This is a genomic window from Streptomyces daliensis, from assembly GCF_054782395.1.
Genome location: NZ_BAAGSO010000017.1, coordinates 1 through 46,506, shown reverse-complemented (window position 1 = coordinate 46,506; position 46,506 = coordinate 1). Strand labels below are relative to the sequence as shown.

Sequence of the window (46,506 nt, the reverse complement as noted above, 5' to 3'; positions counted from 1 at the left end):
GCGGGCGGGCCTGTCCGGGGGCAAGAGCGTGCCGGAGTCGGTGCGTGAGCGGCCCCGGCTGTTCGTCACCCTGACCGCCCCGTCCTTCGGTCGTGTCCACCGTGTGACCGAGGGCGGGCCGTGCCGCCTGGGCCGGGGTGGCGGGGTGTGTGCGCACGGTGTGCCGCTGGGCTGCGGCCTGGTCCACGCCGAGGGGGACCCGTTGGCCGGTGCGCCGTTGTGCGGGGCCTGCTACGACTTCGCGGGGCATGTGCTGTGGCACGCGCACGCCGGGCGGCTGTGGGACCGCTTCACCACTGCGGTACGGCGTCACCTCGCCTCGGCCGGTGGGGTGCCGCGCTCCCGGCTCGGTGAACACGTGGTGGTCTCCTTCGCCAAGGTGGCCGAGTTCCAGCAGCGGGCGGCCGTGCACTTCCACGCGGTCGTGCGTCTGGATGGCCCGGAGGGTCCGGGCTCGCCTGCACCGTCCTGGGCGAGCGGGGAACTGCTGGCGGAAGCGGTGGCCCATGCTGCCGCACACAGCTTCGTGACCGTGCCGGAATCCGCCGCGTACGGAACCGAACGCTGCACGTGGGGAGAGCGGGTCGATATCCAGCCCGTCCGCTCCTTCGCTGAGGGTGACGACCTGTCAGATGCGAAGGTCGCGGCGTACGTGGCCAAGTACGTCTCGAAGAGTGCGGCCGATACCGGGGCGGGCCTGGATGCCAGGGTCACGCGGTACGCCGACATCCGCGCGTCAGCCGTCAGCCGTCACACACGGGCCCTGATGGGCACCTGCTGGCGTCTGGGCGGCCTGCCGGAACTGGCACACCTTCGGCTGCGCGCGTCGGCTCACACGCTCGGCTACCGGGGACACGTGCTGACCAAGTCCCGCCGTTACTCCACCACGTACGCCGCACTGCGTGCCGAGCGTGCGGAGCACCTGCGCGCCCTCGAAGGAAGGGAGACGGATGATCCGGAGACGGTTACCGAAGCCTCTTGGCGCTTCGTCGGCTCCGGTCACTCCCCCGGCGCCGCTCTCCTCGCGGCCGGAATTGCCGAGGACCTTGTCATCAACCGTGAGGTCGCTCGGGAAGAACTGGGCGCTGCTTCCTGGGAGGCGGACGCATGAGTACGCAAGGAGTGACGCCCCCGGCCCGCAAGGCCAAGCCGTGCGCCGACAGCCATACCCGTGAAGCCTTCGTCCGTAGCTGGCTCGACGGCATCCGGCGTCCCCCGCCGGACCTCGTAAACCGACTGCGTGACCTGCTTCCCCCGCCCGACACATCACGGGACGATCACAGACAGGAGACGAACAGGAATCAATAATGCGTGGGGATAGGGCCGCTAAAACTGCCGTTTCCGCAGCTCAGGCCCTATCCCCGGCTAGTAAAGTGCCCGGACCCCGAGACGGGCCTCCACTACAACTACTTCCGGCATTACGACCCGGAGACGGCACGGTATCTTTCACCGGATCCGCTGGGGTTGGAGGCGGCGCCGAATCCGGTCACTTATGTCGCGAACCCTCACGCCCAAACCGACTTCTTTGGACTCGCGCCAGAGTACCCAGACGATCTACCCGAGCTTTTCGTCGACGACGCGAAGTTCGGAAAGAAGTGGGGAAAACACGCGCAAGATTACGGGCTGGACCCCTCCGACGCGAACGCAAGAATGTGGTACAGAGATAGAATAAATGAGATCCACAGGGCCCCTGACGAGATCCGAAAAGGCGACTATCACCCAAACGGCGGCGGCGGCCCTGATCACTGGTTCTACGTAAAGGATGGCGACCAGATTATTCTTAGGCCGGACGGAACATTCGTCTCCCTCTTCCCGCCGGACCGCCCCACGGGCTGGTTCAAGAACGCGGTTCAGGTGTTTCTCAGAGACGGAGGGGCAGAGTGAAAAAAGGTGAGCCGATCTACGAACAGCCAACACTCTCCGCGAGAGGCGTATATTACCGCGCGGGCAAAGGGTCGGAGCCCGAACTGGATGCCCTCAAGCTAGAACTTCCTGGCGGGCTATCCCTCTTCTTCAGTTCCGGTACGGACTGGACCATGCAAGTCGACACGACCTACAACGAGCAGCTACCAGCATGGTGCTACCCGCCTGAACATTGGAGCATCCGCCCGCTGCCAGGTTTGGATCCCACAGAGCCTCTGGGCACCTGCCGTGAAGTCATCGAAAGATTCAACGAGATCGGCGAGGTCACCGGAACTCAGCTCGTCTACGAAGAGAAGACTATTGCAATGGTATCAGGAGATGACTTTACGGCCTTTGTCTCCGCTCCTGATGGGTGACATCAGGGAAATCTCAAGTGAGCCCCTCCACACTTTACGTCACCGACGCGGGGTACCCGCACACGCGAAGGGCCCGTACAGCCGAAGCCGTACGGGCCCTCACGAGACAGCCGGAGCCGTCAGCGCCCAGAGGCGCGGTGGGTCACTTGACGATCTTGGTGACCTGGCCGGCGCCCACAGTGCGGCCACCCTCACGGATGGCGAACTTGAGGCCCTCCTCCATGGCGACCGGCTGGATGAGCTGAACGCTCATCTCGGTGTTGTCGCCCGGCATGACCATCTCGGTGCCCTCGGGGAGGGTCACGACGCCGGTCACGTCCGTGGTGCGGAAGTAGAACTGCGGGCGGTAGTTGTTGAAGAACGGGGTGTGGCGACCACCCTCGTCCTTCGACAGGATGTACGCCTGCGCCTCGAACTCCGTGTGCGGGGTGACCGAGCCCGGCTTGATGATGACCTGGCCGCGCTCGACGTCCTCGCGCTTGATGCCGCGGAGCAGCAGACCGACGTTCTCACCGGCCTGGCCCTCGTCAAGGAGCTTACGGAACATCTCGATGCCCGTGACCGTGGTGGTGGTCTTGTTCTCCTTGATGCCGATGATGTCCACGGTCTCGTTGACCTTGAGGACACCACGCTCGATACGGCCGGTGACGACCGTACCGCGACCGGTGATCGTGAAGACGTCCTCGATCGGCATGAGGAACGGCTTGTCGGTGTCACGCTCCGGCGAGGGGATGGCGCCGTCGACGGCGTCCATCAGCTCGACGATCGAGTTGGCCCACTCGGCGTCGCCCTCCAGCGCCTTCAGCGCGGAGACCTTGACGACCGGGACGTCGTCGCCCGGGAACTCGTACTCGGAGAGCAGCTCACGGACCTCGAGCTCGACGAGCTCCATGATCTCCTCGTCGTCCACCATGTCGGCCTTGTTCAGGGCGACCACGATGTACGGAACGCCGACCTGGCGGGCCAGGAGCACGTGCTCCTTGGTCTGCGGCATCGGGCCGTCGGTGGCGGCGACCACGAGGATGGCGCCGTCCATCTGAGCGGCACCGGTGATCATGTTCTTGATGTAGTCCGCGTGACCCGGGCAGTCAACGTGCGCGTAGTGACGGTTCTCCGTCTGGTACTCGACGTGGGCGATGGAGATCGTGATACCGCGCTGGCGCTCTTCGGGCGCCTTGTCGATGTTCTCGAACGCCGACGCCTCGTTGAGGTCCGGGTACTTGTCGTGCAGCACCTTGGTAATGGCGGCCGTGAGGGTCGTCTTACCGTGGTCGATGTGACCGATGGTGCCGATGTTGACGTGCGGCTTAGTCCGCTCGAACTTCGCCTTCGCCACTGGGGTCCTCCTGTGGACTGGTGCTGTACACCCTCCACATCGTGCGGAGGGGTTCAGGGGTTCTTAGAACTGGCCAGGACCCCGAGGGGGACGCCCTTGACCCGTTCGCTTGGATGGCCGGCGGCCGGGGCCCCGCCACGCACCGGAGTGCGGTACGTGGCGGAGCGCCCCGAATGCCTTTGCTCCAGCCTAAAGGGTGCGCAACGAGGTGTTACTCGCCCTTGGCCTTCGCGATGATCTCCTCGGCGACGCTCTTGGGAACCTCACCGTAGGAGTCGAACTGCATGGAGAAGTTGGCGCGACCGGAGGTCTTGCTGCGCAGGTCACCGATGTAGCCGAACATCTCCGAGAGCGGGACCAGAGCCGTCACGAGCTTGGCGCCCGAGCGGTCGTCCATGGACTGGATCTGGCCGCGCCGCGAGTTGAGGTCGCCGATCACATCGCCCATGTACTCCTCGGGCGTGGTGACCTCGACCTTCATCAGCGGCTCCAGCAGGGCCGGGCTGGCCTTGCGGGCTGCCTCCTTGAACGCCATGGAACCGGCGATCTTGAAGGCCATCTCGGACGAGTCCACGTCGTGGTAGGCACCGTCGAGCAGCGTCACTTTGACGCCGGTCAGCGGGTACCCCGCCAGCACACCGAACTCCATGGCCTCCTGGCAGCCCGCGTCCACGGACGGGATGTACTCCCGCGGGATGCGGCCACCGGTGACCTTGTTCTCGAACTCGTAGCCGTCGCCCTCAAGCGGCTCGACATCGATGATCACGCGCGCGAACTGGCCGGAACCACCGGTCTGCTTCTTGTGCGTGTAGTCGATCTTCTCGACCTTCTTGCGCAGCGACTCGCGGTACGCGACCTGGGGCTTGCCGATGTTGGCCTCGACCCGGAACTCGCGCTTCATGCGGTCGACCATCACGTCGAGCTGGAGCTCGCCCATGCCGGCGATGATCGTTTGACCGGTCTCCTCGTCGGACTTGACCTGGAAGGTCGGGTCCTCCTCGGACAGCCGCTGGATCGCGACGCTGAGCTTCTCCTGGTCGGCCTTCGACTTGGGCTCGATGGCGACCTCGATCACCGGGGTCGGGAACTCCATCGACTCCAGGATCACCGGGTTCGCAGCGTCGCTGAGGGTCTCACCGGTGGTGGTCTGCTTCAGACCCATGACGGCGACGATGTCACCGGCACCCACCGACTCGATCTCCTCACGCTTGTTCGCGTGCATCCGGTAGATCTTGCCGATGCGCTCCTTCCTGCCCTTGACCGAGTTGAGCACCTGAGTGCCGGTCTGGAGGACACCGGAGTAGACCCGGATGAAGGTGAGCTTGCCGAGGTGCGGGTCGCTGGCGATCTTGAACGCCAGGGCCGACATCGGCTCGTCCTCGGAGGGACGGCGCTTGATGATCTCCTCGGAGTCCTTCACGGAGTGGCCCTGGATGTCCTCGACGTCCAGCGGCGACGGCAGGTACCGGACGATCGCGTCGAGCAGGGGCTGCACGCCCTTGTTCTTGAACGCCGTGCCGCAGAACACCGGGGTGACCGTGGTCGTGCCCTCGGCGCCGGTGGAGGCGAGGGTGATGCGGCGGATCGCCGCGATGAGCTGCTCCTGGGTGGGCTCCTGGCCCTCCAGGTACAGCTCCATCATCTCCTCGTCGTTCTCCGCGACGGCCTCAAGGAGCTTGCCCCGCCACTCGTCGGCGGCCTCGGTGTGGGTGTCCGGGATGTCGACGGTGTCGTACATCTCGCCCATCTTCGCCTCGGCCGACCAGACCAGAGCCTTCATCGACACCAGGTCGACGACGCCCTTGAAGTCGGCCTCGGCACCGATCGGGAGCTGCATGACCAGCGGTACCGCACCGAGGCGGTCACTGATCATGTCGACGCAGCGGTGGAACTCGGCGCCGGTGCGGTCGAGCTTGTTGACGAAGCAGATGCGGGGGACGCCGTACCGGTCCGCCTGCCGCCAGACGTTCTCCGACTGCGGCTCGACGCCTGCCACACCGTCGAACACCGTCACGGCACCGTCGAGCACGCGCAGCGAGCGCTCCACCTCGGAGGTGAAGTCGACGTGACCCGGGGTGTCGATGATGTTGATGGTGTAGTCGACATCGTTGAGCGGCCAGTGAGTGGTCGTCGCGGCAGACGTGATCGTGATGCCGCGCTCCTGCTCCTGCTCCATCCAGTCCATCGTGGCAGCGCCGTCGTGGACCTCACCGATCTTGTAGGAACGACCGGTGTAGAAGAGGATCCGCTCGGTGGTCGTCGTCTTGCCCGCGTCGATGTGGGCCATGATCCCAATGTTGCGGACCTTGGCCAGGTCAAGTGAAGTGGTAGCCATAAGGCTTCAGTCTTCTCTCGGTCTCGATGGGGTCTGCGACTACCAGCGGTAGTGCGCGAAGGCCTTGTTGGACTCGGCCATCTTGTGGGTGTCCTCGCGCTTCTTCACAGCCGCGCCGAGCCCGTTGGAGGCGTCGAGCAGCTCGTTCAGCAGGCGCTCGGTCATGGTCTTCTCGCGGCGGGCACGCGAGTAGCCCACGATCCAGCGCAGCGCGAGCGTGGAGGAACGGCCGGGGCGGACCTCGACCGGAACCTGGTAGGTGGCGCCACCGACACGACGCGAGCGGACCTCGAGGGTCGGCTTCACGTTCTCGAGCGCGCGCTTCAGCGTGATGACCGGGTCGTTGCCGGTCTTCTCACGCAGGCCCTCCATGGCGCCGTAGACGATGCGCTCGGCGGTGGAGCGCTTGCCGTTCAGCAGCACCTTGTTGATGAGGGAGGTCACCAGAGGAGAACCGTAGACCGGATCGATGATGATCGGTCGCTTCGGGGCGGGGCCCTTACGAGGCATTCTTACTTCTCCTTCTTGGCGCCGTAGCGGCTGCGAGCCTGCTTGCGGTTCTTGACGCCCTGCGTGTCGAGGGAGCCGCGGATGATCTTGTAGCGAACACCCGGCAGGTCCTTCACACGGCCACCACGCACGAGCACGATGGAGTGCTCCTGGAGGTTGTGACCCTCACCCGGAATGTAAGCGGTGACCTCGATCCCGCTGGTCAGACGCACACGCGCGACCTTACGCAGGGCCGAGTTCGGCTTCTTCGGGGTGGTCGTGAAAACACGCGTGCAGACGCCGCGACGCTGGGGCGATCCCTCAAGCGCGGGCGTCTTGTTCTTCTCGACCTTGTCCTGCCGGCCCTTGCGGACCAGCTGCTGGATCGTAGGCACCGTTTCTCCGGTTTCTGTGTGCCAGTCTCGGTAAAGCTAACCTGGGCCACTCCCGACCCACGCGGTCGGGTGTGTCGAAGGCCGCAACGTCCACCGTTTTTTGGGGAGTGCAGATTTCGGTCCGCCAGATCCGCTTACCGTGCGACTCAGCGCTTACGGAAGGGCAGGGCAGACCCCAGGCACAAGGTCAGAGCCTACCTACCGCCTCGCCCACGGTCAAAACAAGTATCTGGGCCGTCCGCTTCGACGGCTTCTCGAAGGCGTCTTCCCCGCTCACAGCACGAGAACCAGCAAGAGGAGCACGAACCCGAGCCACCCCATCGCGAGCCCCGTGACCGCGGAGCCATCCCCCCGCTCCCCCGAGCGACGGATCTCGGCCCGCGCCTTGTGCCCCAGGATGACCGCGGGCACCCCGCTCGCCCCGCACGTGAACGGGACCAGCAGCCCGCAGATGAGGGCGCCCGTGGAGGCCGCGTTCACAGGGCGCGGCGGCGGCCCGTAGCCCGGCCCGTAGCCGGGCGGCACCAGGCCGTGTCCCGGTACCCAGGAGGGCCCTGGAGCGGTCGCGGGATGCGCCACGGGAGGGCCGACGGGCCCTGGGCCCGGCCCGTGCGGGACGTCGCCGGTGAGCTGGTGCAGCTCCGCCAGCGTCCGGGCGGCCATGACGCGTCCCACCCGGTCGTCGTATTCGGGCTTCCTGAGACGCCCCTCCGCGTAGGCGGCCTTGAGCACGTCCGCGGCACGCTCCCTGTCCGCGTCACCGGCCAGCATGGGCACCACCCCCGCAGCCCATACTGCACAGAGGGCGGCCACCCCCGGTAGGGGTGACCGCCCTCTGTGTCAGACCCGGACCCTGGCGCGTCTACGCGACGCGCCCGGGCCGTCAGGCGTTGTACGGACCGTAGTCGTAGTCCTCCAGCGGGACCGCCTGCCCTGAACCGGTGCCGAAGGGCGAGTAGTCGATGTCGTCGTAACCGACGGCCGAGTACATCGCGGCCTTGGCCTCCTCGGTGGGCTCGACCCGGATGTTGCGGTAGCGGGACAGGCCCGTACCGGCCGGGATGAGCTTACCGATGATGACGTTCTCCTTGAGGCCGATCAGGGAGTCCGACTTGGCGTTGATCGCCGCGTCGGTCAGGACCCTGGTCGTCTCCTGGAAGGACGCCGCCGACAGCCACGACTCGGTGGCCAGCGAAGCCTTGGTGATACCCATGAGCTGCGGACGGCCGGAGGCCGGGTGGCCGCTCTCCGCCACGACCCGACGGTTCTCACTCTCGAACTTCGTGCGCTCCACCAGCTCGCCGGGCAGCAGCTCGGCGTCGCCCGACTCGATGATCGTCACACGGCGCAGCATCTGCCGGATGATGATCTCGATGTGCTTGTCGTGGATCGACACACCCTGCGAGTTGTAGACCTTCTGGACCTCGCCCACCAGGTGCACCTGCACCGCGCGCTGCCCGAGGATGCGCAGCACGTCGTGCGGGTTGGTGGCGCCCACCGTCAGCGCCTGGCCGACGGAGACGTGGTCGCCCTCGCCCACCAGCAGACGGGCGCGCTTGGAGACCGCGTACGACGTCTCGTCCGAGCCGTCGTCCGGGGTGACCACGAGCTTCTTGGTCTTTTCGGTCTCCTCGATACGGACCCGGCCAGCCGACTCCGAGATCGGCGCGACGCCCTTGGGCGTACGCGCCTCGAAGAGCTCGACGACACGCGGCAGACCCTGGGTGATGTCGTCACCGGCCACACCACCGGTGTGGAAGGTACGCATCGTGAGCTGGGTGCCGGGCTCACCGATGGACTGGGCCGCGATGATGCCGACGGCCTCGCCGATGTCCACCAGCTTGCCGGTGGCCAGCGAGCGCCCGTAGCACATGGCGCAGGTGCCGACGGCCGACTCGCAGGTGAGGACGGACCGCGTCTTGACGGTCTCGACGCCGTGCCGGACCAGCTCGTCGATGAGCACGTCGCCCAGGTCGGTACCGGCCGGGGCCAGCACCTTGCCGTCGACGACGATGTCCTCGGCGAGGCAGCGCGCGTACACGCTGGTCTCGGCGTCCTCCGCCTTGCGCAGCACGCCGTCGGCGCCCTTGGAGGCGATCGCCAGCTTGAGGCCGCGGTCGGTGCCGCAGTCCTCCTCGCGGATGATCACGTCCTGCGAGACGTCCACCAGACGACGGGTCAGGTAACCCGAGTCCGCGGTACGCAGCGCGGTGTCCGCGAGACCCTTACGGGCACCGTGCGTGGAGATGAAGTACTCCAGCACGGAGAGACCCTCACGGAACGACGCCTTGATGGGCCGCGGGATGGTCTCGTTCTTCGCGTTGGACACCAGACCACGCATACCCGCGATCTGACGCATCTGCATCATGTTCCCTCGGGCGCCCGAGTCGACCATCATGAAGATCGGGTTCGTCTTCGGGAAGTTCTCGTTCATGGCCTCGGAGACCTCATTGGTCGCCTTGGTCCAAATCGCGATCAGTTCCTGCGTGCGCTCGTCCTTGGTGATCAGACCGCGCTCGTACTGCTTCTGGACCTTCTCGTCCTGGGCCTCGTAACCGGCGATGATCTCCGGCTTCGCGTCCGGGACGACGACGTCCGAGATGGCGATGGTGACACCCGAGCGCGTCGCCCAGAAGTAACCGGCCGACTTCAGGTTGTCCAGCGCCGCGGCGACGGTGACCTTCGGGTAGCGCTCGGCCAGGTCGTTGACGATCTGGGAGAGCTGCTTCTTGCCGACGCTGTACTCGACGTACGGGTACTCCTCGGGCAGCAGCTCGTTGAAGAGCGCGCGGCCCAGGGTGGTGCGCAGCCGGAAGCTGTCACCGGGCTGCCACTCGGGCTCGCCCTCCTCCGGCACCGGCGGCGTCCAGCCGGCGGGCGGGGTGGAGCCGACCGGGAAGCGGATGTCGACCTTCGCCTGGAGCGACAGCTCCCCGGCGTCGAACGCCATGATCGCTTCGGCCGTGGAGTTGAACGACCGCCCGTCGCCGATGGTCTTGCGCTGCTCCTCGTCGGTGGTGAGGAAGAACAGGCCCAGCACCATGTCCTGGGTCGGCATGGTGACCGGACGGCCGTCGGCGGGCTTGAGGATGTTGTTCGAGGACAGCATCAGGATGCGGGCCTCTGCCTGGGCCTCAGCCGACAGCGGCAGGTGCACGGCCATCTGGTCACCGTCGAAGTCCGCGTTGAACGCGGTGCAGACGAGCGGGTGGATCTGAATGGCCTTGCCCTCGACGAGCTGCGGCTCGAACGCCTGGATGCCGAGGCGGTGCAGCGTCGGCGCACGGTTCAGCAGAACCGGGTGCTCGGCGATGACCTCTTCCAGCACGTCGTACACGACCGTACGGCCGCGCTCGACCATGCGCTTGGCGCTCTTGATGTTCTGCGCGTGGTTCAGGTCCACCAGTCGCTTCATCACGAACGGCTTGAACAGCTCCAGCGCCATGGCCTTCGGCAGACCGCACTGGTGCAGCTTGAGCTGCGGGCCGACGACGATGACGGAACGCGCCGAGTAGTCGACACGCTTACCGAGCAGGTTCTGCCGGAACCGGCCCTGCTTGCCCTTCAGCATGTCGCTGAGGGACTTCAGGGGACGATTGCCGGGGCCCGTGACCGGACGGCCGCGGCGGCCGTTGTCGAACAGCGCGTCGACGGCCTCCTGGAGCATCCGCTTCTCGTTGTTCACGATGATCTCGGGGGCACCGAGGTCGAGCAGACGCTTCAGACGGTTGTTGCGGTTGATCACACGGCGGTACAGGTCGTTCAGGTCGGAGGTCGCGAAGCGGCCACCGTCGAGCTGCACCATCGGACGCAGGTCCGGCGGGATCACCGGCACGCAGTCCAGCACCATGCCCTTGGGGCTGTTGCTGGTCTGGAGGAACGCGGAGACGACCTTGAGGCGCTTGAGCGCACGGGTCTTCTTCTGGCCCTTGCCGGTGCGGATGATCTCGCGGAGGCGCTCGGCCTCCTCGTCGAGGTCGAAGGTCTCCAGGCGCTTCTGGAGCGCGGCGGCGCCCATGGAACCGTCGAAGTAGGTCCCGAAGCGGTCGCGCAGCTCGCGGTAGAGCAGCTCGTCGCCCTCCAGGTCCTGCACCTTGAGGTTCTTGAAGCGGTTCCAGACCTCGTCCAGGCGGTCGATCTCGCGCTGGGCGCGGTCGCGGATCTGCTTCATCTCGCGCTCGGCGCCCTCGCGCACCTTGCGGCGCACGTCGGCCTTGGCGCCCTCGGCCTCCAGCTCGGCGAGGTCGCTCTCCTGCTTCTTGGCGCGCGCTTCGAGATCGGCGTCACGGCGCTGCTCGATCTGCTGACGCTCCACGCCGACGTGCGCCTCCAGGGAGGGCAGGTCGCGCGTGCGGCGCTCCTCGTCGACGTACGTGATCATGTACGCCGCGAAGTAGATGACCTTCTCCAGGTCCTTCGGGGCCAGGTCGAGCAGGTAGCCCAGGCGCGACGGGACGCCCTTGAAGTACCAGATGTGGGTGACGGGCGCGGCCAGTTCGATGTGGCCCATCCGCTCACGGCGCACCTTGGCGCGCGTGACCTCGACGCCGCAGCGCTCGCAGATGATGCCCTTGAAACGGACACGCTTGTACTTGCCGCAGTAGCACTCCCAGTCCCGGGTAGGACCGAAGATCTTCTCGCAGAAGAGTCCGTCCTTCTCGGGCTTGAGGGTGCGGTAGTTGATGGTCTCCGGCTTCTTGACCTCACCGTGCGACCACTGTCGGATGTCGTCCGCGGTGGCGAGGCCGATCCGCAGCTCGTCGAAGAAGTTGACGTCGAGCACTTGTCGTCAATCCCTCTTTCGGGGTTGTGCCCCTCGCGTTAGCGATAAATCGGGCGCTTCATCATGGTCTGAACGGGTCCGGGGAAAGCCGGCCGGAAGTGGTGAGAGATCCGGCCGGCCAGCCCGTCAGACCTCTTCGACGCTGCTCGGCTCGCGCCGGGACAGGTCGATACCGAGCTCCTCCGCCGCGCGGAAGACGTCCTCGTCGGTGTCGCGCATCTCGATGGACATGCCGTCCGAGGACAGCACCTCCACGTTGAGGCAGAGCGACTGCATTTCCTTGATGAGCACCTTGAAGGACTCGGGAATGCCCGGCTCAGGGATGTTCTCGCCCTTGACGATGGCTTCGTAGACCTTCACGCGGCCGGTCACGTCGTCGGACTTGATGGTGAGCAGCTCCTGGAGTGCGTACGCGGCGCCGTACGCCTCCAGGGCCCACACCTCCATCTCACCGAAGCGCTGGCCACCGAACTGGGCCTTACCACCCAGCGGCTGCTGGGTGATCATGCTGTACGGACCGGTCGAGCGGGCGTGGAGCTTGTCGTCGACCAGGTGGTGGAGCTTGAGGATGTACATGTACCCGACGGAGATCGGGTCCGGGAACGGCTCGCCGGAGCGGCCGTCGAAGAGCTGCGCCTTGCCGGACGGCTGGACCAGGCGGTCGCCGTCGCGGTTCGGGACCGTGGCCTGGAAGAGGCCGGCGATCTCGTCCTCGCGCGCACCGTCGAAGACCGGGGTCGCGACGTTGGTGCCGGGCTGGACCTCGTCCGCGCCGATCTCCGCGAGCCGCTGCGCCCACTCTTCGTCGATGCCCTCGACGTTCCAGCCGCGGCTGGCGAGCCAGCCGAGGTGGATCTCCAGGACCTGGCCCGGGTTCATCCGGGACGGGACACCGAGGGGGTTGAGGATGATGTCGACCGGGGTGCCGTCCTCCAGGAACGGCATGTCCTCGACCGGCAGGATCTTCGAGATGACGCCCTTGTTGCCGTGACGCCCTGCGAGCTTGTCACCGTCGGTGATCTTGCGCTTCTGCGCGACGTAGACGCGGACGAGCTGGTTCACGCCCGGGGGCAGCTCGTCGCCCTCCTCGCGGTCGAAGACGCGGACGCCGATGACCTTGCCGGTCTCGCCGTGCGGCACCTTGAGCGAGGTGTCACGGACCTCACGGGCCTTCTCACCGAAGATCGCGCGCAGCAGGCGCTCCTCGGGGGTCAGCTCGGTCTCGCCCTTGGGCGTGACCTTGCCGACGAGGATGTCGCCCGCCTCGACCTCGGCGCCGATGCGGATGATGCCGCGCTCGTCGAGATCGGCGAGGACCTCTTCGGAGACGTTCGGGATGTCCCGGGTGATCTCCTCCGGGCCGAGCTTGGTGTCACGGGCGTCGACCTCGTGCTCCTCGATGTGGATCGAGGAGAGGACGTCGTCCTGGACCAGCCGCTGGCTGAGGATGATCGCGTCTTCGTAGTTGTAGCCCTCCCACGGCATGAAGGCCACGAGCAGGTTCTTGCCGAGCGCCATCTCACCTTCGTCGGTGGACGGGCCGTCGGCCAGCACCTGGCCCTCGATGACGCGGGCGCCCTCGTCCACGAGCACCTTCTGGTTGAAGGAGGTGCCCTGGTTGGAGCGGGTGAACTTGGCGATGCGGTACGTGGTGTAGGTGCCGTCGTCGTTGGCCACCGTGACGTAGTCGGCGGAGACCTCCTGGACGACACCTTCCTTCTCGGCCTTGATGACGTCACCGGCGTCGACCGCGCAGCGGTACTCCATGCCGGTGCCGACGAGCGGCGACTCGGCCTTGATGAGCGGCACGGCCTGGCGCATCATGTTCGAGCCCATGAGCGCGCGGTTGGCGTCGTCGTGCTCCAGGAAGGGGATCATCGCGGTGGCGACGGACACCATCTGGCGCGGCGAGACGTCCATGTAGTCCACGTCGTCGCCCGGAATGAGGTCGACCTCGCCGCCACGGCGGCGGATCAGCACCCGGTCCTCGGCGAAGCGCATGTCCTCGGTGAGGGGCGCGTTCGCCTGGGCGATCACGAAGCGGTCTTCCTCGTCGGCCGTGAGGTAGTCCACGTCGTCCGTGACGGTGCCCTCGATGACCTTGCGGTACGGGGTCTCGACGAAGCCGAAGGCGTTGACGCGGCCGTAGGAGGCGAGCGAGCCGATCAGGCCGATGTTCGGGCCTTCGGGCGTCTCGATCGGGCACATGCGGCCGTAGTGCGAGGGGTGCACGTCACGGACCTCGAAGCCCGCGCGCTCACGGCTCAGACCACCCGGGCCCAGCGCCGAGAGGCGGCGCTTGTGGGTGAGACCCGAGATCGGGTTCGTCTGGTCCATGAACTGCGAGAGCTGGCTGGTCCCGAAGAACTCCTTGATGGAGGCGACGACCGGCCGGATGTTGATCAGGGTCTGCGGCGTGATCGCCTCGACGTCCTGCGTGGTCATCCGCTCGCGGACGACGCGCTCCATACGGGCCAGACCGGTGCGGACCTGGTTCTGGATCAGCTCGCCGACGTTGCGGAGGCGACGGTTGCCGAAGTGGTCGATGTCGTCGGTCTCGATGACGATCGTGTCGCCCTCGGCGGACTGCGACTCGGTCTCGCCCGCGTGCAGCTTCACCAGGTACTTGATCGTCGCGATGATGTCGGCGTTGGTGAGCACGCCGGAGTCCAGCGGCTCGTCACCGCCGAGCTTCTTGTTGATCTTGTACCGGCCGACCTTGGCGAGGTCGTAGCGCTTCGGGTTGAAGTAGAGGTTCTCCAGCAGCGTCTGCGCGGCCTCGCGGGTCGGGGGCTCGCCCGGACGCAGCTTGCGGTAGATGTCGAGCAGCGCGTCGTCCTGGCCCTGGGTGTGGTCCTTCTCCAGGGTGGCGCGCATGGACTCGTACTGGCCGAACTCCTCAAGGATCTGCTCGTTCGTCCAGCCGAGCGCCTTGAGCAGGACGGTGACCGACTGCTTGCGCTTGCGGTCGATGCGGACACCGACCATGTCGCGCTTGTCGATCTCCATCTCCAGCCAGGCACCCCGGGACGGGATGATCTTGGCGGAGTAGATGTCCTTGTCGGACGTCTTGTCGATGGAGGAGTCGAAATAGACACCCGGCGAGCGGACGAGCTGCGAGACGACGACACGCTCGGTGCCGTTGATCACGAAGGTGCCCTTGTTGGTCATGAGCGGGAAGTCGCCCATGAAGACCGTCTGGGACTTGATCTCGCCGGTCTCGTTGTTGGTGAACTCGGCGGTGACGAAGAGCGGGGCGGCGAACGTGAAGTCGCGCTCCTTGCACTCGTCGATCGAGTTCTTGGGGGGCTCGAAGCGGTGATCGCGGAACGTCAGGGACATCGACCCGGAGAAGTCCTCGATCGGGGAGATCTCCTCGAAGATCTCCTCCAGACCGGACTTCGTGGGGACGTCCTGTCCACTCTCCAGCGCAGCCTCGACGCGCGACTTCCAGGCGTCGTTGCCGAGGAGCCAGTCAAAGCTCTCGGTCTGGAGCGCAAGGAGATTCGGAACCTCAAGGGGCTCCCTGATCTTTGCAAAAGAGATACGCAGCGGTGCGGTGCTGGCGCCGTTGTTCGAATTGGCAGTCGAGGCAGTGCGCGAGGCGGCCAAGAGGGGGTCCTTCCGAGGGCTCGGACTCTCTACGCGCATACCGGTGCCCCTGGTGACGGGCAGGGAGCAGCTAACAGGCAGCGCAAAGGGTCAGTGTAGCCACAAGGCACACTGATGTCCAGAGCGGATTTCCGGGGACCGGGTCAAGCCCCAGTCCCCGCCTCTGGCCGGGTGGCAATCGCTCCTCCGGGAGGTCCGTTCCCCTTGTTGTTCTTCTGCGCCGCTTCCGCTCCGGCGGCCTCGGATCGCCGGGTCGGATTCTGCTTGCCGCAACACTTCCCGCTCCGCGCCCGATCCATGCCTCGGATCCACCCCGGATCCACCTCGGATCCCGGATCGGTGTGACGACGCGTCCCGAGAATTGCGCGCTGCGTGCCGTTCGTCAAGGCCCCCAGGGCAACGAAGATCACCATACCTGCCCGTCCCCCGCGAGGGGCGCAACCGTGGCTGCGACGCCAAAGGGCGACCACCCATACGGGTGATCGCCCTTCGTTGCCGGGTCATCGGACCCGGTGAGTCAGAGACTCAGGGTCACTTGACCTCGACGGAGGCGCCGGCGCCCTCGAGGGACTCCTTGGCCTTGTCGGCGGCGTCCTTGGCGACCTTCTCGAGGACCGGCTTCGGGGTGCCGTCCACGAGCTCCTTGGCCTCCTTGAGACCCAGGGAGGTCAGCTCACGCACGACCTTGATGACCTGGATCTTCTTGTCGCCGGCGCCGGTGAGGATGACGTCGAACTCGTCCTGCTCCTCGACGGCCTCGGCGGCGGCGCCGCCACCACCCGGGGCTGCGACGACGGCGGCGGCGGGGGCCGCGGCCTCGACGTCGAACTTCTCCTCGAACTTCTTGACGAAGTCGGAGAGCTCGATGAGGGTCATGTCCGCGAACTGCTCCAGCAGCTCGTCCTGGCTGAGCTTCGCCATGATGGCGGTCCTTCCACTAAGTCGGCTGGTGCCGGGTGTACATGTCGGCGGGCTTTCGGGCCCGCGGACCGAGTGCGAACTGCGTTACTCGGCCTCGGCGGGAGCCGAAGTCTCGGCACCGCCCTGCTCGACCTTGCTGCGAAGCGCGTCCGCGGTGCGGGCGAACTTCGTGAGCGGAGCCTCGAAGGTCGCCGCGGCCTTGGCCATGGACGCCTTCATGCCACCGGCCAGCTTGGAGAGCAGCACCTCGCGGGACTCGAGGTCCGCGAGCTTCTTCAGGTCGTCGGCGCTGTACCGCGCGCCGTCGACGATGCCGCCCTTGATCTCAAGAGCGGGGTTCTCCTTGGCGAAGTCACGGAGACCCTTCGCCGCCGTGACCGGGTCACCGGTCACAAAGGCGACGGCAGACGAGCCCGAGAAGAACTCGTCGAGCTCGCTGATCCCGGCCTCATTGGCCGCGATCTTGGTCAGCGTGTTCTTCACCACACGGTACTGAGCGTTCTCACCGAGCGAGCGGCGCAGCGTCTTGAGCTGAGCCACGGAAAGCCCGGTGTACGCGGTGACCACTGCGGCGTTGGAGTTACGGAACCGGTCCGTGATCTCCTCAACGGCATCAATCTTGTCAGGTGCGACCTGCTCTCGCGCCATGAGCCTCGGCCTCCTTCCGGGTGATGAGGACCGCTCGGAAGGGGCTGGACAAACGAAACGCCCCAGCGCAGGCGCATGGGGCGTAGCTCGACCGGAACGCGCGTGCATGGCGCACGCGTACCAGGAGTGCTTCCTCATTCACCTGCGCGGGCCGTCCGCAGCTAGCGGATCCTTCGGTCGAAGCGCTCTCTGAGCGAGCACGACGACGACCAGCGGTCTTTGGCTTCTCGTCGAGAGTACGCGAGGGGTACCGGAAGCACCAAATCGGGTCCTCATGCCCGTCGCCTACGGGGATCATGCGGCGGCGATGCCGAAGGGCCGGGTCCCGCTCTCCTGGGAGGGAGAAGCGGAACCCGGCCCCTACGTGGCACGTGACGCGCCGCACGCGGTCAGAGGCGACCTCAGACGGCGGCGGGGTCCTCCTCGGTGAGGAGGTTGCGGGTGCGGTTGCCGTCCAGCGGGATGCCGGGGCCCATCGTGGTGGTGATGGCGGCCTTCTTGATGTACCGGCCCTTCGCCGCGGACGGCTTCAGACGGTTGATCTCCTCAAGGGCAGCGGCGTAGTTCTCGACGAGCTGCTTCTCGTCGAAGGACACCTTGCCGATGATGAAGTGGAGGTTCGCGTGCTTGTCGACGCGGAACTCGATCTTGCCGCCCTTGATCTCGGTGACGGCCTTGGCGACGTCCGGGGTGACGGTGCCGGTCTTCGGGTTCGGCATCAGACCACGCGGACCGAGCACGCGGCCGAGGCGGCCGACCTTGCCCATGAGGTCCGGGGTGGCGACGACGGCGTCGAAGTCCAGACGCCCCTTGGCGACCTCCTCGATCAGCTCGTCGGAGCCGACGATGTCGGCCCCGGCGGCTTCCGCTGCCGCTGCACGGTCACCGGTCGCGAAGACCAGGACCCGGGCGGTCTTGCCGGTGCCGTGCGGCAGGTTCACGGTGCCGCGGACCATCTGGTCGGCCTTGCGCGGGTCGACGCCCAGGCGCATGGCGACCTCGACGGTCGCGTCGAACTTGGCTGCGGAGGTCTCCTTGGCGAGCCGCACGGCCTCCAGCGGCGGGTACTGCCGCGTCCGGTCGATCTTGGCGTCCGCGTTGCGGAGGGACTTGCTGCGCTTCACTTCTGCTCCTGGCAGTAGTCCTCGCGGCTCTCGGGCCGCGAGACGGTTACGGAGTCGTGGTGTACGGGCCAGCGCCTGGCCCTTCCACGGCGGTGCGGGGTGACGCTGGGGCTCAGCCCTCGACGGTGACGCCCATGGAACGGGCGGTACCGGCGATGATCTTCTCGGCCTGGTCCAGATCGTTCGCGTTGAGGTCGGGCATCTTGGTGGTGGCGATCTCACGCACCTGGTCGCGGGTGATCTTCGCGACCTTGTTCACGTGCGGCTCGCCGGAGCCCTTCTCGACGCCTGCGGCCTTCAGGATCATCTTGGAGGCCGGCGGGGTCTTGGTGATGAAGGTGAAGGAGCGGTCTTCGTAGACCGTGATCTCCACCGGGATGACCCAGCCGCGCTGCGACTCCGTCGCGGCGTTGTAGGCCTTGCAGAACTCCATGATGTTGACGCCGTGCTGACCCAGCGCCGGGCCGACCGGCGGAGCCGGGTTGGCGGCACCGGCCTGGATCTGGAGCTTGATCAGCCCCGCGACCTTCTTCTTCTTGGGAGGCATGCTCTCTCCGGGTCCTAGTGAGAGGTGATTCGTCCTCCATCCCTCATTCGGGTGGAGGCATACCGCACCACGATAGCCCGTACCGTGGCAGGCTCTGAAACCGAGCAGGTCAGACCGGCCCCAAGGGCCCGTCTGACCTGTCGGAAGTCTTTACGCCGCTCGGCCTCGCGCCTTTACGCCGACCGGCCGAGAAGCGGAAGAACGGTCAGTTCTTCTGGATCTGGTCGAAGCTCAGCTCGACCGGAGTCTCGCGGCCGAAGATCTCGACGAGGCCCTTGACCTTCTTCGAGTCGGCGTTGATCTCGTTGATCGTGGCCTGGAGCGTCGCGAACGGGCCGTCCGTGACCGTGACCGAGTCGCCGACCTCGAAGTCCAGCACCTGGACCTCGACCTTGCGGCCGCCGCCACCGGCGGGCTTGCCCTCCTCGTCGGCCGTGGCGGCCTTCGCGGCCTTCTCCTCGGCCTCGGGGGCGAGCATCTTGACGATCTCGTCCAGCGTCAGCGGGTACGGGTCGTAGGCGTTGCCGACGAAACCGGTGACGCCCGGGGTGTTGCGGACGACGCCCCACGACTCGTTCGTCAGGTCCATGCGGACGAGCACGTAACCGGGGAGCTTGTTCTGGCGGACGGTGCGGCGGTCGCCGTTCTTGATCTGGACGACCTCTTCCTGCGGCACCTCGGCCTGGAAGATGTAGTCCTCGACGTTGAGCGACACGGCACGCTGTTCGAGGTTCGTCTTCACGCGGTTCTCGTAACCCGCGTAGGTGTGGATCACGTACCACTCGCCGGGGAGGTGACGCAGCTCGTCGCGGAGCGCGGTGACGGGGTCGACCGGCTCCTCCTCGGGCTCCTCGTCATCCTCGGCCGCGGCCTCCACGGTGTCCTCGACCTCGGTGTCCTCGGCGGTCTCCGCGATCTCGTCGGTCTCGACGTGGAGAGCGGCCTCCTCGGCGGGCTCGCCCGCGGCGGCGTCGGCAGCTTCCGCCTGGTCGACGCTGTCCGCTGCCTCGACGATGTCGCGCGCGGTGTCGTCACCCTCTGCGGGCTCGACTGCGTCGTTCAGGTTCGGGTCAGACACGGTGGCTGCTTCTTCCTGGCTTCAAGGGGTCGAACGTGCGGAAACGACCGCGGGGCGCGCGGCCTCCGCGGGCGGTCAGCCGAAGACGTACTTGACGAGTTCGGTGAACCCATAGTCAATCACGGTCACCAGTCCGATGACGATGACGACAAAGACGATCACCACTGAGGTGTACGTCGAGAGCTGGTGCCGCGTCGGCCAGACGACCTTGCGGAGCTCGGCGACGATCTGGCGGTAGAAGAGCGCGAGACGGGCCAGAGGCCCCTTCTTTCCGCGCTTCCCGCCCCGTCGCGGCTTCTTGCCTTCCGACGACCCTCCGGGTTCGGGGACCTCGGTGGTATCCGTGATCTCCGTCACTCGTCCTCACCTGATCCGGGTCGTGTGCCCTGCGGCGTCCGGCCCGGCCGCACGGCGGTGCAATTCAGTACGTACGCAAGCACACACCATGGTGAAGATGTGTGTAGCAGGGCCGGAGGGACTCGAACCCCCAACCGCTGGTTTTGGAGACCAGTGCTCTACCAATTGAGCTACGACCCTTTGTGATGTTCTTCAACAACCTACCGCATCCGCGCGGCTCCGCGGCGTGCCCGGCGCAAGCGCCGCATGGTCGGTGAAGGCCAACGACGTAGGAGTGTACGTGCTCCGGCGCGCAGCGTCGAACAGGATCCCGCGCGGCCCGCTCCCGCACGGGCCCGGGGCTCGGCTCCGGCGCGGGCCCCGGGCCTCGGCAAACCCCCGTGCCGCGCCGCCGCGCGGTCTGGGACTATGCCTCTATGACCGCTGCGACTCCTCCTGCACAGCCCCCGACAGAACGACGCGTATCGGCCCGTATCGGGTCGATCTCCGAGTCCGCGACGCTCGCCGTCGACGCCAAGGCCAAGGCTCTCAAGGCCGCCGGGCGCCCGGTGATCGGCTTCGGCGCGGGTGAGCCGGACTTCCCGACGCCCGACTACATCGTGGAAGCGGCGGTCGAGGCGTGCCGCGATCCCAAGTTCCACCGCTACACCCCGGCGGGGGGCCTGCCCGAACTGAAGTCCGCCATCGCCGCGAAGACGCTCCGTGACTCCGGTTACGAGGTCAAGGCGTCCCAGATCCTGGTGACGAACGGCGGCAAGCAGGCCATCTACGAGGCGTTCGCCGCGATCCTCGACCCGGGCGACGAGGTCATCGTGCCCGCGCCCTACTGGACCACCTACCCCGAGTCGATCCGCCTCGCCGGTGGCGTCCCGGTGCCCGTCGTCGCCGACGAGACGACGGGCTACCGCGTCTCCGTCGAGCAGTTGGAGGCGGCCCGCACCGAGCGCACCAAGGTGCTCGTCTTCGTCTCGCCCTCCAACCCGACGGGCGCCGTCTACTCCCGCGAGCAGGTGGAGGCCGTCGGCCGCTGGGCCGTCGAGAACGGCCTGTGGGTGCTCACGGACGAGATCTACGAGCACCTGGTCTACGGGGACGCGGAGTTCAGCTCGCTGCCCGTGGTCGTGCCGGAGCTGCGCGACAAGTGCGTGGTCGTCAACGGCGTCGCCAAGACATACGCGATGACCGGCTGGCGCGTGGGCTGGGTCATCGCCCCGCAGGACGTGATCAAGGCCGCGACGAACCTCCAGTCGCACGCCACGTCCAACGTGAGCAACGTCGCCCAGGCCGCCGCCATCGCGGCCGTCTCCGGTGACCTGGACGCGGTCGCGAAGATGCGCGAGGCGTTCGACCGCCGCCGCCGCACCATCGTGCGGATGCTGAACGAGATCGACGGCGTGGAGTGCCCCGAGCCCGAGGGCGCGTTCTACGCGTACCCGGCCGTGAAGGGCCTGCTGGGCAAGGAGATCCGTGGCAAGCGGCCCGCTTCCAGCGTGGAGCTGGCCGAGCTGATCCTGGAGGAGGCCGAGGTCGCGGTCGTGCCGGGCGAGGCGTTCGGCACCCCGGGCTATCTGCGGCTGTCCTACGCGCTGGGCGACGAGGACCTGGCCGAGGGCGTCTCGCGGATGCAGAAGCTGCTGGGCGAGGCGCGCGACTGACGCGTCACCGCACGCACGCACCCCGCGACGGGCGGCGCGTACGCCGGTGACACGGTGTGCGCGCCGCCCGTTTCCGTGTTCGGGGCGCGCACGTTCAGGGAACCGGCTACCGGCGGCCGGGGGCCATGCGGCAAGATCTCTGGATGGAGAGTGTGCGTGCCCACGGCGGAACCGCCGAACGAGACCTCCGCAGGCTGCCGAAGGCTCATCTGCATCTGCACTTCACCGGATCGATGCGGCCCGGCACCCTGCTGGAGCTGGCCGACAAGTACGGCGTCCATCTGCCCGAGGCCCTGAGCGGCGGCGAGCCCCCGAGACTCCGCGCCACGGACGAGCGCGGCTGGTTCCGGTTCCAGCGGCTGTACGACATCGCCCGCTCCTGTCTGCGGGCGCCCGAGGACATCCAGCGGCTGGTGCGCGAGGCCGCGGAGGAGGACGTCAGGGACGGGTCGCGCTGGCTGGAGATCCAGGTCGACCCGACGTCGTACGCGCCCCGCCTGGGCGGTCTGTCACCGGCGCTGGAGATCATCCTCGACGCCGTGGAGACCGCGCAGCGCGAGACGGGGCTGGGGATGCGGGTGCTGGTGGCGGCGAACCGGATGAAGCATCCGCTGGACGCGCGCACGCTGGCGCGGCTCGCGGTGCGCTACCGGGACCGCGGCATCGTCGGCTTCGGGCTGTCCAACGACGAACGGCGCGGCTTCGCGCGCGACTTCGACCGCGCCTTCGCCATCGCGCGCGAGGGCGGGCTGCTGGCGGCGCCGCACGGCGGCGAGCTGTCGGGCCCGTCCAGCGTCCGCGACTGCCTGGACGACCTGCGCGCGGGGCGCGTCGGGCACGGGGTGCGCGCCGCCGAGGACCCGTGGCTGCTGTCGCGGCTGGCCGAACGGGGCGTCACCTGCGAGGTGTGCCCCGCGTCGAACGTCGCGCTGGGCGTCTACGAGAAGCCCGAGGACGTGCCCCTGCGGGTGCTGTGGGACGCGGGCGTCCCGATGGCGCTGGGTGCCGACGACCCGCTGCTGTTCGGGTCGCGGCTGGCGGCGCAGTACGAGCTGGCGCGGGAGGCGCACGGGTTCACCGACGCGGAACTGGCCGAGCTGGCGCGGCAGTCCGTGCGCGGGGCTTCCATGCCGGAGGGGGTGCGGGACGGGGTGCTCGCGGACATCGACGGCTGGCTGGCGACCGACGGCTGACGGCTGACGGCTGACGGTCCTGACGCATGGCGGGCTCCGGTCCGGCGTCCGTCCCCGTACCAGTGGTCACGCCTCCGGGGCGATACCCGCGAGCAGGGCCCTGACCGTCCCCGAGGCGAAGGCTTCCAGCGCCTCGGGGGACGGGTCGCCCGGATCGAAGTCCCTGAGGAAGGCGCGCTGCGCGCAGGCGCCCAGCAGCAGCCTGGCAGCGGCTTCCGGATCGGCGTCCGCGCGGATGCGGCCCGCCTCGCGCTCGCTGCGCAGATAGGCGGCGAGCGCTTCGAGGGGCACGTGCGGGCCCGCGCCGAGTTCGCGCATGGCCGCGTAGTGCCGCTCCTTGAGGCGGGGTTCGGCGTAGAGGGAGGCGGCGATCGGCACGCTGCGCTCGTAGAAGAGCGCGGCCTGACGCGCGGTCTCCGTGAGGTTCTCCTCGACGGTGCGGCCCCGCGCGTGGGGCGCCGCGTTCAGCTCGTCGAGCAGGGGGTTGAGCCGGGGCAGCCGCTCGCGCAGCACGTGGACGAAGAGGTCCTCCTTGCTGGAGAAGTGCTTGTAGAGGGCCGCCTCCGAACAGTCCGCCTCGCGGGCGATCTCCTTGGTCGTGGCGCGGGCGAGGCCGATGGTGCGCATCAGTTGCTCGGCCGCGTCGAGAATGCGGGCGCGCGTTGACTTCCGGGTGGGCATTCACTCACTGTATTGGGTGAGTGAATACTTACCTACCTGTCGGCGCCGGAGAGGGCGCGGGACGCGGAAGAGGAGAGGGCCATCATGCGCATCACGGTCTTCGGCGCGACGGGCGGTACGGGCGTGCAGCTCGTCCTCCAGGCGCTGGACGCGGGGCACGAGGTCACCGCCGTCGTACGGGATCCGGGCCGGCTGGCCGTGAGCCACGAGCGGCTGGAGGTGATCACCGCGGACGTGACGGACGCGGAGTCGCTGGTGCCCACGCTGGAGGGGCGCGAGGCGGCGCTGTCGGGCCTCGGCTCGCCCCACAACAAGGGTGCGGGGATCGCCTCGAAGGGCACGCGGGCGATCCTGCGCGCCCTGGAGCAGGCGGGGGTCAGCCGGTACATCGCGGTGAGCGCGGCGCCGGTCGGCCCGGCGCCCGAGGGCGAGGGGCCGCTGTACCGCAAGGTCATGCTGCCGCTGGTGCGGCGGGCCTTCCGGGACGTCTACGCCGACCTCGCGGTGATGGAGGAGGAGATCTTCGCGAGCGCCGCAGAGTGGACGGTCGTACGACCGCCCCGGCTCACCGACGCCCCGCGGACGGAGCGCTACCGGCGCACCCTCGGCGGCGCCGTCTCGGGCGGGCACCACATACCGCGCTCGGACCTGGCGCACGCGATGCTCGCGATGCTGGGGGACGCGGCGACCGTGAAGCAGGTGGTGGGGGTCGCCATCTGACGTCAGCCCGCCTGAGCGGGCACGCGCGGGCGGCTCAGAGCGAGCAGCCGACCGTCACCGGTTCGTTGACGAGCGTCACGCCGAACGCCTCGTACACCCCGTCCCGCACCTCGCGGGCGAGCGCGAGCAGATCGGCTGTGGTGGCGTCGCCCCTGTTGGTGAGCGCGAGGGTGTGCTTGCTGGAGATGCGGGCCGGGCCGCTGCCGTAGCCCTTGGTGAAGCCCGCCTTGTCGATGAGCCAGGCGGCCGAGGTCTTCGTGCGCCCCTCCCCCGCGGGGAAGGCGGGCGCCGCCACGTCGGCGCCGAGCCGTTCCGCGACGCGCTCGGTGAAGGCGGCGAAGTCGGCCTCGTCCAGGACGGGGTTGGTGAAGAAGGACCCCGCTGACCAGGTGTCGTGGTCCTCGGGGTCGAGCACCATGCCCTTGCCGGCGCGCAGCTTCAGCACGGTCTCGCGCGCGGTCGCTGCGGCCACCCGTTCGCCGGGCTCGACGCCCAGGACCCGCGCGGTCTCCGCGTACTTGAGGGGCGCCGAGAGCCCGCCCGCGTCCTCCAGCAGGAAGCGGACCCGCAGCACTACGTAGCGCGAGGGGTCGGCCTTGAAGCGGCTGTGCCGGTAGGAGAAGCCGCACTCCGCGTTGGGGAGGGTGACGGTCTCGCGGGCGCGGCGGTCGTAGGCGACGACCTCGGTGATGGTGGAGGAGACCTCCTGCCCGTAGGCGCCCACGTTCTGGACCGGGGTCGCGCCCGCGCTGCCGGGGATGCCCGCCAGGCACTCGATCCCGGCGAGGCCCGCCTCGACGGTACGGGCGACCGCGTCCGACCAGTTCTCGCCCGCGGCGAGTTCCAGGTGCTCGCCCGAGAGCGTGAAGCCGGAGGTGGCGATGCGCACGGCCGTGCCCGTGAAGCCCTCGTCGGCGATGACGAGGTTGCTGCCGCCGCCGATGAGCAGCAGCGGCGTACCGGCGTCGTCGGCCTCCTGGACCGCCGCGACCACCTCGTCGTCGGTGGTGGCGGTGATCAGGCGGGCGGCCGGGCCGCCGAGCCGGAAGGTGGTCAGGGGGGCGAGGGGGGCTTCGTGGAGTTCCTGCACGCGCTCAAGCGTACGAGAGTGATCCGGGTGCCGGCGCCGAGGCCACCGGCGCCACGCCCCGCGTCCTCGCGCCCGGGACGGTTCCGGCTGGACGGTTCCGACCGGGCGGTTCAGGCGAGCCGGTTCAGGCGAGCCGGACCACCGCGCGGGACATGCCCAGCACCTTCTGGCCCGCGCTCATGACGGTCAGGTCGACGCGGACGGTGCGCGCCTCGTCGTCCAGCTTGGCCGCGACCTTCGCGCCGACCTCGATGACCGCGCCCTCGCCGTCGTCGGGGACGACCACGGGCTTGGTGAAGCGCACCCCGTACTCCACGACGGCGGCCGGGTCACCGGCCCAGTCCGTGACGACGCGTGCCGCCTCGGCCATGGTGAACATGCCGTGCGCGATCACGTCCGGCAGTCCGACCTCCTTGGCGAACCGTTCGTTCCAGTGGATCGGGTTGAAGTCGCCCGAGGCGCCCGCGTAGCGCACGAGGGCCGCCCGGTCCACGGGGAAGCTCTGGGAGGGCAGCTCGGTGCCGACCTCGACGTCGGAGTAGGCGATCTTCGCTGTCATCTTCGTCACGCTCCCTCTGCCGCGGGCTGCGTCGCGGGCTCCGCCGCGCGGGCCACCAGCTTGGTCCAGGCGGTCACCACGTGTTCGCCCTCGGCGTCGTGGACCTCGCCGCGGATGTCCAGGACGTCGTTGCCCGCGAGGGACTTGATCGACTCGATGGTCGACTCGACGGTGAGCCTGTCCCCAGCCCGTACGGGCCGGGTGTAGGCGAACTTCTGGTCCCCGTGCACGACGCGGGTGTAGTCCAGCCCGAGCTGCGGGTCCTCGATGACCTGGCCCGCCGCCGTGTAGGTGATGGCGAAGACGAAGGTCGGCGGGGCGATCACGTCGTCGTGGCCCAGGGCACGGGCGGCGTCCGGATCGGTGTAGGCGGGATTGGCGTCACCGATGGCCTCGGCGAATTCGCGGATCTTCTCGCGGCCCACTTCGTACGAGCGGGCGGGCGGATAGTTCCGCCCGACGAAGGACTGGTCGAGCGCCATGTACGCGGCACCTCCTGCGGCCGTGAATTGCGGAGAAGCGGAGAGCGGGGAGCGCGGGGCACGGAACGAACGGGCCACGCAATACGACGAGGCCACCCCCGAGTTCGGGGATGGCCTCGCAGAAGAGACTTTGTCAGCGCGTCTCGCGGTGCGCGGTGTGCGAGTTGCAGCGCGGGCAGTGCTTCTTCATCTCAAGACGGTCCGGGTTGTTACGCCGGTTCTTCTTGGTGATGTAGTTCCGCTCCTTGCACTCCACGCAGGCCAGCGTGATCTTCGGGCGGACGTCTGTGGCAGCCACGTGAGTGCTCCTTGACGAACGGACAGGTTCAACACAGAAAGAGTAGCCGATCGGAGGGACGAGCCCACAACCGGCTACTGTCGGTGAAGTAGCGGTGACCGGACTTGAACCGGTGACACAGCGATTATGAGCCGCTTGCTCTACCGACTGAGCTACACCGCCATGATGTGGCGGCTCCCACCGGACGGCGGGAGACCTCTCACATCAGAGCCCCAAAACGGAATCGAACCGTTGACCTTCTCCTTACCATGGAGACGCTCTGCCGACTGAGCTATTGGGGCGAGCGATGAAGACATTACACGCTTGGCCGCCGAAGATGAAATCGGTATCGGAGGGTCACGCGGGTGTCCCCGTACCCGCGCCTCAAGTGCCTCCCGCACCACACCAGTACGACTATTCGGCTCCTCCTCGCCGGTGCCCCGCGCGGGTCCTACCCTCGTCACACGCTGCGTGATCTTGCTGTGATCTTCAGGGGCACACGCCGGGCCCCGAACCGTCCCACCGAGCGCCGGGGAGTCCGATGGCCGACAGCCAGCCGCAGGAGCCGAGGGATTCCGGTCCGGAAGCCCGCCACGAGCCGGAGCACCGCGAATCCCCCGCGGCCCCCGCTTCCGCTTCCGTCCCCACCCCCTCCGCTTCCGCCTCCGACGCGCCCGCGCCCGAGCCGCCGCACGCGCTCCTGCTGAGCGGGGCCCGGCTGGCCGACGGGCGCACCGTCGACGTACGCCTCGGAGGCGGGCGCATCGAGGCGGTCGGCACGGCGGGCAGCCTCGCGCCCGGACGGCTGCCGCCCGGCGGCGCCCGCGTCGACCTCTCCGGCTATCTGCTGCTCCCCGCGCCCGCCGAGCCGCACGCGCACTACGACACCGCGCTCACCGCCGACTCCCCCGGCTCGGCCGGACCCCCGCGCAGCGCGCCCGAGGACGTCAGACGGCGTACGACCGAGGCCGCGCTCCTCCAGCTCGGCCACGGCGCGACCGCGCTGCGCACCCACACACGCATCGGCGACGTGGCCGGGCTGCGCTCGCTGGAGGCGGTGCTGCTGACCCGTCGCACGCTGCGGGGGCTGTGCGAGCTGACGACTGTCGCCGTGCCGCGCCTGCTCACGGGGGTCGCGGGCGCCGACGGGCTCGCGATGCTGCGGGACGCGGTGAAGATGGGCGCGACGGTCGTCGGAGGCTGCCCGGACCTGGACCCCGACCCCGGCGGCTACGTGGAAGCGGTGCTGGACGTGGCAGCCGAGCACGGCTGCGCCGTCGATCTGCACACGGACGGGGGCGATCCCGCGCGCCTGTCCCGGCTGGCGGCGGCGGCGGGCGGGCTCAGGCCCGGCGTCACCATCGGCCCCTGCGGCGGGCTCGGCGGCCTCCCGTACGAGACGGCGGCACGCACGGCCGACCAGTTGGCGGCGGCGGGCGTCACCGTCGTCTGCCTGCCGCAGGGCAACTGCCGCGTGCTGGAGCGCCCTTCGCCCTCCGCGCCCTCTTCGCCCTCGCGCGTCGCGCCCGTACGGCTGCTGTCCGCCGCCGGGGTCGCGGTCGCCGCGGGCAGCGGGGCGCTGCGCGACGCCGCGAACCCGGTCGGCAGGGGCGACCCGCTGGAGGCCGCCTACCTCCTCGCCTCCCACGGCGAGGCGGCCCCGGCGGCGGCCTACGAGACGGTCGCGGCGCGGGCCCGGAAGGCGATGGGCCTGCCCGAGGTGCGCGTCGAGGCGGGCTTCCCCGCCGAGCTGCTGGCCGTACGGGGCACGGAGATCGCGGGGATGCTCTCGCTCGCGTACAGCCGGGTCGTCATCCACCGGGGGCGCGTGGTCTCGCGTACGAGTGCGGTGCGCGAGTTCTGCGACTTCGCCGCGCCGGGCGGGCTCGGGCTGCCGCGGCAGTCACAGGGCTGACGGGCGGTCAGGCGTCTGGATTTGGGGGCGGCGGGGGCGGGCGGGGCGCAGTGGAGTGAGGGTGGGGGCGGGGTGCCGTGACGGGCGCGCGGGGAGGCGTACGGTCGGGAGTATGCGCACAGTCATCGCTGGTGGACACGGTCAGATCGCACTTCGGCTGGAGCGGTTGCTCGCCGGGCGCGGGGACGAGGTAGCGGGCATCATCCGCAGGCCGGAGCAGGCGGGCGAGCTGCTCGCGGCGGGTGCGGAACCCGTGGTCTGCGACCTGGAGTCGGCCTCCGTCGAGGAGGTCGCCAAGCACCTGGAGGGCGCCGACGGTGCCGTCTTCGCCGCGGGCGCGGGGCCCGGCAGCGGCGCCGCGCGCAAGGAGACCGTCGACAGGGACGCGGCGCTCCTGTTCGCGGACGCGGCCGAGCGTGCCGGTGTACGGCGCTTCCTGGTCGTCTCGTCCATGAACGCGGACGCCTCCCTCACCGAGCCGCCCGCCGGGATGGACCCCGTCTTCGCGGCGTACCTGCGCGCCAAGGGCGCGGCGGACGATGCCGTACGCGCGCGGGACACCCTCGACTGGACGGTCCTGCGCCCCGGCCGCCTCACGGACGACCCGGGCACGGGGCTGGTGTCCCTCGCGGAGCACACGGGGCGCGACGAGGTGACCCGTGACGACGTCGCTGCGGTGCTGGCGGGGCTGCTCGATGAGCCGGGTACGGCGGGGATGACGCTGGAGCTGATCGGGGGCGAGACGCGGGTCGCGGACGCGGTCGCGCGGGTGGCCCGGGGGTGAGGGGCCCCTTCGCGGGGTGGTTGCGCGGGACGGTTCGCCGGTGAGGTGGGTGCCGTAGGGTCCCGCGCTGATTTTTGTGCTGCGTCACGGGGGTGCTGCGCGTGAGGCGGGGCGCCGTTTTGCGGGTGCGGGCCGGTGGCTTCGGCGCGGCGTGTGGTTGCGGTGCGATGCGGCTGGCGCCGCGTGATTCTCGGTTTCGGCCTGTGGCCGTGTGGGATTGCTGTGTGCTGGGGGTCGGCGCCGCGCCGGGGTGTCTCCTCGGCGTGAAGGTCTCGCGTTCGACTCTCGGCCGGTGACTCGCTCGACCTGCGGGGACACCCCACCACGTCCCCTCCCGCCCGGTGGCCAACCTCCGGCCGGTGCCCCCTCCGCTTGTCCCCACGCTGTGCACCGGCGCCTCGTCGGCACCGATGCGCCCGCCCCGTGTCGCGCCGCACGGGCCCACCCTTGTCGTGGGCACAACCCGTGCCACCGGCCCGCGCCCGCGCGACGAGACCCCAAGGGGCACCGGGGGTTGCGCCCCCTGCGAAGGGGGTGTTGCGCGGGACGGTCGCCCCGTGAAGGGGGCATCGACACGTCCCGCGCTGAGGTTGTGCCCCGTCACGCAGGGGCCGGGCGGGCAGGGCCCGTCAGACCTCCTTGGCCCGCTGGAAGAACTCGTCGAACGAGAGCACGCCGTCCGCGTTGGCATCCCGCGTCTTGAGGATCGCCTCGGCCAACCCGACCGTGTAGTGCCGGTCCCCCAGCTCCACCATGGCCTGCTGAAACTCCACCGCGGTGACGAACCCGTCGCCGTCCCGGTCGAACTTCTCGAACGTCTTGCGTGCGGCGTCAATGTCGGCCACGGAACTGTCCCTCCCGATGATCGGATATCCGGCCCGCACAGCGTAGAGAAGCTCGCCCACCACCCCGTACACGGGCCTCGGGCTACAGCAAAAGGCCCCCGCCTGCTTCGCAGCAGGTCAGGGGCCTCTTGGCTTCCTGTGGCGGCGCCAGGATTCGAACCTGGGAAGGCTGAGCCGGCAGATTTACAGTCTGCTCCCTTTGGCCGCTCGGGCACACCGCCTGGGATTGTCGCCTGGGCGCCGCTCGGGGGCGGTGCTCTGTGGCAACGGTGTAAACCATACCCGATGACCGGGGGTGGTTCGCCACTCGGTTGATCAGCGGTGGATGAGGGGGCGGGTGGCTAGGCTTGCTGCGCGGCCCGCGCGCGGGCCGCTTCCCTGACGGATCTACGCACGAGGAGCCAACTCACCATGGCCGACTCCAGTTTCGACATCGTCTCGAAGGTCGAGCGGCAGGAGGTCGACAACGCGCTCAACCAGGCCGCCAAGGAGATCGCGCAGCGCTACGACTTCAAGGGCGTGGGCGCCTCGATCGAGTGGTCGGGCGAGAAGATCGAGATGCGCGCCAACTCCGAGGAGCGCGTGAAGGCCGTCCTCGACATCTTCCAGTCCAAGCTGGTCAAGCGCGGGATCTCCCTGAAGGCGCTGGACACGGGCGAGCCGCAGTCGTCCGGCAAGGAGTACAAGATCTTCGGGTCCCTGAAGGAGGGGATCTCCCAGGACGACGCCAAGAAGGTGGCGAAGATCATCCGCGACGAGGGCCCCAAGGGCGTGAAGGCCCAGGTCCAGGGCGACGAGCTGCGGGTGTCCTCCAAGAGCCGTGACCACCTCCAGGACGTCATCAGCCTGCTGAAGGGCAAGGACTTCGACTTCGCCCTCCAGTTCGTCAACTACCGCTGAGCGGTCGCTGAGCCTCCGCGCCCTCCGCGCCCTCACCGGGCGACGGCCGGACGCCGGAACCGTCCCCGGGGGCGCCGGCAGGGGCACCGGTACGGGTGCCGGAACGGGCCGTTTCCGGCACCCGCCCCCGCACCCGTCCCCGCCCCAGCGCCCGCACGCTGGCCAGCGCGGCCCCCACCAGCACCACAACCGCGACGAGCGCCGCGCCCCGCATCCCGTGCGTGAACGCCTCGCGCGCCGCGCCGAGCACCGCCTCCCCCGTACGCCCGTGCAGCCGCTCCGCGACGGCCGCGGCGCCGCCGAGCGTCTCGCGGGCCGCCTCGGCCGCCCGCGCGGGGAGGCCGGCGGGCAGGGAGCCGTCGAGGTCGCGACGGTAGAGCGCCGCGCCGACGCTGCCGAGCAGGGCCATGCCCAGGGCCCCGCCGAACTCCTGCCCCGTCTCCAGTACGGAGCTGGCCGAGCCGGCGCGTCGCGGCGGGACCGCGCCCAGCGCGAGGTCGGTGAGCTGCGACATCACCGTGACGATGCCGCAGGCCAGCACCCCCGCGCCGACGAGCACCGTCACCAGGGAATCCGTGCCGCACAGCCCGAGCACCCCGAATCCGGCCGCCGCGACGAGGAACCCTCCGCACACCACGCGGGCGCGGTCGGCGCCCCGCTGGACGAGGGTGGTGGCGACGGGGGCCGCGGCGCCGATGGCCACGGACGGGGCCAGGCTCCACAGCGCCGCCTCCAGGGCTCCCATGCCGAGCACGGACTGGAGGTATTGCGTCGTGAAGTAGGCCGAGCCCATCATCGCGAAGGCGGCAACGAGGTTGAGGACGACCGCTGACGCGTAGCCGCGCTCGCGGAACAGGTCCGGGCTGATCATCGGGGCCGCACGGGTGCGCTGACGTCGCACGAAGGCCGCCGCGAAGCCGAGCCCCGCGAGGACGGCGAGCCCTGAGACGCCGTCGGGGCCGTGCTCGGCGGCGCGCTTCAGGCCGTAGATCACGGGCAGTACGGCGGCCATCGACAGCGGGACGCTCAGCAGGTCGAACCGCCCGGGCTCCGGGTCCCTGGACTCCGGTATGAGCACCGGGGCGAGGGCCAGCAGGAGCAGCATCGCGGGGACGTTGACGAGGAAGACCGACCCCCACCAGAAGTGCTCCACCAGCACCCCGCTCAGCACCGAGCCCAGCGCGACGCCGCCCGTCATCACCGCGGACCAGACGCCGATGGCGGCGGCGCGCTGGCGTGCGTCGAGGAAGAGGTTGCGTACGAGCGCCAGGGTCGAGGGCATCAGCGTGGCGCCGCCGATGCCGAGCAGGGCGCGTGCGGCGATCAGCAGCTCGGCACTGGTCGCGTACGCGGCGGTCACGGAGGCCGCCCCGAAGGCGGCGGCCCCGAGCAGCAGCAGTCTGCGGCGGCCGATGCGGTCGCCCAGTGAACCCATCGTGATCAGTAGTCCGGCGAGGACGAACGCGTAGATGTCGAAGATCCACAGTTGCTGCGCCGCGCTGGGCGCGAGGTCGGCGCTGATGGCGGGGACGGCGAAGTAGAGGACGGAGACGTCCATGGAGACCAGGAGCAGCGGCAGCATCAGCACGCCAAGCGCCGTCCACTCGCGCCGCCCGGCGCGCGGCGGCATCGGGGGCGGGAGCGGGGGCGACGGCTGTAACGGCGACCGCGAGGGATCGGAGGGAGGCGTCGGAGAGGTTGGCATGGCGCGAATATACGGGCGTCTTAAACGCTTGTCTAGGACGCTTGTATAAGACGTACGTACGTCTGGGACGGCCGTACAGCGCACCGATACAGTCGTGCGCATGGGACATCGCGAGGATCTGCTGGACGGCGCCAAGCGCTGCCTGCTGGAGAAGGGGTACGCGCGCACCACCGCGCGGGACATCGTGAAGGCGTCCGGAACGAATCTCGCCTCGATCGGCTATCACTACGGTTCCAAGGACGCGCTGATGCGCGAGGCGCTCTTCGCGGCCGTTGGCGACTGGGGCGACGACGTCCAGGAGGCGCTGGAGAAGGAGGTCTCCCCCGACGCCCCCTTGGCGGAGCGCTTCGAGGCGGGCTGGTCCAAGGCCACGGCGCTCTTCGAGCGGCATCAGCGCCTCTGGTCGGCGAACCTGGAGGCGGTGCTGAGCGCGGACGACGACCCGGAGCTGCGCGCGGCCTTCGCCCGGGTACTGCCCGAGGCCCGTGCGGGGCTCGTGTCCCTCTTCAACGGGAAGCCTCAGGACGAGGTGACCGAGGACGAGGCCCGCGTCTACGGGGGCTTCTACCACGCGCTGGTCGCCGGACTCGTCGTCCAGAAGGCCCTCGCCCCGGAGTACGCGCTGCCCGGCCATGAGTTGATCGAGGCCATGCGGCGGATCGTCACGGACGCGGACGCGGGTACGGATACGGGGACGGAGACCGCGGAAGACGCGGAAGACACGGCTCAGTCGGGAACGTAACGGCCTCGTTCATGAACCGCCTCAGTCATGAACGGTTTTGATCATGAACGGTGGGCGCGTGGGAGGCTTACGCACATGAAGCTGCTCGACTTGATCCTCAACCTGCTGTGGCTCGTCTTCTGCGGAATCTGGATGGCGATCGGCTACGTCATCGCGGGCGTCATCTGCTGCGTCCTGATCATCACGATCCCGTTCGGCGTGGCCTCGTTCCGGATCGCGGGCTACGTGCTGTGGCCGTTCGGCCGTACGACGGTGGAGCACCCTGGAGCCGGGGCGCCGTCGTTCGTCGGGAACGTGATCTGGACCGTCTTCGCGGGCTGGTGGCTGGCCCTCGGGCACCTGCTCACCAGCATCCCGCTGTTCGTCTCGATCATCGGCATCCCCTTCGGCTGGGCGAACCTCAAGCTGATCCCGATCTCGCTGATGCCGCTGGGCAGGGACGTCGTCCCGAGCGACCAGCGCTTCGGCGCGAGGTGACGTTCATGCCATAGCGGGCGGCGCACTCACTGGCTCCGGCCCGCCATCCTCTCCAGCCTGGCCACCCGCTCGTTCATGGGCGGGTGGGTGGAGAAGAGCTTGGAGAGGCCCTCGCCGCGCCGGAACGGGTTCGCGATCATCATGTGGCTCGCCGTCTCCAGCCGGGGCTCGGGCGGCAGCGGCAGCTGCTTGGTCCCGGCGTCCAGCTTGCGCAGCGCCGAGGCCAGGGCCAGCGGATCGCCGGTGAGCTGCGCGCCGGAGGCGTCGGCCTCGTACTCGCGGGAGCGGGAGACGGCGAGCTGGATCAGGGACGCGGCCAGCGGGCCCAGGATCATGATCAGCAGCATGCCGAACAGGCCGGGCCCGTCATCGTCGTCCGAGCGGCCGAAGGGGATCAGCCAGGCGAAGTTGACCAGGAACATCACGACGGAGGCGAGGGCTCCGGCGACCGACGAGATGAGGATGTCCCGGTTGTAGACATGGCTCAGCTCGTGCCCGATGACCCCGCGCAGCTCGCGCGCGTCGAGCAGGCGCAGGATGCCGTCGGTGCAGCACACGGCCGCGTTACGGGGGTTGCGGCCGGTGGCGAACGCGTTCGGCGCCTGCGTCGGCGAGATGTAGAGACGCGGCATGGGCTGCCGCGCCGCCGTGGACAGCTCACGGACCATGCGGTACAGCTCCGGCGCCTCGAACTCGCTGACGGGACGGGCCCGCATGGCGCGGAGCGCGAGTTTGTCGCTGTTCCAGTACGCATAGGCGTTGGTGCCCAGTGCGACGAGCAGCGCGACGACCAGTCCCGCACGGCCGAAGAAGCTGCCGATGACGATGATGAGAGCGGACAGTCCCCCGAGGAGTAGGGCTGTCCTCAGCCCGTTGTGCCGGCGGTGCACGGTACGCCCTCCAGGTGGTGCAGCAGGGGAACCCTGAGCCAGGTGGATGTTCCACCTTCCAGTGGACCCTCACGTACAGACCAACGCGAACCGGAGGTGGTGGGTTCCCGCGGCACGGCCGGGGCGGCCGGGGCGGGGCCCGGCCGCTACAGCGCACGGCGCCACAGCGCTACAGCAGGCCGCCCGAGGCGAACCGCAGGACGAGCTGCGGGGCGCCGGAGAGGGCGAGCGCCAGGACGGCCGTGAGGGCGATGCTCACGGCGAGGGGGGCGCTCACGGCGAGCCGCGCGTGGGCCGCGGCGTCCGCCCGTACGGCGGTCGCGGTGGCGGTGGCGGTGGCGGTGGCCGTAGCGGCGGCGCCGGACTCCTGACCTGGCTCCGGTCCGGCCTCCGGCTCGTACGCCACGCCGGGCTCCCGCTCCGGGGCGCGGAAGAGCACCGCCGTCCAGCGCAGGTAGTAGTAGAGCGCGATCACGACGTTCACCGCCATGACGACGGCGAGCCAGCCCAGGCCCGCGTCCACGGCGGAGCGGAAGACGGTGACCTTCGCGAAGAGGCCGATGACGCCCGGGGGCAGCCCCGCGAGGCAGAGCAGGAAGAAGCCCATCGCGAGGGCCGTGAGGGGGCTGCGGGCGTAGAGGCCGCGGTAGTCGGTGAGGCGGTTGGCCGCGGTGTCGCGGGCCACGTCCAGGCCGTCCGGGTCCGGAGCCGGGTCCGGGCCCGGACCCGCGCCCCCGGGCTTCGCCGTGCCGGGTCGGCCGAGGACGGCGGCGACGGCGAAGGCGCCGAGGTTCACGACGGCGTACATCAGCGCGTAGGCGACCGTGGCGCCCACGGCCTCGCCCGGCTCGTCGACGTAGGCCGCGGCGGCGATCGGCACCAGGAGGTAGCCCGCCTGCCCGACCGAGGACCAGGCGAGGAGGCGGACGGCGCTGTACGTGCGGTCGACGCGCTGGCGCAGCGCGGCGACGTTGCCGACGGTCATGGTGAGCGCGGCCAGCACGGCGAGCGCGGGGCCCCAGACGTCGCCGTAGGAGGGGAAGGCGACGACGGTGACGAGGATCAGCCCGGAGAGGCCGGCGGCCTTGCCGACGACGGAGAGGTAGGCGGCGACGGGCAGGGGCGCGCCCACGTACGTCTCGGGGACCCAGAAGTGGAAGGGGACCGCCGCTGTCTTGAAGGCGAAGCCGACGAGGGTGAGCGCGACGCCGACGGTCGCCAGGGTGCTCAGCCTGGGATCAGCGTCCGGTAGGGCCTCGGCCACGGTACCGAGGTGGAGGCTGCCTGCTGCCGCGTAGACGAAGCTGACGCCGAGCAGCATGACGGCCGTCGCGGTGACGGAGGACAGGAAGAACTTCAGCGCCGCCTCGGAGGAGAGCCGTTCGCCGCGACGCAGCCCGACCAGCGCGAACGCCGGGAGCGAGGCCACTTCGAGCGCGATCACGAGGGTGGCCAGATCGCGCGAGGCGGGCAGCAGCGCGGCCCCGGCGGCGGAGGACAGCAGCAGGAACCAGAACTCGCCCGGGGGCAGTTCGCTGTCCCGTACGGAGGACATCGACAGCAGACCGACGACGAACGCGGCCCCCAGGACGAGGAACTGCACCACGAGGGTGAACCGGTCGGCCACGTAGCTGCACGCGGCGGGGTCGGTGGTCAGGCAGAACGTCGCGCGCTCGTCACCGCCGACGAGCGGCAGCAGCGCCAGCGCCGACAGCGCGAGCCCCGCGACGGCGGCCCAGCCGAGCAGCGGTTTGCGGCTCTCGCGCAGGAAGAGGTCGGCGACCAGGACGGCGAGGCCCACCACGGCGGCGACGGTCGGCGGTGCGATGGCGACCCAGTCGACGGACTGGACGGCGCCTGCGGCGGTGGTGACGGTGGTCATCGGGTCACTCCTGGCAGGAGGTTCTGCACGGCCGGTTCGGTGAGCCCGAGCAGCACCGCGGGCCACAGTCCGGCGAGGACGGTGAGGGCGACGAGGGGGGTCCAGGCGGCGAACTCGTACGGGCGCACGTCGGGCACGGGTGTGGGCGTGGATGCGGTGCCTGGGCCGGGCTCGGGGCCGGTGCCGGACCCGGGTTCGGGGGCCCCGGTCTCCGCGTCGGACCCGACCTCGGCGCGCACGGCGGGCGCGGCGAGCGCGGCGAGCGCGCCCACGGCGACGCGCTCCGGTTCACGCGTCGCACCGTCCGCCGGGCCCGCCGCGCCCGCCTGGCCGTACGTCGGCGCCTCGTGCGGATCACCCATGCACACGCGCCGCACGACGACGAGCATGTAGGCGGCCGTCAGCAGCGTGCCCAGGGCGCCGACCGCCATGAAGGTGAGGAAGGCGGGGCGGCTGAGCCCGTCGGCCGGGTGGTATGCGCCGAGCAGCGCGAGCATCTCGCCCCAGAAGCCCGCGAGCCCCGGCAGCCCCAGGGAGGCGACGGCCCCGAAGGCGAGGAGGCCGCCGAAGCGGGGCGCGCTCCCGTAGAGTGCCGCGCCCGTCCTGCCGGAGAGCGCGTCCAGGTCGGTGGTGCCGGTGCGGTCCTTGAGGGCGCCGACGAGGAAGAACAGCAGCCCCGTGATGAGGCCGTGCGCGATGTTGGCGAACAGGGCGCCGTTCACACCCGTACGGGTCATGGACGCGATGCCCAGGAGGACGAAGCCCATGTGCCCGACGGAGGAGTACGCGATGAGCCTCTTGAGGTCGCCGCGCGCGCCCCTGCGGGCCAGGGCGAGGCAGGCGAGCGACCCGTAGACGATGCCGACGGCCGCGAACGCGGCCAGGTAGGGCGCGAAGGTCCGCATGCCCTCGGGGGCGACGGGGAGCAGGATACGCACGAACCCGTAGGTGCCCATTTTCAGCAGCACGCCCGCGAGCAGCACCGAACCGGCCGTGGGCGCGGCGGTGTGCGCGTCGGGGAGCCAGCTGTGCAGCGGCCACATCGGGGTCTTGACGGCGAGTCCGGCGCCGATGGCGAGGACGGCCAGGAGCTGGGTGGTGTGGCCCAGTCCGCGGCCGTTGTCAGAGGCGAGTGCCACCATGTCGAAGGTGCCGCCGCGAAGGCCGATGAGCAGCAGCCCGAGCAGCATCACGACGGAGCCGAGCAGCGTGTAGAGGATGAACTTCCAGGCAGCGCGTGCCTTGTCCCCGCCGCCCCAGCGGGCGATGAGGAAGTACATCGGGATGAGCACCATCTCGAAGGCCAGGAAGAACAGCATCAGATCGAGGACGGCGAAGGTGGCGAGGGTGCCGGACTCCAGGACGAGGATCAGCGCGACGAACGCCTTCGGGGACGGGCCCGCGGGCATCTTGCGGTAGCTGTAGAGCGCGCAGAGGAAGGTCAGCAGCGCGGTCATCACGAGGAGCGGGAGGGAGACGCCGTCGATGCCGAGGTGGAGACGGATACCGAGCGACGGGATCCAGGCGACGTCGGACTCGGCCTGCATGGCCGCCGGATGGCCGTGGTCGAAGCCGAGCGCGAGCACCACCGTCGCGGCCAGCACGGCCCCTGTGACGGTGACGCCGTGGCGGAGCACGGCCTGATCCGGGCCGCTGCCCCGCAGCCCCGGAGGCGCGGGCAGCAGCGCGGCGGCGGCGCCGAGCAGCGGCAGCACGAGGACGGCGGCGAGGAGAAGCTGCATGACGGTGTTGCTGAGGGAGAGCACGCTCACGCTCCTCCGGTTCCGGTGGCGACGAGGACCGCGGCCAGGGCGAGGACGAGGGAGCCCGCGAGCAGCGCCCCGAGATAGGTCTGCACGTTGCCCGTCTGGGTGCGGCGTACGAGCGCGCCCAGGAGGCGCGGCCCGAGTCCCGCTCCGCGCACGTAGGTCTCGACGACGTCGCGGTCGAGGAAGCGCACCAGCCCTGCGGCGGCGAGGGTCGGCCTGACCACCAGCGCGGCGTAGACGGCGTCGAGGTGGAAGCCGTGCACCGCGTGGCGGTGGAGGGGGCCGAGGAGGAGCCGTCCGGGGTCGGCGGGGTCGGGCGCCGAGGCGATGTCGCCGTAGGCGGGTTCGTGGGTGGCGATGGCCTCGGCCTCGGAGAGCGCGGGGTCGGCGTCGGGGTGCGCGGCGACGGCGCCCAGGGCTGTGCGCGCCGCGGCGAGCGCGGTGGTGTGCCGCCAGGCCGCGTAGGTCATGATCCCGCCGACGAGCGCGACGCCCGTTGCCAGCACGGAGGTGGCGAGGGTCGGCGCGAGCGAGTGGCCGTCGAACCAGCCGGGGAGCGCGCCGAAGAGCAGGCCCAGCGCGAGGGAGGGCAGGGCGAGGATCCAGAGGACGACGTTCATGACGACGGGCACCCGGCCGTGTGCGTCCCCGTGCGCGGATGCGGCGTCGGACCCGGGCTCGGCCTCGGACCCGGGCTCGGCCTCGGCCTCGGACCCGGGTTCGGCCTCGGACCCGGGTTCGGGGGCGCCGTTGCCGCGGAAGGCCAGCAGCCACAGCCGGGTCGCGTAGGCGGCGGTGAGGAGCGCGGTGAACATCCCGGCCACGAGGACGACCCAGCCCGCGCCCGCCGGTACGCCGTGCTGCTCGCCGAAGGCCGCGTGCTCGGCGGCGCCGAGCACCGCTTCCTTGGAGAAGAAGCCCGCGAAGGGCGGGACGGCGGCCAGCGCGAGGAGCCCGACGGACATGGTCCAGTAGGCGTCGGGGGCCCGCTTGGCGATGCCTCCCATGCGGGCCATCGCCGCCAGCGAGTTGGTGCCCGCGGCGTGGATGACGACCCCGGCGGCGAGGAAGAGCAGTGCCTTGAACGCGCCGTGGGTGAGGATGTGGAAGACGGCCGCGCCACGGTCGGCGACGGCCAGCGCGGCGGCCACGTAGGCGAGCTGGCCGACGGTCGAGTAGGCGAGGACGCGTTTGATGTCGTCCTGCGCCAGCGCCGCGAGCGCCGAACCGATCATGGTGGCGGCGGCCATCAGCGCCAGCACGACGAGCACGACGGCCGAGGCGGCGAAGACCGGCAGCAGCCGGGCCACGAAGTAGACACCGGCGGCGACCATCGTCGCGGCGTGGATCAGCGCGGACACGGGCGTCGGGCCCGCCATCGCGTCCGGCAGCCAGGTGTGCAGCGGGAACTGCGCCGACTTGCCCGCGACCCCGGCGAGCAGCAGCAGCCCCACCACGGTGGGGTGGGCCAGTTCGAAGCCGGAGAGGGACGAGGCGAGCTTGGCGGTGATCTCGCTGATGCGGAAGGTGCCCGCGTCGGACGCGAGGGCCAGGATGCCGATCAGGAAGGGGACGTCGCCGAGCTTGGTGACCAGGAACGCCTTGAGGGAGGCGGAGCGCGCCGCGCTCGTCTCCCAGTAGTGCCCGACGAGGAAGTACGAGCAGATGCCCATGATCTCCCAGCCGACCAGCAGCACGATGAGGTCGTCGCTGTAGACGACGAGCAGCATCGCGGCGGTGAAGAGGGAGACGAGGGCCGCGTACGAGGCGTAGCGCGGGTCGTCGCGGAGGTACCCGGTGGAGTACACCTGCACGCAGGTGGCGACGACGCCGACGAGCACGGCCACCAGGACCGCGAAGCCGTCCAGGTGCAGGGCCAGTTGGACGGTCAGCGCGTCGTTGCCCGTCGGCGCCAGCTCGGTCGCGGCACGCAGCGCGGTGCCGCCGCCCTGCCGCGCGGCGACGAGGACGGCGAGGACGGCGGCGAGGAGCGTGGGCAGCACGGCGAGGGGCCGTACAAGACCGGGCACGCGCCGCCCGAGGAGGAGTCCGGCGACGGCGCCGAGGAAGGGCAGCAGGGGGACGAGGACGGCGAGGGTCGTGGTGGTCACGCGGTCCGCCTTCCTGCGGTCTTCCCCTGGTCAGAGCGTTTCCCGTCGCCGTCACCGGCTCTGTCGGCGGTGCTGCCTCTGCCGCCGCCACCGTCACTGTCAGTGGCGGGTGTCAGACTTTCCGTATCGTCAGAGCCGCCTGCGGAGACGCCCGCAGCGCCTCCCTCCCGGAGGTCTCTCAGTCTGTCGACGTCGGAGCTGCCGCGGTTGCGGTAGACGAGCAGCACGACGGCGAGACCAATGCCGATCTCGGCGGCGGCGATGGCGATGGTGAAGAGCGTGAGCGCCTGGCCCGCGTGGAGCGTGTCGCGGAGCCAGACGTCGAAGGCGACGAGGTTGAGGTTGACGGCGTTGAGCATCAGCTCGACGGACATCAGCACCAGGATCGCGTTGCGGCGGGCGAGGACGCCGTAGAGACCGGTGCAGAAGAGGAGGACGGCGAGGACGGCGGGATAGGCGAGGTGCATCAGCGCTGGCCCTCCCTGAAGGGGGGTTTGCGGGCGGGGGCGCCGCCGTTCCTGGTGCGGGGTTTCGGCGCGTCGTCCCGGCCGGGGCGGCGGGAGAGGACGATCGCGCCGACGAGCGCCGCGAGGAGGAGGACGGAGAGAGCTTCGAAGGGCAGCACCCAGTGCCGGAAGAGCGCTTCGCCGGTCACCTTGGTGGAGCCCAGCACGGCGGAGTCGAGATCGATCCAGGTCGCACGGAAGGCGTCCACGACCAGCGTGACCAGGGTCGCAGCGGCGGCCACCGCGACGGCCAGCGCGACCCAGCGGTTGCCGGAGTCGGCGTCCGGCGAACGGCCGATGGGCGCCCTGGTGAGCATCAGCCCGAAGAGGAGGAGGACCACGACGGAACCGACGTAGATCAGCACCTGTACCCAGGCGATGAACTCAGCGGTGAGGAGGAGGTATTCGACGGCGACTCCGCCGAGCGCGGCGACGAGCCACAGCGCGGCGTGCACGAGCTGCTTGGTGGTGACGGTGACGACCGCAGCGCCGAGCGTGGCGAGGCCGACGAGGACGAAGACGATCTCGACCCCGGTCGGTGAGAGGAAGCCGGGGTGGGCAGCGGCGGCGGTCACGCGTCGCCCTCCTGCTGGGGCTGCTGGGGCTGCTGGGGCTGGTCCTGGCTCTGGGTCTCGGCGTCGGCGTCGGCCTGCTGGGCCGCGGCGAGTTTGTCCGCCGTCTTGCGGGCGGCGGCGATCTCCTTGGGCTCCTCGGCCGAGGCGTCGAGCGCGGGCGGCTCGGGCACCGTCCACATCCACTCGCGCAGCTTGTCGCGCTCGTGGGTGAGGTTGTGGATGTCCGTCTCGGCGTACTCGAACTCCGGTGACCAGAACAGCGCGTCGAAAGGACAGACCTCGATGCAGATACCGCAGTACATGCACAGCGAGAAGTCGATGGCGAAGCGGTCGAGCACGTTGCGGCTGCGCTCGCGGCCACCGGGCGCGGCCGGGGGCACCGTCTCCTTGTGGGAGTCGATGTAGATGCACCAGTCGGGGCACTCGCGGGCGCACAGCATGCAGACCGTGCAGTTCTCCTCGAACAGGCCGATGACGCCGCGCGTGCGCGGGGGCAGTTCGGGCTGGACGTCGGGATAGTGCTCGGTGACCGACCGGCGGGTCATCGTGCGGAGGGTGACGGCCAGGCCCTTGACGAGCCCGGATCCGGGGAGGGGCATCAGGAGATCACCACCTTGATGACGCCGGTGAGGGCGATCTGGAGGAGGGCGAGCGGCACGAGCACGGTCCAGGCGACGCGCTGGATCTGGTCCTCGCGCAGCCGCGGGTAGCTCACCCGCAGCCAGATGACGCCGAAGGCCAGTACGGCGGTCTTGAGCAGGGTCCACACCCAGCCCAGCTCACCGGACCACGGCCCGTGCCAGCCGCCGAGGAAGAGCACGGTGGTCAGCGCGGACAGGATGACGATGCCCGCGTACTCGGCGAGGAGGAACAGCGCGAAGCGGAGTCCGGTGTACTCCGTGTAGGCACCGAAGATGATCTCGGAGTCGGCGACGGGGGCGTCGAAGGGAGGCCGCTGGAGTTCGGCGAGTCCGGCGACGAAGAAGACCAGGCCGCCGATGATCTGCCACGGCAGCCACCACCACTCCCAGGCGTCCAGGATGCCGGGAAGGGAAAGGGTTCCGGCTGCCATGGCCACGGAGGCGGCGGCGAGCAGCATGGGCAGCTCGTACGCCATGAGCTGCGCGGCGGTGCGGAGACCGCCGAGGAGGGAGAACTTGTTGGCCGAAGCCCAGCCGCCCATGAGCGAGCCGAGCACGCCGACGCCCATCACGGCGAGCACGAAGAAGATCCCCGCGTCCACGGCCTGGAGGACGCCCCCGTCGGGCGCGACGGGGATGGCGACGAGAACGAGGAGGTACGGGATGAGCGCTACGGCGGGGGCCAGCTGGAAGATACGGCGGTCGGCGCCCGTCGGAACGATGTCTTCCTTCTGCGCGAACTTCACGCCGTCGGCGACGAGTTGCGCCCAGCCGTGGAAGCCGCCCGCGTACATCGGGCCGACCCGCCCCTGCATATGGGCCATGACCTTGTGCTCGGTCTGACCCACGAGCAGCGGCAGGACGAGGAACGCGAGCAGCACGGCGAGCAGGCGCCATGCGACGTCGAGCACGTCCATCAGTCGTCGCCCCCTGTCTGCTTCTCCTCGTCCTCACCGGTCCGTCGTCCGGCCCGCCGGTTGTCTTCCGCCTCCGCCTCGGCGGGGCCCGTCGTGTCCGGAGTCGTCTGCTCCGGGGACTCGAAGGCCGGGCGGGCCGTGTGCCAGGGGGCGTCGGAGGAACGGGTGCCCGGCTCGGCGCGTGGCTCCTTCGCGGGCTCCGGGGCCGCCTGCTCGGGGCCGGAGGGCTGATCGGGGGCCTGCCCGGCGGCCCTCTCGGGGGTCGCGCGCTGGCTGGCGGAGCCTGCGGAGGCGGAACGGGTACGGCGCGCCGGGCGCTCAGGGCTGCTCGCGGGCGTCTCCGCCGAGGGTGTTTCTCGCTGGCCTTGCTGGCTGGCGGAGCCCGCTGTGGCCGAACGGGTACGTCGCGCCGGGCGCTCGCCGGACGCGGCGCGGCCCCGCGCGGGGCGCGAGGGTACGGGTGGGAGCTGGCCCTTCAGCGGGCCCCACTCGTTCGGGTCGGGGACGCCGGGAGGGAGCATCTGACGGCGCTTCGGGCCGCCGTGCTCGGACTCGCCCGGCTCCTTCGCGCCCGGCCACGCCTTGGCGACGCGTGCGGCCAGGACGAAGTCCTTGCGCAGGGGGTGCCCCTCGAAGCCGTCGGGGAGCAGCAGGGGTACGAGGTGGGGGTGTCCGGTGAAGCCGAGGCCGAACATCTCGTGGGTCTCGCGCTCGTGCCAGGCCGCGCCCGCGTACACGGCGGTCGCGGTCGGCAGGACCGGTGCCTCGTGAGGGACGGTGGTGCGCAGCACCAGACGGTTGAGTCCCGGCGCCTGTTCCGCCCCCTGTTCCGGTGCCTCCCCCTGTCGCGGGCCGGTCGGCAGGGCGACGACGTGGGCGCAGACGCGGAAGCCGGTGCCCGGTTCGTCGACCGCGCTCAGCCAGTCGAAGTAGGTGCATCCGAGCTGGTCGCGGGCCGTCTCCAGCGCGGGGATCCAGGAGGCGGCGGGGACGTCGACGGTGAGGAGGCCGTACGCCTCCTCCGCGTGCGCGCCCTCGCCGAAGAGCGCGTCGGCGCCACGGGGCAGCCATCCGACGGGTGGGGCGGGCGGAGCGTCGGGCTCCGTTGCCGCACCGGGCTCCGTCGTCGCACCGGGCTCCGTCGTCGCGTCGGCCGCGGGCTCCGCGCCGGTGTCCGGGGCGCCGCCGGTGTCCGGGGCGCCGGGGGCTCCCGGGGTGCTGGGGTCCTGGGCTTCGGTCACCGGCCGCTCTCCTCGGTGCCCTTGTCCGACGCACCCGACGCACCTGGCGCGGACGGCGTACCCGGCGCGGGCGGTGGCGTCACCAGCCCGCTCGTCAGGGCCGCCGCAGAGGGGCGGCCCCCGGACACCGTCGCGCCGTCACCCGTGCCGTCACCGTTACTGGCGGGCCCGTTCCCCGTATCGGGCCCGTACCGGCTGGCCGTCGACTCGGCGGCGATCTTCTCCTGGAGCTTCAGCACGCCCTGGAGCAGCGCCTCGGGCCGGGGCGGGCAGCCCGGGACGTAGACGTCGACGGGGATGATCTGATCGACGCCCTTCGTCACGGAGTACGAGTCCCAGTACGGGCCGCCGCAGTTGGAGCAGGCGCCGAAGGAGATCACGTACTTGGGCTCGGGCATCTGCTCGTAGAGCCGCTTCACGGCCGGGGCCATCTTGTCGGTCACCGTGCCGGAGACCACCATCAGATCCGCCTGCCGCGGGCCCGGCGCGAAGGGGATGACCCCGAGCCGGATGAAGTCGTGACGCGCCATCGAGGCGGCGATGAACTCGATGGCGCAGCAGGCGAGCCCGAAGTTGAAGACCCAGAGGCTGTAGCGGCGGCCCCAGTTGAGGACCACCTTCATCGGCTCGGGAGCCAGCCGGGCCAGGGGTCCCAGCGTGCGCGGGGAGGGCTCGGGCAGGTCCGTCGTCCTTACGTCCATTCCAGGACGCCCTTCTTCCATGCGTACAGCAGGCCCACGGTGAGGAAGCCGAGGAAGATGAACATCTCCACCAGCGTGACACCGCCGAACCCAGGTGCGGCGAAGACCGTCGCCCACGGGAACAGGAAGATCGAGTCGACGGCGAAGATGACGTAGAGGAAGGCGTAGACGTAGTAGCGGACCTGCGTGTGCGCCCATCCCTCGCCGACCGGGTCCACGCCGCACTCGTACGTGAGCAGTTTCTCCGGCGTCGGCACCACGGGCCGCAGCAGTCGCCCGGCCCCGAAGGCCACGGCGACGAACAGCACCCCGACGACCGCGACCAGCCCGACGACCGAGTAGCCGTGGAAGTAGTCCGGCACGTCCGCCCGTCCTCACTCGCTCGCTGTGGTGGTGGTGTGTCGTGTTCGACGATCTGTACGCACGGGAGTCTAGGCCCTGCGGGCCCTTGGCGAACCGGCGCGTCACCCACGGCCGCGCCGACCCGTGAGGCACCACCCGCCACCTGAAGCACCCACGGCACACCCGCCCCGCCCCCACCACGCGCCCCGCCCGCCCGGCACCGTCACCGGCCCCGGCACCACGCCGCCCGCCCAGGCGAAACGGCGCCCCGCTACCCGCGCCCTGGTGGGGTTATCCCTACTCGCACGCACCTCCGCACCCCATGGCGCACCCCCGCGCCGCCCGACAGTCTTGTGAGCATGACCGCGAGCCCCTTCCCCTCCCCCCGTGGCGACGCCACCCGCGACGACCGGCTGCCGCTGCCCCCTCCCCGGGCCCCGCTCCACGCGCAGACCTGGCGGGAGATCGCCCATCTGCTGTCCAACCTGCCGGTCGACGTGCTCGGTTTTGTCTACATCGCGGTCTCCATCTACGCCAGCGTGCTGCTCTCGGTGACGGTCGTCGGGCTGCCGCTCCTCGCCCTGTCCCTGCTCGGCTGCCGCCAACTGGGCAAGGCGGAACGGGCCCGCGCCCGTGCGCTGCTCGGGGTGCGCGTCGAGGAGCCGAGTCCGCTGCGCGCGTGGCGGCACGGCTTCTTCCCGTGGCTGTGGGCGCGGCTGAAGGACTCGGTCGCGTGGCGGCACGCGCTCTACTTCTTCATCAGGCTGCCGTGGGGCTGGTTCACGATGGCGCTCACCCTCGTCTCCCTCTTCGTCGGCTGGCCCGTGCTCCCGTGGCTGGCGCGCGGGCTGACCAACGTCGACCGGGCCATGGTGCGCGCGCTGCTCTCGCCGTCCGACGAGATGGAGCGGCGCGTCGCCGAGCTGGAGGCGGACAGGGGGGTGGTCGTGGACACGGCCGCCGCCGACCTGCGCCGCATCGAACGCGACCTCCACGACGGCG

General features: G+C 69.9%; 42 protein-coding genes, 4 tRNA genes and 1 pseudogene. 12 read left to right on the top strand and 35 right to left on the bottom strand.

All coding sequences use genetic code 11. From position 1 onward, the window contains the following. The 3 genes and pseudogenes from ACYVOO_RS05085 to ACYVOO_RS05075 all read left to right on the top strand — a co-directional run. Positions 1–1,111, top strand: a 1,111-nt coding sequence (locus ACYVOO_RS05085) for a replication initiator (protein WP_461014422.1), incomplete at its 5' end; no start/stop codon positions are given. A gap of 269 nt (positions 1,112–1,380) precedes the next feature. Beyond that, positions 1,381–1,548: pseudogene (locus ACYVOO_RS05080) on the top strand (RHS repeat-associated core domain-containing protein); the annotation flags it as partial. Positions 1,549–1,880: 332 nt separating this feature from the next. Next, positions 1,881–2,279 (top strand): hypothetical protein, encoded by a 399-nt coding sequence (locus tag ACYVOO_RS05075; RefSeq protein ID WP_461014421.1) that lies wholly within the window; start codon positions 1,881–1,883, stop codon positions 2,277–2,279. Between the two features lie 142 nt (positions 2,280–2,421). Here ACYVOO_RS05075 and tuf read toward each other — a convergent pair whose 3' ends face one another. The 14 genes from tuf to ACYVOO_RS05005 form a co-directional block, all read right to left on the bottom strand. Continuing rightward, on the bottom strand, positions 2,422–3,615 hold the full coding sequence (tuf, locus tag ACYVOO_RS05070; RefSeq protein WP_453346800.1) for an elongation factor Tu: 1,194 nt from the start codon (positions 3,613–3,615) through the stop codon (positions 2,422–2,424). A gap of 211 nt (positions 3,616–3,826) precedes the next feature. Further along, positions 3,827–5,950 (bottom strand): elongation factor G, encoded by a 2,124-nt coding sequence (gene fusA / locus ACYVOO_RS05065; protein ID WP_461014420.1) that lies wholly within the window; start codon positions 5,948–5,950, stop codon positions 3,827–3,829. Positions 5,951–5,989: 39 nt separating this feature from the next. Then, positions 5,990–6,460, bottom strand: a complete 471-nt coding sequence (gene rpsG / locus ACYVOO_RS05060) for a 30S ribosomal protein S7 (protein WP_453346802.1) — start codon at positions 6,458–6,460, stop codon at positions 5,990–5,992. A gap of 2 nt (positions 6,461–6,462) precedes the next feature. Next, positions 6,463–6,834 carry a 30S ribosomal protein S12 gene (gene rpsL / locus ACYVOO_RS05055; RefSeq protein ID WP_003948652.1) on the bottom strand — a complete coding sequence of 124 codons (372 nt, stop codon included), beginning with the start codon at positions 6,832–6,834 and terminating at the stop codon, positions 6,463–6,465. Between the two features lie 273 nt (positions 6,835–7,107). After that, positions 7,108–7,605: a DUF1707 and DUF4190 domain-containing protein gene (locus ACYVOO_RS05050; RefSeq protein WP_461014419.1), complete on the bottom strand. Its 498-nt coding sequence runs from the start codon at positions 7,603–7,605 to the stop codon at positions 7,108–7,110. Positions 7,606–7,717: 112 nt separating this feature from the next. Then, a complete protein-coding gene (locus ACYVOO_RS05045) occupies positions 7,718–11,617 on the bottom strand; it encodes a DNA-directed RNA polymerase subunit beta' (protein ID WP_453346804.1) in 3,900 nt (1,299 codons plus the stop codon). Between the two features lie 126 nt (positions 11,618–11,743). After that, positions 11,744–15,229 (bottom strand): DNA-directed RNA polymerase subunit beta, encoded by a 3,486-nt coding sequence (gene rpoB, locus ACYVOO_RS05040; protein WP_453346805.1) that lies wholly within the window; start codon positions 15,227–15,229, stop codon positions 11,744–11,746. Between the two features lie 531 nt (positions 15,230–15,760). Then, positions 15,761–16,150, bottom strand: coding sequence for a 50S ribosomal protein L7/L12 (gene rplL / locus ACYVOO_RS05035; RefSeq protein WP_453346806.1), 390 nt, complete (start codon positions 16,148–16,150; stop codon positions 15,761–15,763). Between the two features lie 84 nt (positions 16,151–16,234). Beyond that, positions 16,235–16,798, bottom strand: coding sequence for a 50S ribosomal protein L10 (gene rplJ, locus ACYVOO_RS05030; protein WP_461014418.1), 564 nt, complete (start codon positions 16,796–16,798; stop codon positions 16,235–16,237). Between the two features lie 401 nt (positions 16,799–17,199). Continuing rightward, positions 17,200–17,922 (bottom strand): 50S ribosomal protein L1, encoded by a 723-nt coding sequence (gene rplA / locus ACYVOO_RS05025; RefSeq protein ID WP_453346808.1) that lies wholly within the window; start codon positions 17,920–17,922, stop codon positions 17,200–17,202. Between the two features lie 112 nt (positions 17,923–18,034). Then, a complete protein-coding gene (gene rplK / locus ACYVOO_RS05020; RefSeq protein WP_453346809.1) occupies positions 18,035–18,469 on the bottom strand; it encodes a 50S ribosomal protein L11 in 435 nt (144 codons plus the stop codon). Positions 18,470–18,674: 205 nt separating this feature from the next. After that, on the bottom strand, positions 18,675–19,547 hold the full coding sequence (nusG, locus tag ACYVOO_RS05015; RefSeq protein ID WP_453346810.1) for a transcription termination/antitermination protein NusG: 873 nt from the start codon (positions 19,545–19,547) through the stop codon (positions 18,675–18,677). Between the two features lie 75 nt (positions 19,548–19,622). Further along, complete coding sequence (secE, locus tag ACYVOO_RS05010; RefSeq protein ID WP_453346811.1) at positions 19,623–19,904, bottom strand: preprotein translocase subunit SecE; 282 nt, start codon at positions 19,902–19,904, stop codon at positions 19,623–19,625. A gap of 107 nt (positions 19,905–20,011) precedes the next feature. Then, positions 20,012–20,084, bottom strand: a tRNA-Trp gene (locus ACYVOO_RS05005). Positions 20,085–20,320: 236 nt separating this feature from the next. Here ACYVOO_RS05005 and ACYVOO_RS05000 point away from each other — a divergent pair. Beyond that, entirely contained in the window at positions 20,321–21,559 is a 1,239-nt protein-coding gene (locus ACYVOO_RS05000; protein WP_461014417.1) for a pyridoxal phosphate-dependent aminotransferase, read from the top strand. Between the two features lie 143 nt (positions 21,560–21,702). After that, entirely contained in the window at positions 21,703–22,752 is a 1,050-nt protein-coding gene (locus ACYVOO_RS04995; protein WP_461014416.1) for an adenosine deaminase, read from the top strand. A 66-nt stretch (positions 22,753–22,818) separates the two neighbouring features. On the opposite strand, the gene ACYVOO_RS04990 is transcribed toward ACYVOO_RS04995, so the two are convergent. Beyond that, positions 22,819–23,433, bottom strand: coding sequence for a TetR/AcrR family transcriptional regulator (locus tag ACYVOO_RS04990; RefSeq protein WP_461014415.1), 615 nt, complete (start codon positions 23,431–23,433; stop codon positions 22,819–22,821). Positions 23,434–23,517: 84 nt separating this feature from the next. On the opposite strand from ACYVOO_RS04990, the gene ACYVOO_RS04985 reads away from it, so the two are divergent. Beyond that, on the top strand, positions 23,518–24,153 hold the full coding sequence (locus tag ACYVOO_RS04985; protein WP_461014414.1) for an NAD(P)-dependent oxidoreductase: 636 nt from the start codon (positions 23,518–23,520) through the stop codon (positions 24,151–24,153). Positions 24,154–24,187: 34 nt separating this feature from the next. Here the strand turns inward: ACYVOO_RS04985 and ACYVOO_RS04980 are convergent, their stop codons facing one another. The 6 genes from ACYVOO_RS04980 to ACYVOO_RS04955 all read right to left on the bottom strand — a co-directional run bounded on the left by ACYVOO_RS04980 (position 24,188) and on the right by ACYVOO_RS04955 (position 26,863). Next, on the bottom strand, positions 24,188–25,243 hold the full coding sequence (locus ACYVOO_RS04980) for a UDP-N-acetylmuramate dehydrogenase (RefSeq protein ID WP_461014413.1): 1,056 nt from the start codon (positions 25,241–25,243) through the stop codon (positions 24,188–24,190). 124 nt (positions 25,244–25,367) lie between these two features. Beyond that, positions 25,368–25,802, bottom strand: a complete 435-nt coding sequence (locus ACYVOO_RS04975) for a MaoC family dehydratase (protein ID WP_453346817.1) — start codon at positions 25,800–25,802, stop codon at positions 25,368–25,370. 5 nt (positions 25,803–25,807) lie between these two features. Then, positions 25,808–26,284 carry an FAS1-like dehydratase domain-containing protein gene (locus ACYVOO_RS04970; RefSeq protein WP_461014412.1) on the bottom strand — a complete coding sequence of 159 codons (477 nt, stop codon included), beginning with the start codon at positions 26,282–26,284 and terminating at the stop codon, positions 25,808–25,810. Between the two features lie 133 nt (positions 26,285–26,417). After that, complete coding sequence (rpmG, locus tag ACYVOO_RS04965; protein WP_003956487.1) at positions 26,418–26,582, bottom strand: 50S ribosomal protein L33; 165 nt, start codon at positions 26,580–26,582, stop codon at positions 26,418–26,420. A gap of 89 nt (positions 26,583–26,671) precedes the next feature. Beyond that, positions 26,672–26,744: transfer RNA gene (locus ACYVOO_RS04960), tRNA-Met, on the bottom strand. A 46-nt stretch (positions 26,745–26,790) separates the two neighbouring features. Then, positions 26,791–26,863: transfer RNA gene (locus ACYVOO_RS04955), tRNA-Thr, on the bottom strand. Between the two features lie 239 nt (positions 26,864–27,102). Between ACYVOO_RS04955 and ACYVOO_RS04950 the strand changes: the two genes are divergently transcribed. Continuing rightward, positions 27,103–28,476, top strand: a complete 1,374-nt coding sequence (locus ACYVOO_RS04950; RefSeq protein WP_461014411.1) for an amidohydrolase family protein — start codon at positions 27,103–27,105, stop codon at positions 28,474–28,476. Between the two features lie 112 nt (positions 28,477–28,588). Continuing rightward, positions 28,589–29,260, top strand: coding sequence for an NAD(P)H-binding protein (locus ACYVOO_RS04945; protein WP_461014410.1), 672 nt, complete (start codon positions 28,589–28,591; stop codon positions 29,258–29,260). 629 nt (positions 29,261–29,889) lie between these two features. Here ACYVOO_RS04945 and ACYVOO_RS04940 read toward each other — a convergent pair. Continuing rightward, the gene (locus ACYVOO_RS04940; protein ID WP_453346821.1) at positions 29,890–30,105 is read right to left on the bottom strand and encodes an EF-hand domain-containing protein; all 216 of its coding nucleotides are present in this window, start codon (positions 30,103–30,105) and stop codon (positions 29,890–29,892) included. A 139-nt stretch (positions 30,106–30,244) separates the two neighbouring features. Beyond that, positions 30,245–30,326 (bottom strand) — tRNA-Tyr (locus ACYVOO_RS04935). A 190-nt stretch (positions 30,327–30,516) separates the two neighbouring features. Between ACYVOO_RS04935 and ACYVOO_RS04930 the strand changes: the two genes are divergently transcribed. Continuing rightward, positions 30,517–31,005, top strand: coding sequence for a YajQ family cyclic di-GMP-binding protein (locus tag ACYVOO_RS04930; protein ID WP_453346822.1), 489 nt, complete (start codon positions 30,517–30,519; stop codon positions 31,003–31,005). On the opposite strand, the gene ACYVOO_RS04925 is transcribed toward ACYVOO_RS04930, so the two are convergent. Next, positions 30,992–32,635 (bottom strand): MFS transporter, encoded by a 1,644-nt coding sequence (locus ACYVOO_RS04925; RefSeq protein WP_461014426.1) that lies wholly within the window; start codon positions 32,633–32,635, stop codon positions 30,992–30,994. The genes ACYVOO_RS04930 and ACYVOO_RS04925 overlap by 14 nt on opposite strands. 175 nt (positions 32,636–32,810) lie before the next feature. On the opposite strand from ACYVOO_RS04925, the gene ACYVOO_RS04920 reads away from it, so the two are divergent. Next, positions 32,811–33,452, top strand: a complete 642-nt coding sequence (locus tag ACYVOO_RS04920) for a TetR/AcrR family transcriptional regulator (RefSeq protein ID WP_461014409.1) — start codon at positions 32,811–32,813, stop codon at positions 33,450–33,452. Positions 33,453–33,527: 75 nt separating this feature from the next. Continuing rightward, the gene (locus ACYVOO_RS04915; protein WP_461014408.1) at positions 33,528–33,929 is read left to right on the top strand and encodes a YccF domain-containing protein; all 402 of its coding nucleotides are present in this window, start codon (positions 33,528–33,530) and stop codon (positions 33,927–33,929) included. A 26-nt stretch (positions 33,930–33,955) separates the two neighbouring features. On the opposite strand, the gene htpX is transcribed toward ACYVOO_RS04915, so the two are convergent. From htpX to ACYVOO_RS04860, 11 genes are all read right to left on the bottom strand, one after another. Then, positions 33,956–34,819, bottom strand: a complete 864-nt coding sequence (htpX, locus tag ACYVOO_RS04910; RefSeq protein ID WP_461014407.1) for a zinc metalloprotease HtpX — start codon at positions 34,817–34,819, stop codon at positions 33,956–33,958. A 169-nt stretch (positions 34,820–34,988) separates the two neighbouring features. Next, positions 34,989–36,701, bottom strand: a complete 1,713-nt coding sequence (locus ACYVOO_RS04905) for an NADH-quinone oxidoreductase subunit N (RefSeq protein WP_461014406.1) — start codon at positions 36,699–36,701, stop codon at positions 34,989–34,991. Continuing rightward, positions 36,698–38,443 carry a complex I subunit 4 family protein gene (locus ACYVOO_RS04900; protein WP_461014425.1) on the bottom strand — a complete coding sequence of 582 codons (1,746 nt, stop codon included), beginning with the start codon at positions 38,441–38,443 and terminating at the stop codon, positions 36,698–36,700. Before ACYVOO_RS04900 ends, ACYVOO_RS04905 begins: the two co-directional genes overlap by 4 nt. Positions 38,444–38,469: 26 nt before the next feature. Next, the gene (locus tag ACYVOO_RS04895) at positions 38,470–40,581 is read right to left on the bottom strand and encodes an NADH-quinone oxidoreductase subunit 5 family protein (protein WP_461014405.1); all 2,112 of its coding nucleotides are present in this window, start codon (positions 40,579–40,581) and stop codon (positions 38,470–38,472) included. Then, complete coding sequence (gene nuoK / locus ACYVOO_RS04890) at positions 40,578–41,048, bottom strand: NADH-quinone oxidoreductase subunit NuoK (RefSeq protein WP_461014404.1); 471 nt, start codon at positions 41,046–41,048, stop codon at positions 40,578–40,580. The genes ACYVOO_RS04895 and nuoK overlap by 4 nt, the downstream gene beginning before the upstream one ends. Further along, positions 41,048–41,662, bottom strand: a complete 615-nt coding sequence (locus tag ACYVOO_RS04885; protein WP_461014403.1) for an NADH-quinone oxidoreductase subunit J family protein — start codon at positions 41,660–41,662, stop codon at positions 41,048–41,050. Before ACYVOO_RS04885 ends, nuoK begins: the two co-directional genes overlap by 1 nt. Continuing rightward, on the bottom strand, positions 41,659–42,264 hold the full coding sequence (locus ACYVOO_RS04880; protein ID WP_461014424.1) for a NuoI/complex I 23 kDa subunit family protein: 606 nt from the start codon (positions 42,262–42,264) through the stop codon (positions 41,659–41,661). The genes ACYVOO_RS04885 and ACYVOO_RS04880 overlap by 4 nt, the downstream gene beginning before the upstream one ends. Further along, the gene (locus tag ACYVOO_RS04875) at positions 42,261–43,223 is read right to left on the bottom strand and encodes a complex I subunit 1/NuoH family protein (RefSeq protein ID WP_461014423.1); all 963 of its coding nucleotides are present in this window, start codon (positions 43,221–43,223) and stop codon (positions 42,261–42,263) included. The genes ACYVOO_RS04880 and ACYVOO_RS04875 overlap by 4 nt, the downstream gene beginning before the upstream one ends. Continuing rightward, positions 43,220–44,461, bottom strand: coding sequence for an NADH-quinone oxidoreductase subunit C (locus tag ACYVOO_RS04870; RefSeq protein ID WP_461014402.1), 1,242 nt, complete (start codon positions 44,459–44,461; stop codon positions 43,220–43,222). Before ACYVOO_RS04870 ends, ACYVOO_RS04875 begins: the two co-directional genes overlap by 4 nt. Next, on the bottom strand, positions 44,458–45,162 hold the full coding sequence (locus ACYVOO_RS04865; RefSeq protein WP_461014401.1) for an NADH-quinone oxidoreductase subunit B: 705 nt from the start codon (positions 45,160–45,162) through the stop codon (positions 44,458–44,460). Before ACYVOO_RS04865 ends, ACYVOO_RS04870 begins: the two co-directional genes overlap by 4 nt. Then, positions 45,153–45,524 (bottom strand): NADH-quinone oxidoreductase subunit A, encoded by a 372-nt coding sequence (locus tag ACYVOO_RS04860; protein ID WP_453346832.1) that lies wholly within the window; start codon positions 45,522–45,524, stop codon positions 45,153–45,155. The genes ACYVOO_RS04865 and ACYVOO_RS04860 overlap by 10 nt, the downstream gene beginning before the upstream one ends. A 339-nt stretch (positions 45,525–45,863) precedes the next feature. On the opposite strand from ACYVOO_RS04860, the gene ACYVOO_RS04855 reads away from it, so the two are divergent. After that, the coding region (locus ACYVOO_RS04855) for a sensor domain-containing protein (protein WP_461014400.1) at positions 45,864–46,506 on the top strand (643 nt) is incomplete at its 3' end.

Bases quoted from the DNA above. Each gene is read 5' to 3' on its own strand.
- ACYVOO_RS04975 (WP_453346817.1), bottom strand. From the start codon at position 25,802: ATGACAGCGAAGATCGCCTACTCCGACGTCGAGGTCGGCACCGAGCTG.
- ACYVOO_RS04985 (WP_461014414.1), top strand. From the start codon at position 23,518: ATGCGCATCACGGTCTTCGGCGCGACGGGCGGTACGGGCGTGCAGCTC.
- nuoK (WP_461014404.1), bottom strand. From the start codon at position 41,048: ATGCACCTCGCCTATCCCGCCGTCCTCGCCGTCCTCCTCTTCTGCACC.
- ACYVOO_RS04930 (WP_453346822.1), top strand. From the start codon at position 30,517: ATGGCCGACTCCAGTTTCGACATCGTCTCGAAGGTCGAGCGGCAGGAG.
- rplK (WP_453346809.1), bottom strand. From the start codon at position 18,469: ATGCCTCCCAAGAAGAAGAAGGTCGCGGGGCTGATCAAGCTCCAGATC.
- ACYVOO_RS05000 (WP_461014417.1), top strand. From the start codon at position 20,321: ATGACCGCTGCGACTCCTCCTGCACAGCCCCCGACAGAACGACGCGTA.
- ACYVOO_RS05050 (WP_461014419.1), bottom strand. From the start codon at position 7,605: ATGCTGGCCGGTGACGCGGACAGGGAGCGTGCCGCGGACGTGCTCAAG.
- ACYVOO_RS04995 (WP_461014416.1), top strand. From the start codon at position 21,703: ATGGAGAGTGTGCGTGCCCACGGCGGAACCGCCGAACGAGACCTCCGC.
- ACYVOO_RS04915 (WP_461014408.1), top strand. From the start codon at position 33,528: ATGAAGCTGCTCGACTTGATCCTCAACCTGCTGTGGCTCGTCTTCTGC.
- ACYVOO_RS04990 (WP_461014415.1), bottom strand. From the start codon at position 23,433: ATGCCCACCCGGAAGTCAACGCGCGCCCGCATTCTCGACGCGGCCGAG.
- ACYVOO_RS04920 (WP_461014409.1), top strand. From the start codon at position 32,811: ATGGGACATCGCGAGGATCTGCTGGACGGCGCCAAGCGCTGCCTGCTG.
- ACYVOO_RS04925 (WP_461014426.1), bottom strand. From the start codon at position 32,635: ATGCCGCCGCGCGCCGGGCGGCGCGAGTGGACGGCGCTTGGCGTGCTG.
- ACYVOO_RS04900 (WP_461014425.1), bottom strand. From the start codon at position 38,443: ATGCAGCTTCTCCTCGCCGCCGTCCTCGTGCTGCCGCTGCTCGGCGCC.
- fusA (WP_461014420.1), bottom strand. From the start codon at position 5,950: ATGGCTACCACTTCACTTGACCTGGCCAAGGTCCGCAACATTGGGATC.
- ACYVOO_RS04970 (WP_461014412.1), bottom strand. From the start codon at position 26,284: ATGGCGCTCGACCAGTCCTTCGTCGGGCGGAACTATCCGCCCGCCCGC.
- rplL (WP_453346806.1), bottom strand. From the start codon at position 16,150: ATGGCGAAGCTCAGCCAGGACGAGCTGCTGGAGCAGTTCGCGGACATG.
- rpsG (WP_453346802.1), bottom strand. From the start codon at position 6,460: ATGCCTCGTAAGGGCCCCGCCCCGAAGCGACCGATCATCATCGATCCG.
- ACYVOO_RS04950 (WP_461014411.1), top strand. From the start codon at position 27,103: ATGGCCGACAGCCAGCCGCAGGAGCCGAGGGATTCCGGTCCGGAAGCC.
- ACYVOO_RS04945 (WP_461014410.1), top strand. From the start codon at position 28,589: ATGCGCACAGTCATCGCTGGTGGACACGGTCAGATCGCACTTCGGCTG.
- rplJ (WP_461014418.1), bottom strand. From the start codon at position 16,798: ATGGCGCGAGAGCAGGTCGCACCTGACAAGATTGATGCCGTTGAGGAG.
- ACYVOO_RS04865 (WP_461014401.1), bottom strand. From the start codon at position 45,162: ATGGACGTAAGGACGACGGACCTGCCCGAGCCCTCCCCGCGCACGCTG.
- ACYVOO_RS04905 (WP_461014406.1), bottom strand. From the start codon at position 36,701: ATGACCACCGTCACCACCGCCGCAGGCGCCGTCCAGTCCGTCGACTGG.